Origin of the sequence: Mesobacillus harenae, from assembly GCF_013343715.1 — a bacterium.
GTDB lineage: Bacteria > Bacillota > Bacilli > Bacillales > Cytobacillaceae > Mesobacillus_A > Mesobacillus_A harenae.
In genome coordinates, this window is record NZ_JABUNR010000019.1 from 1 (window position 1) to 57671 (window position 57671).

49 protein-coding genes, 3 tRNA genes and 1 pseudogene (1 of these 53 running past the window's edge) are annotated in these 57671 nt (G+C 39.7%); 36 read left to right on the plus strand and 17 right to left on the minus strand.

The features are described 5' to 3' along the window. Positions 1 to 359: 359 nt before the first annotated feature. The 8 genes from HRJ06_RS19440 to dnaA form a co-directional block, all read right to left on the minus strand. Complete coding sequence (locus tag HRJ06_RS19440; RefSeq protein WP_174734640.1) at positions 360 to 1448, minus strand: HD domain-containing phosphohydrolase; 1089 nt, start codon at positions 1446 to 1448, stop codon at positions 360 to 362. Between the two features lie 93 nt (positions 1449 to 1541). Next, positions 1542 to 4124, minus strand: a complete 2583-nt coding sequence (gyrA, locus tag HRJ06_RS19445; RefSeq protein WP_174734641.1) for a DNA gyrase subunit A — start codon at positions 4122 to 4124, stop codon at positions 1542 to 1544. 144 nt (positions 4125 to 4268) lie between these two features. Beyond that, a complete protein-coding gene (gene gyrB, locus HRJ06_RS19450; protein WP_174734714.1) occupies positions 4269 to 6188 on the minus strand; it encodes a DNA topoisomerase (ATP-hydrolyzing) subunit B in 1920 nt (639 codons plus the stop codon). Positions 6189 to 6238: 50 nt separating this feature from the next. Next, positions 6239 to 6487, minus strand: a complete 249-nt coding sequence (remB, locus tag HRJ06_RS19455) for an extracellular matrix regulator RemB (protein WP_174734642.1) — start codon at positions 6485 to 6487, stop codon at positions 6239 to 6241. Positions 6488 to 6496: 9 nt separating this feature from the next. Next, positions 6497 to 7615, minus strand: coding sequence for a DNA replication/repair protein RecF (recF, locus tag HRJ06_RS19460; protein ID WP_174734643.1), 1119 nt, complete (start codon positions 7613 to 7615; stop codon positions 6497 to 6499). Between the two features lie 18 nt (positions 7616 to 7633). Further along, on the minus strand, positions 7634 to 7849 hold the full coding sequence (yaaA, locus tag HRJ06_RS19465) for a S4 domain-containing protein YaaA (protein WP_174734644.1): 216 nt from the start codon (positions 7847 to 7849) through the stop codon (positions 7634 to 7636). Positions 7850 to 8193: 344 nt separating this feature from the next. After that, positions 8194 to 9330 (minus strand): DNA polymerase III subunit beta, encoded by a 1137-nt coding sequence (gene dnaN, locus HRJ06_RS19470; protein ID WP_174734645.1) that lies wholly within the window; start codon positions 9328 to 9330, stop codon positions 8194 to 8196. 180 nt (positions 9331 to 9510) lie between these two features. Further along, a complete protein-coding gene (gene dnaA / locus HRJ06_RS19475) occupies positions 9511 to 10857 on the minus strand; it encodes a chromosomal replication initiator protein DnaA (protein WP_174734646.1) in 1347 nt (448 codons plus the stop codon). Positions 10858 to 11472: 615 nt separating this feature from the next. Between dnaA and rpmH the strand changes: the two genes are divergently transcribed. The 11 genes from rpmH to HRJ06_RS19530 all read left to right on the plus strand — a co-directional run bounded on the left by rpmH (position 11473) and on the right by HRJ06_RS19530 (position 22757). Continuing rightward, positions 11473 to 11607, plus strand: coding sequence for a 50S ribosomal protein L34 (rpmH, locus tag HRJ06_RS19480; protein ID WP_174734647.1), 135 nt, complete (start codon positions 11473 to 11475; stop codon positions 11605 to 11607). A 168-nt stretch (positions 11608 to 11775) separates the two neighbouring features. Beyond that, positions 11776 to 12138 (plus strand): ribonuclease P protein component, encoded by a 363-nt coding sequence (rnpA, locus tag HRJ06_RS19485; RefSeq protein ID WP_174734648.1) that lies wholly within the window; start codon positions 11776 to 11778, stop codon positions 12136 to 12138. Between the two features lie 303 nt (positions 12139 to 12441). Next, entirely contained in the window at positions 12442 to 13218 is a 777-nt protein-coding gene (gene spoIIIJ, locus HRJ06_RS19490) for a YidC family membrane integrase SpoIIIJ (RefSeq protein WP_174734649.1), read from the plus strand. Beyond that, a complete protein-coding gene (jag, locus tag HRJ06_RS19495; RefSeq protein WP_174734650.1) occupies positions 13215 to 13835 on the plus strand; it encodes an RNA-binding cell elongation regulator Jag/EloR in 621 nt (206 codons plus the stop codon). Before spoIIIJ ends, jag begins: the two co-directional genes overlap by 4 nt. 509 nt (positions 13836 to 14344) lie before the next feature. After that, positions 14345 to 15730: a tRNA uridine-5-carboxymethylaminomethyl(34) synthesis GTPase MnmE gene (gene mnmE, locus HRJ06_RS19500; protein ID WP_174734651.1), complete on the plus strand. Its 1386-nt coding sequence runs from the start codon at positions 14345 to 14347 to the stop codon at positions 15728 to 15730. 42 nt (positions 15731 to 15772) lie between these two features. Beyond that, complete coding sequence (gene mnmG, locus HRJ06_RS19505; protein WP_174734652.1) at positions 15773 to 17653, plus strand: tRNA uridine-5-carboxymethylaminomethyl(34) synthesis enzyme MnmG; 1881 nt, start codon at positions 15773 to 15775, stop codon at positions 17651 to 17653. A 135-nt stretch (positions 17654 to 17788) separates the two neighbouring features. After that, complete coding sequence (gene rsmG / locus HRJ06_RS19510) at positions 17789 to 18505, plus strand: 16S rRNA (guanine(527)-N(7))-methyltransferase RsmG (RefSeq protein WP_174734653.1); 717 nt, start codon at positions 17789 to 17791, stop codon at positions 18503 to 18505. 214 nt (positions 18506 to 18719) lie between these two features. Beyond that, entirely contained in the window at positions 18720 to 19616 is an 897-nt protein-coding gene (gene noc / locus HRJ06_RS19515; protein ID WP_174734715.1) for a nucleoid occlusion protein, read from the plus strand. A gap of 515 nt (positions 19617 to 20131) precedes the next feature. Then, positions 20132 to 20893, plus strand: coding sequence for a ParA family protein (locus HRJ06_RS19520; protein WP_174734716.1), 762 nt, complete (start codon positions 20132 to 20134; stop codon positions 20891 to 20893). Then, positions 20886 to 21740 carry a ParB/RepB/Spo0J family partition protein gene (locus tag HRJ06_RS19525; RefSeq protein WP_174734654.1) on the plus strand — a complete coding sequence of 285 codons (855 nt, stop codon included), beginning with the start codon at positions 20886 to 20888 and terminating at the stop codon, positions 21738 to 21740. Before HRJ06_RS19520 ends, HRJ06_RS19525 begins: the two co-directional genes overlap by 8 nt. 300 nt (positions 21741 to 22040) lie before the next feature. Beyond that, positions 22041 to 22757, plus strand: coding sequence for a DUF554 domain-containing protein (locus tag HRJ06_RS19530; protein ID WP_174734655.1), 717 nt, complete (start codon positions 22041 to 22043; stop codon positions 22755 to 22757). A gap of 57 nt (positions 22758 to 22814) precedes the next feature. Here HRJ06_RS19530 and yyaC read toward each other — a convergent pair whose 3' ends face one another. Continuing rightward, positions 22815 to 23438, minus strand: a complete 624-nt coding sequence (yyaC, locus tag HRJ06_RS19535; RefSeq protein WP_174734656.1) for a spore protease YyaC — start codon at positions 23436 to 23438, stop codon at positions 22815 to 22817. A 308-nt stretch (positions 23439 to 23746) separates the two neighbouring features. Between yyaC and HRJ06_RS19540 the strand changes: the two genes are divergently transcribed. The 3 genes from HRJ06_RS19540 (at position 23747) to HRJ06_RS19550 (ending at position 27116) form a co-directional block, all read left to right on the plus strand. Beyond that, positions 23747 to 24643 (plus strand): mechanosensitive ion channel family protein, encoded by an 897-nt coding sequence (locus tag HRJ06_RS19540; RefSeq protein ID WP_174734657.1) that lies wholly within the window; start codon positions 23747 to 23749, stop codon positions 24641 to 24643. A 12-nt stretch (positions 24644 to 24655) separates the two neighbouring features. Next, positions 24656 to 24853, plus strand: coding sequence for a DUF951 family protein (locus HRJ06_RS19545; RefSeq protein WP_174734658.1), 198 nt, complete (start codon positions 24656 to 24658; stop codon positions 24851 to 24853). Positions 24854 to 25109: 256 nt separating this feature from the next. Beyond that, positions 25110 to 27116 carry a molybdopterin-dependent oxidoreductase gene (locus HRJ06_RS19550; protein WP_242035307.1) on the plus strand — a complete coding sequence of 669 codons (2007 nt, stop codon included), beginning with the start codon at positions 25110 to 25112 and terminating at the stop codon, positions 27114 to 27116. A 36-nt stretch (positions 27117 to 27152) separates the two neighbouring features. On the opposite strand, the gene HRJ06_RS19555 is transcribed toward HRJ06_RS19550, so the two are convergent. Then, on the minus strand, positions 27153 to 27635 hold the full coding sequence (locus HRJ06_RS19555; protein WP_174734660.1) for a hypothetical protein: 483 nt from the start codon (positions 27633 to 27635) through the stop codon (positions 27153 to 27155). Between the two features lie 160 nt (positions 27636 to 27795). Between HRJ06_RS19555 and ychF the strand changes: the two genes are divergently transcribed. Next, the gene (gene ychF / locus HRJ06_RS19560; protein WP_174734661.1) at positions 27796 to 28896 is read left to right on the plus strand and encodes a redox-regulated ATPase YchF; all 1101 of its coding nucleotides are present in this window, start codon (positions 27796 to 27798) and stop codon (positions 28894 to 28896) included. A gap of 54 nt (positions 28897 to 28950) precedes the next feature. On the opposite strand, the gene HRJ06_RS19565 is transcribed toward ychF, so the two are convergent. Beyond that, positions 28951 to 29415, minus strand: coding sequence for a DUF2062 domain-containing protein (locus HRJ06_RS19565; RefSeq protein WP_174734662.1), 465 nt, complete (start codon positions 29413 to 29415; stop codon positions 28951 to 28953). Positions 29416 to 29786: 371 nt separating this feature from the next. On the opposite strand from HRJ06_RS19565, the gene rpsF reads away from it, so the two are divergent. From rpsF to rlmH, 20 genes are all read left to right on the plus strand, one after another. Beyond that, positions 29787 to 30074, plus strand: a complete 288-nt coding sequence (gene rpsF / locus HRJ06_RS19570) for a 30S ribosomal protein S6 (RefSeq protein ID WP_174734717.1) — start codon at positions 29787 to 29789, stop codon at positions 30072 to 30074. Positions 30075 to 30146: 72 nt separating this feature from the next. Beyond that, the gene (gene ssb / locus HRJ06_RS19575; RefSeq protein WP_174734663.1) at positions 30147 to 30662 is read left to right on the plus strand and encodes a single-stranded DNA-binding protein; all 516 of its coding nucleotides are present in this window, start codon (positions 30147 to 30149) and stop codon (positions 30660 to 30662) included. A 51-nt stretch (positions 30663 to 30713) separates the two neighbouring features. Further along, complete coding sequence (gene rpsR, locus HRJ06_RS19580; protein WP_174734664.1) at positions 30714 to 30956, plus strand: 30S ribosomal protein S18; 243 nt, start codon at positions 30714 to 30716, stop codon at positions 30954 to 30956. A 143-nt stretch (positions 30957 to 31099) separates the two neighbouring features. Then, the gene (locus HRJ06_RS19585) at positions 31100 to 32041 is read left to right on the plus strand and encodes a YybS family protein (RefSeq protein WP_174734665.1); all 942 of its coding nucleotides are present in this window, start codon (positions 31100 to 31102) and stop codon (positions 32039 to 32041) included. 27 nt (positions 32042 to 32068) lie between these two features. Further along, positions 32069 to 34042, plus strand: coding sequence for a DHH family phosphoesterase (locus HRJ06_RS19590; protein WP_174734666.1), 1974 nt, complete (start codon positions 32069 to 32071; stop codon positions 34040 to 34042). After that, complete coding sequence (gene rplI, locus HRJ06_RS19595; protein ID WP_174734667.1) at positions 34039 to 34488, plus strand: 50S ribosomal protein L9; 450 nt, start codon at positions 34039 to 34041, stop codon at positions 34486 to 34488. Before HRJ06_RS19590 ends, rplI begins: the two co-directional genes overlap by 4 nt. Before the next feature lie 126 nt (positions 34489 to 34614). After that, complete coding sequence (gene dnaB, locus HRJ06_RS19600; protein WP_174734668.1) at positions 34615 to 35979, plus strand: replicative DNA helicase; 1365 nt, start codon at positions 34615 to 34617, stop codon at positions 35977 to 35979. A gap of 259 nt (positions 35980 to 36238) precedes the next feature. Further along, positions 36239 to 37531 carry an adenylosuccinate synthase gene (locus tag HRJ06_RS19605; protein ID WP_174734669.1) on the plus strand — a complete coding sequence of 431 codons (1293 nt, stop codon included), beginning with the start codon at positions 36239 to 36241 and terminating at the stop codon, positions 37529 to 37531. 702 nt (positions 37532 to 38233) lie between these two features. Beyond that, positions 38234 to 38309: transfer RNA gene (locus HRJ06_RS19610), tRNA-Lys, on the plus strand. An 11-nt stretch (positions 38310 to 38320) separates the two neighbouring features. Further along, positions 38321 to 38392: transfer RNA gene (locus tag HRJ06_RS19615), tRNA-Glu, on the plus strand. Between the two features lie 44 nt (positions 38393 to 38436). After that, positions 38437 to 38509: transfer RNA gene (locus tag HRJ06_RS19620), tRNA-Phe, on the plus strand. A gap of 393 nt (positions 38510 to 38902) precedes the next feature. After that, positions 38903 to 40378: a peptidoglycan DD-metalloendopeptidase family protein gene (locus HRJ06_RS19625; protein WP_174734670.1), complete on the plus strand. Its 1476-nt coding sequence runs from the start codon at positions 38903 to 38905 to the stop codon at positions 40376 to 40378. A gap of 190 nt (positions 40379 to 40568) precedes the next feature. Continuing rightward, complete coding sequence (gene yycF, locus HRJ06_RS19630) at positions 40569 to 41279, plus strand: response regulator YycF (RefSeq protein WP_174734671.1); 711 nt, start codon at positions 40569 to 40571, stop codon at positions 41277 to 41279. A 9-nt stretch (positions 41280 to 41288) separates the two neighbouring features. After that, positions 41289 to 43112, plus strand: a complete 1824-nt coding sequence (walK, locus tag HRJ06_RS19635; protein WP_174734672.1) for a cell wall metabolism sensor histidine kinase WalK — start codon at positions 41289 to 41291, stop codon at positions 43110 to 43112. Next, entirely contained in the window at positions 43109 to 44422 is a 1314-nt protein-coding gene (locus tag HRJ06_RS19640; protein ID WP_174734673.1) for a YycH family regulatory protein, read from the plus strand. The genes walK and HRJ06_RS19640 overlap by 4 nt, the downstream gene beginning before the upstream one ends. After that, positions 44409 to 45194: a two-component system regulatory protein YycI gene (locus HRJ06_RS19645; protein ID WP_174734674.1), complete on the plus strand. Its 786-nt coding sequence runs from the start codon at positions 44409 to 44411 to the stop codon at positions 45192 to 45194. The genes HRJ06_RS19640 and HRJ06_RS19645 overlap by 14 nt, the downstream gene beginning before the upstream one ends. A gap of 18 nt (positions 45195 to 45212) precedes the next feature. Next, positions 45213 to 46007 carry an MBL fold metallo-hydrolase gene (locus HRJ06_RS19650; protein WP_174734675.1) on the plus strand — a complete coding sequence of 265 codons (795 nt, stop codon included), beginning with the start codon at positions 45213 to 45215 and terminating at the stop codon, positions 46005 to 46007. Between the two features lie 421 nt (positions 46008 to 46428). Beyond that, positions 46429 to 47676: a S1C family serine protease gene (locus HRJ06_RS19655; RefSeq protein WP_174734718.1), complete on the plus strand. Its 1248-nt coding sequence runs from the start codon at positions 46429 to 46431 to the stop codon at positions 47674 to 47676. 109 nt (positions 47677 to 47785) lie between these two features. Then, positions 47786 to 47947, plus strand: a complete 162-nt coding sequence (locus HRJ06_RS19660) for a CxxH/CxxC protein (protein ID WP_174734676.1) — start codon at positions 47786 to 47788, stop codon at positions 47945 to 47947. A gap of 90 nt (positions 47948 to 48037) precedes the next feature. Further along, a complete protein-coding gene (rlmH, locus tag HRJ06_RS19665; protein ID WP_174734677.1) occupies positions 48038 to 48517 on the plus strand; it encodes a 23S rRNA (pseudouridine(1915)-N(3))-methyltransferase RlmH in 480 nt (159 codons plus the stop codon). Positions 48518 to 49359: 842 nt separating this feature from the next. Here the strand turns inward: rlmH and HRJ06_RS19670 are convergent. Then, a pseudogene (locus HRJ06_RS19670) lies at positions 49360 to 49697 on the minus strand (SDR family oxidoreductase); the annotation flags it as partial. Between the two features lie 460 nt (positions 49698 to 50157). Here HRJ06_RS19670 and HRJ06_RS19675 point away from each other — a divergent pair. Then, entirely contained in the window at positions 50158 to 51654 is a 1497-nt protein-coding gene (locus tag HRJ06_RS19675; RefSeq protein WP_174734679.1) for a malate:quinone oxidoreductase, read from the plus strand. A 627-nt stretch (positions 51655 to 52281) separates the two neighbouring features. Here the strand turns inward: HRJ06_RS19675 and ahpF are convergent. The 5 genes from ahpF to HRJ06_RS19700 all read right to left on the minus strand — a co-directional run. Next, positions 52282 to 53811, minus strand: coding sequence for an alkyl hydroperoxide reductase subunit F (gene ahpF, locus HRJ06_RS19680; RefSeq protein WP_174734680.1), 1530 nt, complete (start codon positions 53809 to 53811; stop codon positions 52282 to 52284). Between the two features lie 15 nt (positions 53812 to 53826). Next, the gene (gene ahpC, locus HRJ06_RS19685) at positions 53827 to 54390 is read right to left on the minus strand and encodes an alkyl hydroperoxide reductase subunit C (RefSeq protein ID WP_174734681.1); all 564 of its coding nucleotides are present in this window, start codon (positions 54388 to 54390) and stop codon (positions 53827 to 53829) included. A 180-nt stretch (positions 54391 to 54570) separates the two neighbouring features. Next, on the minus strand, positions 54571 to 55419 hold the full coding sequence (locus HRJ06_RS19690; RefSeq protein WP_174734682.1) for a hypothetical protein: 849 nt from the start codon (positions 55417 to 55419) through the stop codon (positions 54571 to 54573). A 625-nt stretch (positions 55420 to 56044) separates the two neighbouring features. Continuing rightward, complete coding sequence (locus HRJ06_RS19695) at positions 56045 to 57139, minus strand: mechanosensitive ion channel family protein (protein ID WP_174734683.1); 1095 nt, start codon at positions 57137 to 57139, stop codon at positions 56045 to 56047. A 247-nt stretch (positions 57140 to 57386) separates the two neighbouring features. Next, positions 57387 to 57671, minus strand: the end of a protein-coding gene (locus HRJ06_RS19700; protein ID WP_174734684.1) for a TetR/AcrR family transcriptional regulator. 549 nt of this gene lie beyond the right edge of the window; the window shows 285 of its 834 coding nt (coding positions 550-834); its start codon lies beyond the right edge, outside the window; its stop codon occupies positions 57387 to 57389.

Consider the following 57671-nt stretch of genomic DNA (forward strand, 5'->3'; position numbering starts at 1 on the left):
CGTCCTGAGCCAGGATCAAACTCTCCAAAAAAGAGTATGAGTTTAGCTCATAATTTAAAACGTTGGCTAGTGATCTTCATAATTGAAGTCACTATAAATATTGTTTGTTGACGCTTGTTTGTTTAGTTTTCAAAGAGCAAATTCATTAGCGCCGCTCAGAAGCGACTTTACTAATATATCATTTATATGGTACTAAAGTCAATATCTTTTTTTGAAATTAATTTAAGCCCATATAAGATTATTTTTTGCTGACTCGAATGATTATATCAGTCTAACGTTCAACTTTCAAGTTTTTTTTAATAAGACTTTTTCATCCAATTTTCAATTTAAGCAATAAAAGGCTGATCGCTGAAATCAGCCTATGTGAGTACTTCGTCTATATAGAGCTGGCGATTCTGCTCGAGATGAATGATTTCACCGTTTTCTAGCAATTTTATCAATGGCCGCGTAGGGGATTTTTCTTCTATGAAAAGAATTTCGGCTTCATGCCCATTTGAGAGCCTGATTTTACTTCCATTTGAAAAGTTCATTATAGCTGCATCGAGAACCTTTAAGGTCCGAATATCAAATTCTCCAAAATGTTGTTCATTAATCATTTCAATCACTTTAAAGGCTGACAATTTTGGCTTATATATCCTCTCTGAAGTCATAGCATGAAAAACATCGGCAATAGCAATCACTTTTGCAAATGGGTGTATTCGGCTTCCTCTCTCCCCGAAAGGATAACCACTGCCATCTAGTCTTTCGTGATGCTGGATTATAGCTAGTTTGGTACCATCCCTTAATAGCGAAATATTTTTAATCATTTGGTAGCTAATTGATGAGTGATTCTTTACCTCTTCATATTCTTCAATGGTTAGAGTCGTTGTTTTATTTAGGATCCTATTATTGATTTTCGCCATGCCGCAATCTGCCAAACACCCTGCCAGGCCAATTTGAATAATGTCGCCTGTATTATAGTTCAGCTTTCGAGCAAGAGTTGCACTGATTATTCCCATTGCAAGTGAATGCTGGTATATATAATCTTCTTTTGTCGAAAAATGGTGCATAGAAAAGATCTCAGAAGCCCTGTTGTCAGCTTGCTCAATTAGCGGCAATAAAATATTTCTGACTTTATAAATATCAATAGGCAAACCCGATTGCCATGTTAAAAATTCTCTTTTATACTTTTGGGTCTGCCTCAAAAATAAATCGGTAAAAGTCAAAGCTTCAAGTTCTTCTGGATCATTATGACTGGCTTTAATATTTAGATTAATTGCTGGTGTAAAAGAATCTCCGTTTACAAGGGTTTTTTCAACATAAACCTCATCAATTAAGAATGCCTTTAGCACCTCAATTAAAGATTGTGAAAGAATTGTCTTTTTAAGCATGATTGGCCGATTTGTACTGCTGATAACATCCCTGGAAAGAATGCAGCCCTCCTGAAGTTGATTTACATGAATGTGCACTAGCGCCCACCTCCCGGAATTTAGTTTTTATTTAATTTGATTTTACTTTATATTATAAAAAAAGAGGAACACAATTTTGTGTTCCTCCATTTTTTATTCGTTGTTTTCGCTAGGATCATTAGGGTCCGGCAAAATATCCGGCTTAGGTTCAGCTGGATGTTCTGCATCTTCGCTTTTTGGTGGTTTTATGATTTCTTCACCATACTCATCAACCTCAAATTCCTCATCCTCTAGCTTTTCCTCTTCCTTATCAACTTTTGCAACGGTAGCAACATGTTCATTTAACGTTTTATCAAGACTGATTAATTTTACCCCTTGGGTACTGCGCCCTGTCATAGAAATGCTGCTGACTGGAATTCGTATCAGGACTCCTCCTGTGGTAATCAGCATTAAGTCTTCTTCGCCGTTTACAGCCTTCATAGTAACGAGGTCACCATTTTTCTCGGTTATATTAGCTGTCTTTATTCCTTTACCGCCTCTTCCTTGGATCCGGTACTCAATAGACGGAGTCCGTTTTCCATATCCATTACGGGTAACAATTAATATTTCTGCGCTCTCTTCGAGTACTTCCATTCCTACGACTTCATCATCTTTAGAAAGCGTAATGCCCTTAACGCCAGTTGCAGTACGTCCCATGGAGCGTACGTCTGTCTCAGGGAAACGGATTAAAAGTCCTTTTTTCGTTCCAATGATGATTTCCTTTTCGCCATCTGTTAAGCGGACGGAGATCAGTTCATCACCTTCACGTAGATTTAGGGCGATTAATCCATTGTTTCGGATGTTGGCAAAGGATGTTAGCGGAGACCGTTTAGAGATGCCCTCTTTAGTTGTAAAGAACAAATACCAATCATCCACAAATTCATGAACAGGAATAATCGCGTTAACCCACTCGCCTTTTTCAACACCTAGTAGGTTAATGATAGGAATTCCCTTCGCTGTACGGCTAAACTCAGGGATTTCGTAACCCTTCGAACGGTATACCTTTCCTTTATTCGTAAAGAAAAGGAGGGTGTCATGAGTTGACGTTGTCAAAAGATGTTCAACAAAGTCATCTTCGTTGGTTCCCATGCCTTGAATTCCTCGGCCGCCGCGTCGTTGTGAACGGTAAGTTGATACAGGAAGGCGTTTTACATAGCCGTTATGAGTTAAAGTAACCACGATGTTTTCCTGTGGAATCAGGTCTTCATCCTCAAGATGCTCTAATCCACCAGAAACAATCTCAGTTCGTCTAGCATCATTAAAACGTTCTTTAATCTCAGTGAGCTCTTCACGGATAATTTCAAGAACCTTTTCTTCATCAGCTAAAATCGCCTTTAATTCAGCAATCAGTTTCATAAGGTTTTGAAACTCTTCTTCAATTTTCTCACGTTCTAATCCTGTTAAACGCTGCAAACGCATATCGAGTATCGCCTGAGCCTGCTTCTCAGAAAGATTAAATTGGGTCATTAATCCTTCACGTGCAATCTCAGTGGTCTGTGAGGCTCGGATTAAAGCGATCACCTTATCAAGATTATCAAGAGCAATCCTCAAACCTTCTAAGATATGAGCACGTGCTTCTGCTTTACGTAATTCAAATTCTGTTCTGCGTCGGATGACAACCTTTTGGTGCTCTAGGTAATAGTATAGGCACTGCTTTAGATTTAAAACCTGAGGCTGGCCATCGACAAGAGCAAGAAGATTTATACCAAAGCTTGTCTGCAATGCAGTTTGTTTGTATAGGTTATTTAGGAGGACACTTGCATTTGCATCCTTCCGTACTTCAATGACCATTCGCATGCCTTTACGGTCAGATTCATCACGAAGGTCTGTAATGCCGTCTATTTTTTTATCGCGGACGAGCTCTGCAATCTTTTCTACAAGCTTCGCTTTATTAACCTGGTAAGGAAGTTCTCTAACGATGATTACTTCCTTTCCATTAGCTTTTACTTCAATTTCGACCTTAGCACGAAGCGTGATCGATCCTCTTCCAGTTTCATAGGCTTTCCTAATACCACTGCGGCCAAGGATGAGGCCTGCCGTAGGGAAGTCAGGTCCAGGAATAATCTCCATTAGCTCTTGGATTGTCAGATCGGGGTCCTTGGTTATGGCCAGTACACCATCAATTATCTCACCGAGCTGATGCGGAGGAATGTTTGTTGCCATTCCGACTGCTATTCCTGAAGTACCATTCACCAATAAATTCGGGAAGCGTGCCGGCATTACCATTGGCTCTCGTTCAGAACCATCATAGTTGTCTTGATAGTCTATAGTGTCTTTGTTGATATCTCTAAGAAGTTCCATTGAAATTTTAGACATTCTTGCTTCCGTATAACGCATTGCAGCAGCTGAATCACCATCGACGCTTCCGAAGTTACCATGGCCTTGTACAAGCATGTAGCGGTAATTAAAGTCCTGGGCCATTCGGACCATCGTATCATAAACTGCCGAGTCACCATGCGGGTGGTATTTACCAATAACTTCACCAACAATACGGGCGGATTTTTTGTACGGCTTATCGGAATGCATTCCAAGATCATGCATGGCGTAAAGAATCCGACGGTGGACAGGTTTTAGTCCATCCCTTACATCTGGCAACGCACGAGCAACAATAACACTCATGGCGTAATCAAGAAAAGAAGTTCGCATTTCCTGACTTATATTTATCTCTTTTACACGCTGGCTTGGTGTCTCTGCCATATGAGAGAACCTCCTTTTTGAAAAAACTCAGAAAAAATAATTATAAAGGGCTCCAGCTGGACGTTCCGAATAAGAAGGATGCACCAGCAGGGTACTAACACTAAAAAGCAGGATAGAGGGAGCGCCTGCTATCCTGATGCCAAATTATATGTCTAAATTTTTCACGTACTTCGCATTTTCTTCTATGAACAAACGGCGAGGCTCTACCTTGTCACCCATCAAAATCTCAAAGGTTTCATCAGATTCAATCGCATCCTCAAGGCTCACTTGAAGCAATGTACGTGTCTCAGGATTCATAGTTGTCTCCCAGAGCTGGTCAGGATTCATTTCTCCAAGACCTTTATAACGCTGAATGCCTGGCTTTGGCTGAGCAGGCATTTCGGCTAGATATTCCTCTAGCTGTTTTTCATTGTAGGCATATTCTACGCGTTTTCCTTGCTGTATTTTATAAAGAGGCGGCTGCGCAATATAAATGTAGCCTGCTTCGATAATTTGCCTCATATATCTATAAAAGAAGGTTAATAATAAAGTACGGATATGGGCGCCATCAACATCGGCATCGGTCATAATTACAATTTTGTGATAGCGGGCCTTGGCAATATCAAAATCTTCCCCAATTCCGGTTCCGACTGCTGTTATGATCGCGCGGACCTCGTTGTTGGAAAGAATTTTATCAAGACGAGATTTTTCTACGTTCAGTATCTTGCCTCGCAACGGCAGGATCGCCTGGAAATGACGATCACGGCCTTGTTTAGCTGATCCTCCTGCAGAATCTCCCTCAACCACATAGATTTCACTGATAGAAGGGTCCTTTGATGAACAGTCAGCTAACTTACCTGGCAAGCTGGAAATTTCCAACGCGCTTTTCCGCCTTGTTAATTCACGTGCTTTCTTGGCGGCCAGTCTGGCCCTCGCAGCCATTAAACCTTTTTCAACAACCTTCCGAGCCACTGTTGGGTTTTCGAGCAGGAATTTTTCGAAATGCTCCGAAAAGGTTGTATCGGTAACGGTACGGACTTCTGAATTACCCAGTTTTGTCTTAGTCTGGCCTTCGAATTGAGGGTCAGGGTGTTTTATCGAAACAATAGCGGTAATTCCTTCACGTACATCCTCACCGGAAAGGTTTGCATCGTTATCTTTAAATATCCCATGTTTACGGGCATAGTCATTGATTACACGGGTTAAGGCTGTTTTAAAGCCAAACTCGTGTGTACCGCCCTCATAAGTATGGATGTTGTTCGCAAACGAATAGAGGCTGCTGGTGAATCCATCATTGTACTGGATGGCTACCTCAACAGTTATTCCGTCCTTTTCTCCCTCAATATAAATTGGCTCATCATGAAGGACCTCGCGGGTACGGTTTAAATGCTCGACGTAGGACTTAATGCCGCCCTCGTAATAGTATTCGTTCTTTTTATTTTCAACACGCTTGTCTTCGATCGTGATTTTTAGCCCTCTATTCAAAAAGGCAAGTTCACGAATGCGGTTCGCAAGAGTTTCAAAATCATATTCAAGCGTTTCTGTGAATATTTCCGAGTCAGGTTTGAAATGAGTCGTAGTGCCTGTTACTTCTGTTTCTCCAATTATCTTTAAGTCCGCACTTGGAGCTCCACGCTCAAACTTTTGATAATGGATCTTACCGTCACGATGTACATATACCTCAAGTACAGTGGAAAGGGCATTAACAACTGAAGCGCCCACGCCATGCAGTCCGCCGGATACCTTATATCCGCCGCCTCCAAATTTGCCTCCTGCGTGAAGTACAGTCATGATAACTTCAACGGCTGGCCGGCCCATTTTTTCATGTATTCCTACTGGGATACCTCGGCCGTTATCTTTTACAGTGATGCTGTTATCCTCTTCAATAATGACGTTGATTTCATCACAATGTCCGGCCAGAGCCTCATCGATGCTATTATCAACAATTTCCCAGACGAGATGGTGAAGACCTTTCCCACTTGTCGATCCGATGTACATCCCCGGACGCTTTCGAACGGCTTCGAGTCCTTCTAATACCTGTATCTGATTCTCATCATATTGTTCACGTACTGCTTCTTGCTCCATTGCCACACCAATCACCTACACTTTCATCTTTCATTTGTTGCATGATGTATTTAAAATTCCTGAATGGATAATTTTTGAGAGCGTTTTTTTAATGTTCCAGAGGCAAGAGGGGAATAATAAACTTTATCGTTAGTAATGACGATTGACTTAAACTCTCCTCTGGAAAGATTGATAACATCGTCTTTTCGAAACTGGACAAACTCCTCAAGATAAGGGGATGATTTAGCGCTATCTTTGTCCAAAATGGTAATGATATCCCTTGTTCTGACCAGGATACCTTCTCCAACATGAAGATACATTTTTTCACCTCATTGAACTTTGGTAATCATGCCGGATTCTACTTGATAGGCAGAGGCTTCCTTCAGGGTCTGATGGTCAATCCCATCAACACTAGTGGTCGTAACAAATGTTTGAACTTTCCCCTGAATTGTATTTAATAAATGAGATTGGCGATAATCATCTAATTCTGACAAAACATCATCAAGCAAAAGGATTGGATATTCACCAATTTCCGCATGGATGAGTTCAATCTCAGCAAGTTTTAAGGACAAAGCCGTGGTACGCTGCTGCCCCTGGGATCCAAATGTCTGGACGTCTCTTTCGTTTACAAAAAAGACAAGATCATCCCGATGGGGGCCAAAAAGAGTTGTCCCTCGCTCTATTTCTTTTTTCCTAAGCTTATTAAACTTTTCTTCATAGACTTCTATCATTTTCGACAACTCTTGTTCTTCTGATACATCTACTGAAGGCTTGTACTGAATTTTCAAGGTTTCTATTCCCCTTGAAATCCCACTGTGAATAGGGAGGGCCCACTTTTCAAGCAGCCTAAGAAATTCAAAACGCTTGGAGATAATTTTTACAGCTGTTTGTATAAATTGCTCTGTTAAAATCTCAAGCATGGTTTCATCTTTTACTTTCCTAGTCTGCAGTTGCTTTAAGTAATGGTTTCTCTGCTGAAGTATTTTTTGGTATTGGCTTATATCATGCAAGTAAACCGTAGAAACCTGGCCAATCTCCATATCAATAAACCGGCGCCTGACTTGAGGGCTGCCTTTCACCAAATGGAGATCTTCAGGCGCAAACATGACAACATTCATATTGCCTACATATTGGCTTAGTTTTCGCTGTTCGAGATGGTTGCATTTTGCGCGTTTTCCCTTTTTCGATACAACGAGCTGCATTGGAAGGGAACCGTACTTCTTTTTTATCCTACCCTCTATTTTAGCATACTCTTCATCCCAGCGAATAAGATCTTTATCATTTGAGGTACGATGAGACTTCGCCATCGCCAAAACGTAAATAGATTCCATCAAATTTGTTTTTCCCTGGGCATTTTCCCCGATAAAAACATTTACTCTATCTTCAAAAGAAACAGTTAATTCTTCATAATTCCGATAATTTCTTAAGTGTAGTTCCTCTATATACATGAAGGGTTCATCCTCTGATTAATGCCTTAAAACATACTTCCCAAAACCCGGGATACTTACTTGATCACCGGCCTTAAGCTTTCTGCCTCTTCTTTGATCTTGTTCGCCATTAATAAATACGTCGTACTCACCTAAAAACCATTTGGCCATACCGCCAGTTTGGATCACTTCAGCTAATTTAAGAAATTGACCAAGTGTAATGTACTCTGTATCAAACTTAATTTCCTCGCTCATACTTTTCACCCTTTTCATCAAAGCTAGACTATTTGCTAGAAAGGCACCTAATACTTTATTTTACTAAATATTTCTGCAGGATACAAAAGAAAACATATTCTAGATCTATTATGTCCAAGATTAACCCGATTTAAAGCGAAAATGCACCTTTCCCCATTGATTTCGATTGGATAGAAAAGGGGAGTGAAAACCCATAGATCAAAACATTTAAGAGAAGGCGGGCTGCTTATATGTAAGTTTTTATCAGGCAAGCCCGGATCAGGCAAGCCCGGCTATTAAATCTATGAGAAAAGCCACCAGAAGTACTGGCGGCATTTTTACTAATATTAATTACTCTCTTTTAGTTAATACGTCCTAACCGGGAGGATCAGCTGCAGAATGGAATCATCATGAAGCGGACGGATTACAAAAGGCCTCATTGCCCCCGTAAAGCTTACTTGTATTTCTGTTCCTTCAAGCGCTTTTAAGGCATCCATCATGTATTTAGCACTAAAAGAAATTTTAAGTTCTTCTCCCTCAATGGATTGGCTTTGAATTTCTTCAATGACTTTGCCGATTTCAGGAGTATTTGAAGATACTTCAATAACTCCGCCATCAAATGTGGATAGCTTAACAACATTATTCCTGCCTTCTCTAGCCAGTAAAGAAGCACGATCAACTGCCTGCAGGAACTCTTTTGTAAGAGTGACAATCTCTGTCTTGCTCTCATTTGGAATGAGCCTGCCTGTATCCGGATAATTGCCTTCAAGGAGCCTAGAAAAGAATAACAAATGTTTTGCTTTAAAAAGGACTTGGTTTTCGGTAATAACAATATCAATAACATCTGATGTATCATCCAGGATCTTGCTTAATTCAGTTAAACTTTTCCCTGGAATTACAACATTATAAGTTCCTGTGTTCTCAGAAGCTAGTCTTGCCTTACGAAGTGCCAGCCTATGGCTATCTGTTGCAATACAGGTTAGTTCGCTGTTTTCCACCTTCCAGTTTACACCTGTCAAGATAGGGCGTGTTTCTGAGGTGGACACTGCGAAAACAGTTTGACGAATCAAAGCTTTTAATAAATCAGTTGGCACACTAAACATATTTTCCTCTGAAATTTGAGGAAGGTGCGGGTATTCTTCTGCATCTAACCCATTTAGATTAAACTCAGATTTCCCTGAACGGATCACTGTTTGCAGATGATTTTCTACTTCAATTTCAACAATATCAGTAGGCAGCTTTTTTACAATATCGCTAAAAAAACGGGCTTGAAGAACAATAGCACCTGGCTTTCTGATCTCAACGATTTCAGTTCCATCTTCTTCTTTTGGTATAAAAGATTCAATTGAAATATCAGAGTCACTTCCAGTCAAGGTAACTCCTTCTTCTGTCGCAACGATTTTAATCCCCGTTAAAATAGGAATTGTCGTTCTGCTTGTGACTGCTTTCATAACATCCTGGACGCTTTGTAGCAAATGGTCCCGTTGGATTATAAATTTCATTTTTAAATCCTCCGTATCAGGCATTTTTTTATAGAAAGATGAATATATTTATATATTAAAAGTAATAGAAGTACTAGTAGGGCCTGTGGATTTGTGGATAACTAGGTTTTTCGAAAGGAAACACAGTCTATCCACATGTGGACAGACTGTGTGTAAACTAGGACGAGTTATTCACATTTTCTACACTCTTAATTGTTCATTAATTTCTTTAAGTTGCTTTTGAAGAAGCGAATCATTTAAAAGCATCTTTGAGATTTTCTCATGAGCATGGATGACGGTTGTATGGTCACGGCCTCCAAATTCTTCACCAATTTTAGGCAGAGAAAAGTCTGTCAGCTCTCTTGAAAGGTACATAGCGATCTGCCGGGGAAACGCGACAGATTTTGTCCTTTTCTTTGCTTTAAAATCTTCAAGCTTCACATTATAAGTTTCTCCAACAAGTTTCTGGATATCAAAGATAGTTATGATTTTAGGTTTTGAACTAGGGATAATATCCTTCAACGCTTCTGCTGCCAAGTCAGCGTTAATATCTTTATTAATTAACGAAGAGTAGGCAACAACTCTGATTAAGGCACCTTCAAGTTCACGTATATTCGAATCAATTTGATTTGCGATGTAAAGCATAACTTCGTTTGGAATATCCAGGCCTTCCGCTTTTGCCTTTTTACGAAGGATTGCGATCCGAGTTTCTAAATCCGGCGGTGTAATATCTGTAATTAAGCCCCATTCAAACCTAGAACGCAGCCGGTCTTCAAGAGTTGGTATTTCCTTTGGCGGACGGTCACTTGAAATAACAATTTGCTTGCTTTCCTCGTGCAAGGTATTAAAAGTATGGAAGAATTCCTCTTGCGTTTGTTCTTTTCCTGCTAAAAATTGAATATCATCAATCAGAAGTACGTCAACACTTCTGTATTTATTTCGAAAATCCACTGCCTTGTTATCACGGATGGAGTTAATAAATTCATTGGTGAATTTTTCAGAAGACAAATAAACCACCTTGGCGGATGGATTATGATCTTGAACATAATGCCCAATTGCATGCATCAGGTGAGTCTTCCCCAAGCCTACTCCTCCATAAATAAATAAAGGATTGTATGCTTTAGCAGGTGCTTCAGCTACAGCAAGCGATGCTGCATGGGCAAACCGGTTGCCGGAGCCAATTACAAACGTATCGAACGTGTACTTGGGATTAAGCATATTGAGAGGAAGTTCTGGCTGATCGATATTTCTCCTTGGCTTTTTAGGAGTAACAGGCATATCCAAGTCTTCTTCTTTTTGATTTTGCGGAATGATAAACCTGACAGACAGCTCTTCACCGGTAATTTCATCTAAAATGCCAGCTATGAGCTGGGAATATCGCTCTTCAAGCCAATCTCGAGCAAATTCATTAGGTGCTGTGATCGTAAGCGTATCACCTTGGAGGCTGTGCGCCTTTGTCGATTTTAACCACGTATCATAGCTTGGTTTGCTGATTTTTTTTTCTATATTGGCCAGAGCTTTATTCCATAAATCCGCAATATTCTCCAATAGATTTCCCTCCTTCTTTGGTCAATTTTTGCCGTAAAAAATACAGGTAGCACCTGTTGTACACCCTTAAATCTATAAGTATACAAAACTTTGTATGTGGAAAAACGTATAATAAGGAAAGTAAGCAGATGTTCGACAATATCCACCACTTGTGGACAAGTTTTTACAAACCCCTCTAATAACCTGTCCACAGCTTATCCACAATCTGTGGATAAGCATAAAAGCTATGTTGATTTATTAAGAGTGAAAACACAAATATAATAACAAATAATGACGCATCACGCAACGGTTTTTAATACTTTATCCACAAACCTCTGCTATTGTGCATGAAATTTGTCCACAGCCACTGGTTGTGTTAAAAACCTGTCAATATGTCATGTGGATAACAAAAAACCCTGTCGAAAATTGTCCACAGGCAAAAAAACAGTGCTTTTTGGAAGAACACTGTTTTATAAAATTTGTGCTGGAAACCATGTAATGATTAAATAAAAATTAAAGGATCAGCAGCAACAATATAAATGATTATGTAAATGCGGTATTGACAATTTCCTGGGGAGGTCTTTATAATTGTAAGGACTGACTTTAACAGCTAATTCCTCAGGGAGGTGTCATATAATGAAAAGAACGTTCCAACCAAATAAACGTAAAAGAAGTAAAGTTCACGGTTTCCGCAGCCGCATGAGTTCTGCTACCGGCCGTAGAGTGCTTGCTCGCCGTCGTCAAAAAGGAAGAAAAGTATTATCTGCTTAGGCCACTGAAACGTCAGTGGTCTTTTTTCTCTTTTTATATAGAAAAGCGAAGCCGACTGACCAGAAACGAGCCGGCAGATTCACCTGTAGTTGAAAATCGGCTTTAAATATAGATAAGCTGTTTGAAAAGGGATACTAGGAACCACAATGAATTTGAAGGTGAATGTACATGAGAAAAGAACTTCGCATAAAAAAAAATAAAGATTTCCAAGAAGCATTTAAAAAAGGGAAGTCTGTTGCGAACCGTCAATTTGTGGTTTATACATTAGGGAAGCCAGAGCAAGAAATGTTCAGGATCGGTCTTTCAGTGAGTAAAAAAATCGGAAATGCCGTTGTCCGCAATCGAATTAAACGTTATATCCGGCAATCCTTTCTAGAAATTCAGGATCAGGTACAAGTTGGAAATGATTATGTTATAATCGCTCGAAAACCTGTTGCTGACATGGATATGCATGACGTGAAAAAAAGTTTGCTTCATGTTTTAAGGGTTGCAAAGGTTTTGAATAAATCAGTAACTGGTAAGAATGGGTAACAATAAAATATTTTGCGTTTTCCTATTTTTTAAAAGCGCTTCATCATAAAAGATGGTAAAATAGCATTTGGATTCCTTTTCTATCTAATAAGAAAGATCAAAATTCAGACTCGTTCGTATCTGCTTGCAGTTGCTGGAGAATTTGGTCCGATTGCTTCGAGGGTGTAATAAAGCCTTATAGGAAGCGAAAATATAAGCCTGTTGCCATAGTGGGGTACTTGCGCTTTTCTTATTATTTGAGAGTCCTGCAGGGACAAGCTCTTTCCTGTAATGAATACTTAAGCAGTCAGGAGGAAATGACGGTTGAAAAAGAGAATACTTCTTTTTGTGGGCCTGCTTTCATTAGTGGTCTTGTTAACAGGCTGTATGGAATACGATCAGCCAATTACGGAAGAGAGTAAAGGCTTCTGGAATGAATATATTGTATATCCTCTATCTATGCTAATTGTGAAAATGGCTGAGATTGCCGGTGGAAGTTATGGATTATCAATTATATTGGTAACAATTTTAATTCGCCTTGTGATCCTGCCACTAATGATCAAGCAAACAAAAAACTCTAAAGCAATGCAGGCATTACAGCCAGAAATGAAGAAACTTCGTGAAAAATATAGTTCAAAAGATCAGAAAACCCAGCAAAAGCTTCAGCAGGAAACAATGGCATTGTTTCAAACACATGGGGTAAACCCGCTTGCCGGATGTTTTCCATTAATTGTACAGATGCCAATCTTAATTGGTTTTTATCATGCAATATCCCGTACTAGAGAGATTGCAGAACATAACTTCTTATGGTTCGACCTTGGTGATAAGGATCCATATTTTATTTTGCCAATCGTTGCTGGTATTACAACGTTTATCCAGCAGAAAATGATGATGGCTGGAATGGAAAATAATCCGCAAATGGCCATGATGCTTTGGCTGATGCCAATTATGATTGTCGTGTTTGCATTTAGTTTCCCAGCAGCCTTATCCCTTTATTGGGTAGTTGGTAACTTATTTATGATTATTCAAACCTATTTCATTAAAGGCCCGGACTTAAAGCAAGCAAAGGCGGCCGAAAATGCGGGAGGAGCCAAAAAGTGAAACAGATAACTGCTACAGGACGAACTGTCGAAGAAGCAGTAGAATCAGCTTTAGCTCAATTGCAGACAACAAAAGACCGCACAGAAATAACAATCATTGATGAAGGAAAAAAGGGCCTTTTTGGAATATTTGGTTCCCGTCCATCTGTCGTTAAGGTTACAGTGAAGATGGATCCCATTGAAGAGGCTGCTAGTTATCTAAAATCAGTAGGGGAACAGCTTGGCGCTCCGGTTAATGTAGAGGTAAATCGCGAAGGAAAACAAATTGAGTTTGTTTTAACTGGCGATAAAATTGCCTTATTAATCGGCAAGCGGGGACAAACCCTTAATTCTTTGCAGTATTTGACCCAGCTGGTTGTCAATCGATATGCTGATCAGTATTTAACTGTTATAGTTGACGCAGAAGAATACCGGAAGCGCAGAAACGACACGTTAATCCAGCTCGCGCAGCGACTTGCCCAAAAGGCTTTAAAAACTGGTCAAGATATGGCGCTTGAACCAATGCCGTCGTATGAGCGAAAGATAATCCATTCAGCTTTAATGGGAAATAAAAGAGTGAAAACTTTTTCAGACGGAAATGAGCCCCATCGTCATATTGTTATTTCCCCTGTAAAATAAAAAGTGAAAATCCAGCTCAAAAATGAGCTGGATTTTTTGTGTTTTGTTTTAGGATTAAATAAATCATACTTTTTTTATGATATAAGATGAAACCAAATTTCCGTTGTCCAGTTGTACTTTGATAGTCCTCTCAAGAATCTGATGTAATACTAGTAATTTTGCCTTTATTACGGAATTTTTTTAAAAGAAGAGCACCTAAACAAGAAATAGACTAGTGAATCGGGTTTTATTGTTATTCACATGTGGATAAGTTAAAATAAAGGATAGTGTTTTCCGTTTGTGGATAAGGTTAAAACTAAACAAAGTTTCTTGAAAAGATAAGAAACTATAATTTTTTTACATTGACTACCGTTTAGCTCCGGCGCCTGTCCCCTCGAATCAGCGCATATCGGGGCTGTTCACGGCGCTTGCGCTTTTGTTCTATAAATTCTCTATGGTATTCTAATGGCTTGGGAAATAAAGATTGTAGTTCATGTTAGATTAGGTTCTAACCAAAAAGGGTGAAAAAAATGGAGTTTGATACAATTACGGCAATTTCCACTCCAATGGGCGAAGGTGCAATAGCCATCGTTCGCCTAAGTGGAGATGATGCAATAAAAATAGCAGATAAGCTTTTTACAGGAGTAGGAAGCAAAAAGTTGTCTGATATGGGTTCCCATACTATCCATTACGGTCATATAGTGGATCCAAAGACTGGACAAACTGCAGAGGAAGTTATGGTTTCTGTTATGAAAGGGCCTAAGACTTTCACTAAAGAAGATGTAGTAGAAATCAACTGCCATGGCGGACTAGTTTCGGTAAATCGAGTGCTTCAGCTTGTTCTTAACCAAGGTGCTCGACTTGCTGAACCAGGGGAGTTTACGAAGCGTGCGTTTCTTAATGGGCGAATTGATTTATCGCAGGCAGAGGCAGTTATTGACCTAATTAGAGCCAAAACAGATCGTGCTATGAATGTGGCACTCGGTCAAATGGAAGGCAGGTTGTCGAGGCTGATTAGAAGGCTAAGACAAGAGATTCTTGAAACACTAGCCCATGTGGAAGTAAATATTGATTATCCAGAATACGATGATGTCGAAGAAATGACCCATAAAATGCTTTTAGAAAAAGCTAAGTTTGTACGGGATGAATTGCAGAAGCTTTTGCAAACCAGCCAGCAGGGAAAAATTTTGCGAGAAGGTCTGTCGACGGTCATTGTTGGACGGCCTAATGTTGGAAAGTCATCTCTTTTAAATAGCCTTGTTCAAGAGAATAAAGCGATTGTTACGGATATTCCCGGAACAACCAGGGATGTAATTGAAGAATACGTAAATATCAGGGGAGTACCCCTGCGGCTTCTAGATACGGCAGGGATCCGGGAAACCGAGGATATAGTCGAACGAATCGGTGTAGAACGTTCGCGTCAGGTACTAAAAGAAGCGGATTTGATTTTGCTCGTTCTTAATTATTCTGATGGACTAACCTATGAGGATGAAAACATTTTTAAAGCGGTCGAGGGAATGGACGTTATAGTGATCGTGAATAAAACTGATTTACCTCAGAAGATCGATATGGATCGTGTAAAGGAATTATCTGAGCAACACAAAATTGTGACTACATCACTGCTTGAAGATTTAGGAATAGATGAGTTGGAGGAAGCAATCTCTTCACTGTTTTTTTCAGGCTCAATTGAAGCAGGAGATATGACATACGTTTCAAACAGCAGGCATATTGCTTTGTTAAACCACGCATTTAACGCTGTTGAAGAAGCGATTAATGGTGTCGAGATGGGGACGCCGATTGATATTGTTCAGATTGATTTAACACGTACATGGGAACTGCTGGGTGAAGTTATTGGTGAAAGTGTACATGAAAGCTTAATTGACCAGTTATTTTCTCAATTCTGTCTAGGAAAATAACCCAAGGGTTTAGTGAAATTATATAGTGAAGGAGACAGTTAGATGCAATATGAAGCGGGCAACTATGATGTAGTTATTATTGGAGGCGGCCATGCTGGCTGTGAAGCAGCGTTGGCATCAGCCAGAATGGGTGCCAAAACCGTGATGATTACAATAAATCTCGACATGATCGCGTTTATGCCTTGTAACCCGTCAATCGGCGGTCCTGCCAAAGGAATTGTTGTTAGAGAAATTGATGCCCTTGGCGGTGAAATGGCAAAAAATATTGATAAAACATATATCCAGATGAGAATGCTTAATACAGGTAAGGGACCTGCAGTTCGGGCTCTAAGGGCGCAGGCAGATAAATTTTTATATCAAAATGAAATGAAAAAAACGCTTGAGGATGAGCCAAACCTTACGCTGATTCAGGGAATGGTAGAAAGTCTTATTGTAGAAGAAGGAGTCTGCAAGGGTGTTGTGACAATGACAGGGGCTGTCTATAATGCGAAAACAGTCGTTATTACGACAGGGACATTTTTACGCGGAGAGATTATATTAGGCGAACTAAAATATTCAAGCGGTCCGAATAACCAGCAGCCGTCCATCAAACTTTCTGAACACTTAGAGGAACTGGGCTTTGATCTTGTTCGATTTAAAACAGGAACACCACCGCGTGTAGACAGCCAATCAATTGATTATTCCAAAACTGAAATTCAGCCTGGTGATGATAACCATGTAGCTTTTTCCTATGAAACAACGAAGTTTATTACAGAACAGCTTCCATGCTGGTTAACGTATACGAATGAACAAACTCACCAGTTGATAGATGATAACCTGCACAGATCACCGATGTATTCCGGCATGATTAAAGGAACAGGGCCGCGTTATTGCCCTTCAATCGAGGATAAAGTCGTGCGCTTTAACGATAAACCGCGCCATCAGATTTTCCTAGAGCCTGAAGGCAGAAACACTCAGGAAGTATATGTACAGGGCCTATCAACAAGCCTTCCCGAAGATGTGCAGCAAAAAATTCTAAAAACAATTCCTGGCCTTGAAAACGTTCAAATGATGAGGGCTGGTTATGCAATTGAATATGATGCAATTGTTCCTACTCAGCTTTGGCCTACACTAGAAACCAAGGTCGTTAAAAATCTCTACACAGCAGGACAAATTAATGGTACCTCCGGTTATGAAGAGGCTGCCGGCCAGGGCATTATGGCGGGAATTAATGCAGGTCGTAAAGCATTAGACAAAGAACCAGTTATTTTGAGCCGTTCCGATGCATATATAGGTGTGCTAATTGATGATTTGGTTACCAAAGGTACCTCCGAACCGTACCGCCTGTTGACATCAAGGGCAGAATACCGCTTATTGCTCAGGCACGACAACGCTGATTTGCGGCTTACAGAACTTGGTTATCAAATTGGTATGATTAAAGACGAACGGTACAACCGTTTTCTTGAAAAAAGAGCTGCCATTGAAGCGGAGAAAAAGCGGCTTCGCTCTGTGATCATTAAACCATCTAAAGAAGCTCAGGAATTAGTGCAATCAATGGGTGGAAGTGAGCTTAAGGATGGTATAAGGGCTTCAGACTTGATTAAACGGCCAGAGATGTCATACGAACATATCAAGCAGCTAACTCCTCCAGAAGAAGATATTGATGCTGATATTACCGAACAAGTTGAAATTCAAATTAAGTATGAAGGCTATATTGAAAAATCTTTACAGCAAGTGGATCGCCTGAAAAAGATGGAAGACAAAAAAATTCCGGAAAATATTGATTATAAAGCAATTAATGGCTTGGCTACTGAAGCTAAACAAAACCTTAATGAGGTAAGGCCACTCTCAATCGCTCAAGCATCAAGAATATCCGGTGTAAACCCTGCAGATATCTCAATTTTGCTCGTCTATATTGAACAAGGCAAAATTGCTAAAATTTAAAAATGAGTAACTTAAATTGAGATAGAAGTTTTAAAAATTGGCTCTCTGTGAATTGTATGGTTGAACTTGGCGACTTGTTATTTAACATAGGATTTTACCAGAGCCTAAAAATTAAGCTCAGAAAGGATTGCCCGGATGAATACAGAACAATTTCAAGTAGAGTTGGCAGAAAAGGGGATCAATCTTTCACACCAGCAAATGGAGCAATTCGACCTTTATTACCGTCTATTGGTAGAGTGGAATGAAAAAATGAATTTAACGGCAATTACTGAGAAACGAGAAGTGTATTTAAAACATTTTTATGATTCCATCTCTGCTGCCTTTTATTATGATTATACTCAGCAGGCTGCAGTTTGTGATGTTGGAGCAGGCGCTGGTTTTCCAAGCCTGCCTATTAAAATTGCCTTTCCGCATTTAAAGGTAACAATTGTCGACTCATTAAATAAACGGATTAGTTTTTTGAATCATTTAGCGAAAGAGCTTCGACTTAAGGATGTAAGCTTCGTCCATGATCGTGCTGAGACGTTTGGAAAGAATAAAGAACACCGAGAACAGTATGATGTTGTAATGGCCAGGGCAGTAGCAAGAATGTCCGTGCTAAGTGAACTTTGTCTTCCGCTCGTGAAGGTAGGAGGGAGCTTTATTGCGATGAAAGCTGCTAGTGCGGGTGAAGAATTGGAACTTGGTAAAAAGGCTATACATACTCTTGGGGGGAAAGTAAAAGAAGCGCATGCTTTTGTTCTTCCAATTGAAGAGAGTGAACGAAATATTATAATTATCCAAAAAGAAAAACCAACACCTAAGCAATATCCAAGAAAACCAGGAACACCAAACAAAATGCCGATCGAATAATGTCGGTGTTTTGTTGATTTTTCGAAGGGATCAATTTAGTGGAAACACGTTCAATCAGCACTGAACTGGTTCCTTTTAGCATCGCAATGGTTTCTATCTGCTTTTCTCCCTATTTACAATTTAGATTTTGGTTTATAATAGAGTCAGCAGGCAGGAAATTTTCTTTAAATAGAGAATAAGTAGTCAGGGAGTTTCATAAAGGTGGTGTAGGGTGATGAAGCCTTCTTTTTCGCGTTTTTTTGGACTGGGAGAAAAGGAAGAACAACAACAACAACAACAACAACAACAACAACATGAGCTGGAAGAAAAGATAGAAGTAAATAGGTCAGAAGACCATGAAGAGATAAAGAAGATTCCGATTGATCTTATTATTCCTAATCGTTTTCAGCCGAGAACAGTATTTGATGACGAAAAAATAGAAGAACTTGCACGGACGATTCATACCCATGGAGTGATACAGCCAATTGTTGTCAGGGAATTTGATGACAAACAGTTTGAGATTATTGCGGGAGAGCGTCGCTGGCGGGCTATGAAAAAGCTTGGCTGGAGTGAAGTCCCTGCCATCATAAAAAACTTATCTGATACTGAAACCGCTTCAGTTGCTTTGATAGAAAATCTGCAAAGAGAAGAACTGTCGCCTATTGAAGAGGCTATGGCTTATGGTAAATTACTGGAAATTCATAATTTGACTCAGGAAGCACTTGCCCAGCGTCTGGGTAAAGGGCAATCAACCGTAGCCAACAAGCTTCGGCTGTTAAAGCTGCCTGAAGACGTGCAAGGAGCATTGTTAAATAAAGAAATTACGGAGCGTCATGCCCGTTCACTTATACCACTCAAAAATCCTGAAAAACAGGTTCAATTATTGAATGAAATTATCGAAAAGTCTCTGAATGTTAAACAAACAGAGGATCGGGTCGTAAAGTTATTAAATGAAGGTGCTGAAAAGCCAAAGCCTAAGCGGAAAGCCTTCAGCAAAGATATGCGAATAGCAGTTAATACCATACGCCAATCGCTGTCAATGGTAACGGACAGTGGAATTAACCTTGATTCCCAGGAAGAGGAATTTGAGGATTTCTATCAAATTACTATAAAGATCCCTAAGAAAAAATAAAATCAATAGATTAATATAAGGAGCTAAACAAACGGTCAGCTCCACAAATAGTCGACAAAAGGTATTGAGAGCACTCACTCTCGGTGCCTTTTGTCATTTTTTTGTTGGAATGAAGGAAATAAGCTGATTTCCGCCCCGCTGAAAGCGAAGCGCCTAGAACGAAAATCAACAGCATCAATCTCCTCAAAACGAAAAGGACTATAAACAACTCGATTTTCAAAGAGTGATCTACAGTTGAGAGCTAAACAAGTGTTTAGCTGTTGCTTTTATTTTTCATGCTATACATTATAAAATGAATATTGTCTGTTTTTGCTTTTTTATCACCAAAAGCTCTATTAACATTTTATTTTCATGATAAAATAGATTACGTGATTGCGTTTTTAGCTTTGAAAATTCACGGAAAAAATATGCCGGAATCCCGTCATTTCGGCTTAATACTTTCTGTTAAAGCCCATCTGCAGTGAATAATGCGGGCTTTCTTTGAATTTATATAGAGATTGAAGGTAGGTGACATGATGGGTAAGATTATTGCGATTGCGAATCAAAAAGGAGGAGTCGGAAAAACGACTACTTCTGTTAATCTAGGCGCGTGCTTAGCTTACATAGGGAAAAAGGTTTTAATGGTCGATATCGATCCGCAAGGTAATGCTACCAGTGGAGTTGGAATTGAAAAAGCTGATGTTGACCAATGTGTCTATGATGTATTAGTTGATGATGTTGAAGCAAAAGCTGTCATATACCCGACTGCTGTTGAAAATTTGTACGCCATCCCTGCTACAATTCAACTTGCTGGAGCTGAAATTGAGCTAGTGCCCACAATCTCTAGGGAAGTGAGATTGAAGAGGGCACTTGAAGAGGTTAAAGCAGATTTTGATTATGTCATTATAGACTGTCCTCCCTCACTTGGATTACTCACAATAAATGCATTAACGGCTTCCGATGCTGTTTTGATTCCAGTTCAATGTGAATATTATGCGTTAGAGGGTTTAAGCCAGCTTTTAAATACGGTAAGGCTCGTACAAAAACATCTAAATCAGGACCTTAGGATTGAAGGTGTCCTGTTAACCATGCTGGATGCCAGAACAAACCTTGGGATCCAAGTTATAGAAGAAGTTAAAAAATATTTTCAGGATAAGGTTTATAAAACAGTCATTCCTCGTAACGTGCGGCTTAGTGAAGCTCCTAGCCACGGTGAGCCGATTATTATCTATGATCCGAAATCCAGAGGGGCGGAAGTATACCTAGAACTGGCAAAGGAAGTGGTTGTGAATGGCTAAAGGACTAGGCAAAGGTTTGAATGCAATTTTCTCTAATGTTGAAGCCGGTAAGGAAGAAACCGTTCAGGAAATCAGCGTTAAGAAGCTTCGTCCTAACCCCTACCAGCCTCGTAAGGTATTCCAGCCAGAAGCCATAGAAGAATTGAAACAGTCAATAATAGAACACGGGATACTGCAGCCATTAATTGTAAGAAAGAGCATTAAAGGCTATGAAATCGTTGTTGGTGAACGAAGATTCCGTGCTGCTAAAGAAGCTAATCTTGAGACAGTTCCAGTGGTTATTCGTGAATTAAACGAGCAGCAAATGATGGAGCTTGCCGTGCTAGAAAATCTTCAGAGGGAAGATTTAAATCCGATTGAAGAAGGAACTGCCTATCAGATCTTAATAGAAAAGCTAAATCTTACCCAGGAAGAGTTAGCGAAGCGGCTTGGGAAAAGCAGGCCGCATCTAGCCAATCATATAAGACTGCTTTCACTCCCGCCTACAATTCAGGAATTAATATCAACCGGGAAAATTTCAATGGGGCATGGCAGGGCATTATTAGGGCTTCGTAAAAAGGATAAACTTGGTCTTCTGGTTGAGAAAACGATTAAAGAAGGGCTGAATGTACGTCAATTAGAACAAATGATTCAGCAACTTAATGAAATTGTTCCACGTGAAACAAAAAAAACTAAGCTAGAAAAGGACATTTTTATCCGAGATCAGGAAGCATCCCTGAGAGAACGCTTTGGGACCACAGTCAATATAAAGCAATCAAAGGACAAGGGAAAGATTGAAATTGAGTTTTTCTCTAAAGATGATCTAAATCGAATTCTGGAATTATTGGAAAAAGATAAGCAATTATAAATGCCATCCTTGCAGATGGTTTTTTTTTAGGTAAGAAAGTATAAAATTTTTGACATTGACTACTGTCTAGCTCCAGCGCCTAGCCCCTCGAGGTCGCTTCGGTCCAGATGATGAAGTCAAAGAACGACTTCACCCTCTGGCCCTCCAGCGCTTGTCGGGGCTGTTCAAGGCGCTTGCGCTTTTGTTCATAAACTTTCTTATATAACTTGTAAAAAAAACTGGTTATTGGACTTATCTCATGGTAATTTAAGAATAATTGATTTATTCGCAAACCGAAATAATAGATAATGGAGAACTGATATGTTTCTGCTTGGCACACTTGTAAATGGATTGTTGATTGTAATAGGGACACTGCTTGGGAAAATGCTGCATAGAATTCCCGAGAAAATGAAAACAACCGTAATGCATGGAATCGGACTGGCAGTCATCGTTTTGGGTCTGCAAATGGGATTTAAAAGCGCGAATTTTTTAATCGTAATTTTAAGTCTTGTAATCGGTGCTGCAATAGGAGAGTTTTTTGCATTGGAAGACAAACTAAATAGTGTCGGAAAGTGGCTTGAAACTAAGATTGGCTCAACTGGAGAGGGCAGCATATCACAGGGTTTTGTCACAGCTACACTGATCTTTGTGATTGGGGCTATGGCTATAATTGGAGCCTTGGACAGCGGGATTCGCGGAGATCATGATGTTCTTTATACAAAAGCGATCATTGATGGATTTACTTCTCTAATATTAACAACAACCCTAGGAATCGGGGTTATGTTTTCAGCTGTTCCAGTTATGCTATATCAAGGATTAATAGCACTCTTTGCTACCCAGATTGACAAGTTCATCCCGCAGGCATTAATGGATAGTTTTATTGTAGAATTAACGGCAACCGGCGGTGTGATGATTTTTGCCATCGGCCTGAATCTTATTGGTTTGACAAAAATTCGTGTAGCTAATTTATTGCCTGGCATTCTTGTAACAGGCATCCTGGTCACCATGTATTATGGATACCATCATTATTTGTTATAAACGCAAAAAAGGAAGGATATTCCTTCCTTTTTTTCTATTTGCTGTCTGAATTGATGATTAAGTGGTCTGTTCCTGATCAAGGCTCCAGGTAATGTTATTCCATGTCTGTTTTCCGGGGTAGACCAAACTTGCTTCATAGATACCATTTGCAATCGCCTTTGCCATCTTCAAGACAAGATTTAATCTTGTGTTTTGCAGGACAAAAAACTCCATAAACCCACTTACGTTTACAATTCCGGTAATATGGACATTACCGACTTCAGGAAGTTCTTTATTAACTCCTGCCCCCGGTTTAACTGGGCCAGACCCTATTTGTATAGAACCTACACTTTTTAATCTGCCAAGACAAGCATCAATTCCTATAATAAACGGATGAATATGCTTCTGTTTTATTTCCTTGATTTTTTCTTCAAGATTTACAGCATGAATAGGATCTTCCAATGTTCCGTATACATGGAAAGGCGCCATTTCTTTTTCTTCCAAGAGTGTGCCAATTAAAGGACCCAATGAATCCCCGGTAGACCGGTCTGTTCCAATACATACAAAGACGATAGGGCGGCTGCTGATACTTGGCAGTAATCCGATTAGTTCTTGGGCTAATCTATCTGCCGCTTGATGATCATCATGGCTTATTTTTGTAAGGCTGCCCTTCTTGTCAAAAAAACTGGGTCTAAGGTTCATCGGCTCCACTCCTTGAGAATATTAGTAACAGTATACGGAAGAATTTTGTAATCTATACATACCTGTAAACAGATTAATGTAAACAGGGTAATTTGTACTAGATAGAGAATTTTTAGTTCGAATTACCTATTTATCTATATAGTCTATGTGAAGACACATTTTCTCATTCCTGGGAACAATATAAGATTATTAAAGATTGTTTCAAAGCTGTTTTTTGCAAAGGAATGTTTTTTCAGCTTGTGGTCCTTTAATATTGAACTGAAAGTTGGTACAATTAATTATCTTTATGAATCTAAGCAGGTGAAAAGATGTCAAATACTGAAAAAATAATGAATAGTCTAGTGGATAAGTTCACGGATGAAGCAATCTGGTTTTTAATAGGCCAGGGCCTGTTAAAAATAATAGCGATCCTTATTATTTCTGGTTTATTGATCCGTGTTGGGAGAATGGCAATCCGCAACTTTTTTAAAGTTAGATCGAAATCACCTCTGCGAATAACGGAGCGCCGAGAAACAACAATGGCTAAACTGCTGGAAAATGTGCTGACTTACGTTGTGTATTTTATTGCAATAATCATGATTTTGTCTGCATTAACGATTAATGTCCAAGCAATGCTTGCAGGAGCAGGGATTGTTGGGTTAGCCGTTGGGTTTGGGGCTCAAAACCTAGTTCGCGATGTGATCACTGGTTTCTTCATCATTTTTGAAGACCAATTCTCAGTAGGGGATTATGTCCGAATTGGACAGTTTGAAGGAACAGTTGATGAAATTGGCTTGCGAACAACGAAGATTAAAAGTTTTACCGGTGAGCTTCATATCTTGCCAAATGGAAGCATTATCGAAGTAACAAACTTTTCATTGCATAATAGTGTAGCGATCCTTGATATAGGTATTGCCTATGAAGGGGATATCAATTATGCAGAAAAAGTTCTCTCAGAGCTCCTTGAAATGATGCCAGAGAAGTATGAAGAATTAGCGAGTGTACCTGAACTGTTAGGCGTGCAGAATTTTGGGGCTTCAGAAGTAGTTTTAAGAATTGTTGCTGAGACGGTCCCAATGAAGCATTGGTATATCGGAAGGATGCTTCGAAAGGAAGTAAAGCTTGCACTTGACTCACATGGAATTGAAATTCCGTTCCCTCGGCTTGTTATGTATTCCCGGAATGAAGAAGAGCCGCAGAAGCAAAAGGAAAAGGGTTCTCACTAGGAGGTATTGGCAGTGGAGTCAAAGGAATATGAACTTAATGATATCGTTGAAATGAAAAAACAGCATCCATGTGGAACCAACAGATGGAAAATCATCAGAATTGGAATGGATATCCGAATAAAATGTGAGGGTTGTTCTCACAGTGTACTGATTCCTCGTAAAGAATTCACCAGAAAAATGAAGAAGGTCTTGGAGAAGCAGGAAGATTAACCTGCTTCTTTTTTAAAAGAAGAAAGAGAAATTTGAACATTGTCTACCGTCTAGCTGCAGCGCCTAGCCAGTTTTCTCCAAGGGCCAGCTTCCTTGAGTATCTTGCGAGGAGCCGATAGGCATAGAGCAGCTCGAGGTCACTTCGTCCCAGCTGATGAAGTTAAAGAACGACTTCACCTTCAAGGCTCTTGCGATTTTTAATACATTTTGTATTCTAGATGAATATAAAAAGAAATATTAGTAGGGGATGAGAAGGTTGGTACAGATACATCACTCAGCATGCCCGCTAAACTGTTGGGATAGCTGCGGTTTTAAGGTCACCGTGGAAGAAGGTAAGATTAAAAAAGTTGAAGGGGATACAGACCATCCGATTACACAGGGAAAGATTTGTGGACGCGGGCGGATGCTTGAACAGCGAGCTAATTCAAAAGAGCGTCTGTTGTATCCTCTTAAGAAAATAAATAATGAATTTCAGCAAATATCCTGGGAACAGGCACTTAGTGAAATAGCAGAAAAGCTTTCATTTTATAAAAAGCAATATGGTTCAACTTCTGTATTGCACAGCCATGATTATGCCAATAGTGGATTATTGACTAACCTGGACAGCCGCTTTTTCAATTGCTATGGGGGTGTGACTGAGCTGACCGGCAGCATCTGCTGGGGTTCAGGGATTGAGGCCCAAACCTGGGATTTCGGAGAGGCATATAGCCATGATCCCGATGATTTACAAAACAGCAAAACCATCATTGTCTGGGGAAGAAATGTAGCCAGAACGAACATGCATCTATTCCAAAAACTGCAAAAGGCCAAGAAAAGCGGTATAAGGCTTTTAGTAATCGATCCAATCTATAATGCTACGGCAAAGATAGCTGATCAATACATTTCAATTAAACCCGGTTTTGATGGTGTCTTGTCAGTGGGAATTATGAAAGAGATCTTCCGCCTCCAACTTGAGGATCAATTGTTTATTAATAAACACACGATTGGATTTAACCATTTAGAGGATTTGCTTCAATCGTATTCGCTTTCGGAAATCAGTGAGCTTTGTGAGGTACCTGAAGAAACAATAACAAATCTCGCGAAATTATATGGAGACCGGCCTGTTTCTACCCTATTGGGGTTAGGTATGCAGCGTTACACAAACGGCGGAAATACCATCAGACTTATTGATGCTCTAGTTGCAGTAAGCGGGAATATTGGGATTCCTGGCGGAGGAGCCAACTACGCTAACAAACAAGTTGGTCAAAGTTTTGATATTCACGCATTAGGTCTTCCTGAAAGAAAATCAAATTCACGCCAATTCTCGATGATGAAGCAAGCAGAAGCAGTGCTTACAGCGAAGGATCCTGAAATTAAAATGATTTTCGTGACATGCGGCAATCCGCTAAACCAGGTACCCGATACAAATATCGTATCCAAGGCCTTTGCCTCCGTGGATACGCTGGTTGTTGTTGATCAATTTATGACTGATACAGCCATACTCGCTGACTATGTTTTGCCAGCAGCTAATGTATTTGAGACAGAAGATATCTATTATTCTTCTATGTACCATCCTTATGTTAATCATGGGCCAAAACTGGTTGATCCGCCAGGTGAAGCTAAACCAGACCTATGGATCTGGACCGAGTTGGCAAAGCGGTTAGGGTTTGGCGAAGACTTTGATTATGATAGAGAAGAGTGGATTAAAATAGGGCTAGCTCCGCTTAATAACAAGGAAATCACCTTAAATAATCTTAGGGAACAGCGATTTATGGAGCTGCCTGTTGATAAAATCCCCTGGGAAGATAGGGTGTTTAAAACTCCAAGCGGAAAATATGAGTTTTATTCTGCATCTGCTGATAAAGATGGCTTTGATGGGGCTATCAAATTAGCATTGCCGAAAGAATCGAAGCAAAACAACCCAGAGCTTGCAGAAAAGTATCCTTATACTCTCTTAACAATTCACCCGCTTCGCTCTAATCATTCCCAACATATGCATCTTTTTGAAAAGCCGCCAGCAGTTAAAGTGGAGGTAGCTGTTAACATTGCCAAGCTAAAGCGATTAGCTGAGGGAGATTTGGTTAACGTCTGGAATGAGCGCGGGAAGATCACGGGAGTAGTATCAATTTTGAAGATCTCCCATCCTAATACAATTAATATTGATGAAGGCATCTGGAGGAAATTTGGCGGCCCAGTCAATATGCTTACATCCAGTGCAGAATCGGACAACAGGCAAGGAAGTACCTTATACGATTGTCTTGTGAATATAGAGAAGGTGAACTAAGAAAGCTGCTGAAGGGCAGCTTTTCTGTTTTCTGTTTCAAAAGGCCAATCGCTTTTCCGGTGCCTGCTGTTCAGTCGGCTCCGCTTTTCTTGTCCAGCTGCAGCGCCTAGCTCCTCGAGTCGCTTCGGTCTTGCTGCTGAAGTCAAAGAACGACTTCATCTTCAAGCCCTCCAGCGCTTGTCGGAGCTGGACAGGCGCTTCCGCTTTTCTTGTCCAGCTGCAGCGCCTAGCTCCTCGAGTCGCTTCGGTCTTGCTACTGAAGTCAAAGAACGACTTCATCTTCAAGCCCTCCAGCGCTTGTCGGAGCTGGACAGGCGCTTCCGCTTTTCTTGTCCAGCTGCAGCGCCTAGCTCCTCGAGTCGCTTCGGTCTTGCTGCTGAAGTCAAAGAACGACTTCATCTTCAAGCCCTCCAGCGCTTGTCGGAGCTGGACAGGCGCTTCCGCTTTTCTTGTCCAGCTGCGCCTCCTAGCTCCTTGAGTCGCTTCGATCTTGCTGATGAAGTCAAAGAACGACTTCACCTTCCGGCCCTCCAGCGCTTGTCGGAGCTTACAGTCGGCTCCGCTTTTCTGTGCATGGCTTGTCTTTTCTTCTTGTTCTATCTATAATTGTTAGAGGTTATAAGTTGGTCGAAAAAGTATTGTACTTGAATAGATACACTTGAATAGAGGAGTGACTCGGATGGCTTTGACAGCAGGAATAGTTGGTCTTCCTAATGTAGGGAAATCAACATTATTTAACGCTATTACACAGGCAGGGGCAGAATCAGCAAACTACCCGTTCTGTACTATTGACCCAAATGTAGGGATTGTAGAGGTGCCAGACTTTCGGTTAAACAAATTAACAGAACTTGTTCAGCCTAAGAAGACTGTCCCAACAGCTTTCGAATTTACTGATATTGCCGGAATCGTTAAAGGGGCCAGCAAAGGAGAAGGACTGGGAAATAAATTTCTAAGCCATATCCGTCAAGTGGACGCAATTTGTCAGGTTGTACGCTGTTTTGCAGACGATAATATTACGCATGTCTCCGGAAAAGTGAACCCAATAGACGACATTGAAGTCATTAATTTGGAACTGATCCTTGCAGATTTAGAATCAGTTGATAAGCGACTTGGCCGTGTCCAAAAAATGGCTAAACAGAAAGATAAAGAAGCATTGGCTGAGTTTCCAATTTTAACAAAAATAAAAGAAGCGCTTGAAAATGAACAGGCAGCGCGGACAGTTGAATTCACAGACGACGAGGCAAAGATCGTAAAAAACCTTCATCTTCTGACCACAAAGCCAATGCTCTACGTGGCAAATGTCAGTGAAGATGATGTTGCGGATCCAGCTGGGAACGAGTATGTTCAACAGGTTCGTGAGTTCGCTTCAAATGACAATGCTGAAGTTATTGTCGTTTGCGCAAAAATAGAAGAAGAAATAGCCGAACTTGAAGGTGAAGAAAAAGAAATGTTCCTTGAGGAACTAGGCATTGAAGAGTCCGGTCTTGACCAGTTAATCCGTGCCGCATATAGCCTGCTTGGTTTGCAAACATATTTCACTGCCGGTGTTCAGGAAGTTAGAGCCTGGACGTTTAGAAAGGGAATGAAGGCTCCTCAGTGTGCCGGTATCATTCATTCCGATTTCGAAAGAGGATTTATCAGAGCTGAAACGGTTGCTTATGATGACCTTCTTGCCGCAGGTACAATGACAGGGGCTAAAGAAGCAGGAAAAGTAAGGCTTGAGGGAAAAGAATATGAAGTAAAAGACGGAGATGTTATTCACTTCCGCTTCAATGTTTAATAATAAATAAACATGAAAAAAAAGCTCTGCAGATTTTGCAGAGCTTTTTTCATGTTATTGCTTTTGAATGATCCAGTTTTTATGAACACACATCAGTAAGAAATTCCGATGTTTTTTTATGGTTGAATAGACTAAGTAGTAAGTGACTGTTCCAAATAGGATCATATTAATGATCATCCCTTTAATAAATAGGAGACCTATGCTTAAACCGGCAATCGCCAAACCTGGCTCTTCAAGTATATTATCAATTGGAAAGACTCTTTCACCGACCAGAATATTTAAATAGAAACAAAAAGGGAAGGCCCACACAATAGAGACGGCACCTATAAATCCAGCAACAGGATTACTTTTAAATAATTTTGCAGCGCCAACAGAGAGAAATGGCCCAGTTCCGAATGATGGAACAAAATTAGTAATTAAGCCTATCGTAAAGCCCATAGCAATTCCATGTGCATTATCCTTAATCCTAAACAATCGAATTATAAGAAATTTAAGCTTCCTCAAATAATTTTTCAACATTGTTCACCAACCAAAGGAAAAGATAATTCAGTATAACAACTTTTATATTAGAATGATAGAAGATTTCTAACTATTTTGTAAAAAGGCCTTTTTTACTCGACATCAATTTTTCGAAGTAACCTCAAGGGCTATGCGCGATATGAACAGTTTGATAGTTATCCGCGGAAAGCGGGCATCCAGGAGTGGATATCAACAAAGGCCTGTTAGCTAGCAACCATAGTTTATAAAAACAGCTAAAATAAAAACAAGTGGTCTAAAATCTATCGTTTCATTGCTTTTAATAAATCTATATGGTATAATTTCGACTTGTGAGTAATGTACAATTGCTCCTTGCCCAATATGGGCCGTTAGACCAAAAGGAGGTGAACGTGATGAGAAAGTACGAAATTATGTACATCATCCGCCCAAACATTGAAGATGAAGCTAAAAAGGCTCTAGTAGAGCGTTTTAATGGCATTCTGACTGAAAATGGTGCGGAGATCGTAGAATCAAAAGATTGGGGCAAGCGCCGTCTTGCTTATGAAATCAATGATTTACGCGATGGTTACTATCAGTTAATCCATGTTAACGCTGAAGCAGCAGCTGTTGATGAGTTTGCTCGTCTTGCTAAAATCAGCGAAGACATCATTCGTCATATGGTAGTTAAAGAAGAAGAATAAACCATTTTGATATACTTCCAGATGGAAAATTGTTTCACGTGAAACAATGCTGGAAGGAAGGAGTTGATTCTGATGATGAATCGTGTCGTTCTTGTAGGTCGTTTGACAAAGGATCCTGAACTGCGCTATACACCTGCTGGAGTTCCTGTTGCTTCATTTACACTTGCTGTTAATCGTTCTTTTACGAACCAGCAAGGGGAGAGAGAAGCAGATTTTATTAACTGTGTAATCTGGCGTCGCCCTGCCGAAAATGTTGCTAACTTCTTGAAGAAGGGCAGCTTGGCTGGTGTTGATGGCCGTGTTCAAACTCGCAGCTATGAAGGCCAGGATGGAAAACGTGTTTATGTTACAGAAATAATGGCAGAAAGCGTACAATTCCTTGAGCCGAAAAGCCAGAATGCTGGCGGTAATAGGGGCGGAGATAATAATAATTATTCTGCAGGTTCCAGAGATCAAGGTGCTCCATTTGGAAACCAAAATCAGCGCCAGGACAATCAACGCCAGGATAAAAGCTATACTCGTGTTGATGATGATCCATTTGCAAATGATGGACAAATCGATATCTCAGATGACGATCTTCCGTTCTAAATCAATTTTTAACGTTGATATATATCTTAATAGATGAAGGAGGGAAAACCCATGGCAGTTGGAGGACGCAGAGGCGGACGTGCAAAACGCCGTAAGGTATGTTATTTTACAGCGAACGGAATTACACATATCGATTATAAAGATACTGATCTTCTTAAGAAATTTGTATCTGAGCGCGGTAAAATTTTACCACGTCGTGTAACTGGTACTAACGCGAAGTATCAGCGTAAATTAACAGTTGCAATCAAGAGAGCTCGTACTATGGCTTTATTGCCGTATGTAACTGGCGAATAATAATAGAAAAGGCAGCGGGATATTCCGCTGCCTTTTGTGTTAGTTGTAGTAAATTTCCGAAGCTTCATGACTGGAAAGTTGAATGTCACCTTCATACTGGCTAAAATAGTTCTTGTGGGTGAATGTTTCTATGGAGGTATACAATGAATAATGTACATAAACTGACGGAGGGAGCAGTATTATTAGCAGTATTTACGGTCCTGTTATTAATAACGCTATATATTCCGGTTATCGGTGTGGCTGTCAATCTATTTCTAGCATTGCCGTTTATGATGTATTCGGCAAGAAATGGCTGGAAACGGGCTGCTATATTTACAGTGGCAGCTGTTTTATTATCCATGATTGTAGGTTCGTTATTGGCTATTCCATTGGCCCTTGGCTATGGATTAACTGGTGTTGTAATGGGTTCTTTAATCAAAGCAAACAAAAGCCGGTTTGTCGTCTATACAGCAGGTTCTCTGGTGTTTCTTGGTAATTTGATTTTACAGTATGCAATTGCTGTTGCTTTATTTCAGATTAATTTTATAGAAGAGATGCTCACTGCCTTCCGAGAATCTATCGAAATGTCTTCAAGTATGCTTGAGAGAATGGGCCAAGAGCCTGATGAAGCAATAATGGAACAATTTGAAACTGCTGTTACAATGGTGGAAACGCTCATGCCGAGCTTATTGGTTATGGCCTCTTTCATAGTTGTATTCTTTATTATGCTTGTATCAATTCCTATTTTGAAGCGATTTGGAATTAACGTTGAGAAGTGGAAGCCTTTCAGGGAATTGACGTTGCCAAAAAGTATTTTATGGTATTATTTAATATCAATGATCGCATCAATGGTAATGCGTCCGGAAGAAGGAACATATTGGTACTGGGCCCTTGCGAATTTAGTTTATGTTCTGCAATTTTTAATGGTCTTGCAGGGCTTTGCCTTTATCTTTTATTACAGTCATTATAAGGGATTTTCTAAAGCAGTTCCTATTATCGCTGTAGTTCTTGCTTTACTAATGCCTTTAATTCTTTATATTGTAAGGATATTAGGTATAATTGATTTAGGTTTTGATTTACGAAATCGATTTTTTAAGAAAAAATAAGAAACTGGTATTTTGGGAGCTGAGTAAATGCCATCTTATATAGAAAAACGGCTTGTTAGACTGCCTCTATTCCTTTTGATGGCTGTTTCATTAGCTGTTTTAGGTGTTTTATCTTTTTATAACTGGATTCTTGGAGCGGTTGGCTTTGTCCTCATTGCTATTCCCTTGTATTTTATTTTTCGGGTGGACTACAAAATACGCAATGAAACAGAGGCGTATATTTCAACCTTATCCTACAGGGTAAAAAAGGTTGGGGAAGAAGCCCTGATGGAAATGCCAATTGGGATTATGCTATTTAATGATGACTTTGTTATTGAATGGACAAACCCTTATATCGCATCCTGTTTTCGAGAAGAAAGCCTTGTCGGCCGTTCACTTTATGATGTAGCCGATTCCCTCGTACCATTAATTAAGCAGGAAGTGGAAACGGAGACCATTAAGCTTAATGACAGGAAGTTCAAGGTGATTCATAAGCTGGATGAACGTTTGCTTTACTTTTTTGATGTCACTGAACAGACCGAAATAGAAAAGCTTTACAGGGAAGAACGAACGGTTATCGCAATTATTTTTCTTGATAACTATGATGAGCTTACCCAGGGGATGGAAGACCAAACCCGGAGCAGTTTGAACAGTCTTGTAACTTCGCTTTTAAATAATTGGGCCATGAACAATGGAGTATTTCTTAAGAGGATTTCTTCAGAACGCTTCATCGGTGTTTTTAATGAACATATTCTACAGGTATTAGAAAAAGGCAAGTTTTCAATCCTTGATGAGGTGCGTGAAACTTCTTCCAAACAGAATGTGCCGCTAACCCTAAGTATTGGGGTTGGCACGGGTGTCTCCTCGCTGCCTGAGTTAGGCTCACAAGCCCAGTCGAGCCTTGACTTGGCTCTCGGAAGGGGCGGTGACCAGGCTGCAATTAAACAGCCTAATGGTAAGGTCAAGTTCTTTGGAGGCAAAACAAATCCAGTTGAAAAACGCACAAGAGTAAGGGCACGGGTTATTTCTCACGCATTAAAAGAATTAATTATTGAAAGCGACAAGGTTATTATCATGGGCCACAAAAGTCCTGATATGGATGCGATCGGGTCAGCGATTGGTATTCTTAAAGTAGCTGAAATGAATAAGCGGGAAGGCTTTATTGTACTTAATAAGCAGGAAATCGAAACAGGAGTCCAGCGTTTATTGGACGCAATAAAGAAAGACGAAGCATTTTCATCACGCTTTATCTCGCCTGAACAGGCATATGAAATTGCCAGCGATGACACATTGCTGGTAGTTGTTGATACGCACAAACCATCTCTCGTGATTGATGAGAAGCTGCTAAACAGGATCGACAACGTTGTCGTAATTGACCATCATCGCCGGGGAGAAGAGTTTATTGAAAATCCGCTGCTTGTTTATATGGAGCCTTACGCTTCCTCGACGGCTGAGTTGATCACGGAGCTGCTTGAATATCAGCCGAAAACTAGCCGAATTCAAATGCTGGAGGCTACTGCTCTTCTAGCCGGGATAATTGTGGACACAAAAAGTTTTACCCTCAGGACAGGCGCGAGAACTTTTGATGCTGCTTCCTATTTGCGCAGCCATGGAGCTGATACAGTTCTTGTTCAAAAGTTTCTAAAAGAGGATGTAGACACTTATATTAAACGGTCAAAATTAATAGAAAAGGTTTCATTCTATCGTGAAGGTATGGTGATTGCTGCTGGAAACGATGATGAAATATACAATCAGGTGCTGATCGCGCAAGCTGCAGATACATTGCTGACGATGGACGGGGTTACAGCTTCATTCGTTATATCAAAACGATCAGAAGATGAAATCGGAATAAGTGCCCGTTCACTAGGCGAAGTAAATGTCCAGGTCATTATGGAAAAGTTAGGTGGCGGTGGACACTTGACCAACGCGGCTGCACAGCTTACAGAAGCAACAACTGAAGAAGCTGAAAATATGCTTAAAGATGCAATAGATGAATACTTAGAAGGAGGAACCAAAGAATGAAGGTTATCTTTTTAAAAGATGTTAAAGGAAAAGGGAAAAAGGGCGAAGTTAAAAATGTAGCAGATGGATATGCTCATAATTTTTTAATTAAGCAAGGGTTAGCAGTAGAAGCGAATACCGCAGCCGTTAGTTCTTTAAATGCTCAAAAGAAAAAAGAAGAAAAGCAAGCTGAAGAAGAGTTAGCGCAAGCGGAAGAACTAAAAGGCAAGCTCGAAAAAATTACTGTTGAGTTAACTGCTAAGTCAGGTGAGGGCGGTAAGATATTCGGTTCTATTACGAGCAAGCAAATTGCTGATACATTGCAGAAGGTTAATAAAATTAAGATTGATAAGCGCAAGATTGAACTGTCAGATGCAATCAGGTCACTAGGATATACAAAGGTTCCTGTTAAGCTTCACACAGAAGTGACAGCTACCCTGAATGTGCATGTAAAAGAAGGAAACTAAATTTGGCAGTTCCATTCCCCGTTAAACATGATAAAATAAATAGTAGCGAAATTTAGTGATCAGTCCTGCTGATCACTTTTTCTATATAGAAGAAAAAATCATTCCTCTTAAAAGGGAGGTATTTCAGTGAGTGATTATTTAGCGGACAGGCTTCCGCCTCAAAGTATTGAAGCCGAGCAAGCAGTTCTCGGCGCTATTTTTCTAGAGCCTTCAGCACTGACATTAGCAACTGAAGTCTTAATTCCCGAGGATTTTTACCGGGCATCCCATCAAAAAATCTTTGAGGCCATGCTTAAGTTAAATGACGAAGGAAAGGCAGTAGATTTGATCACTGTTACAGAATCCTTGGCAGCTGCTAAGCTTTTAGAAGATACCGGTGGTGTCAGTTATTTGAGCGAGCTGGCAGGCTCAGTGCCTACAGCAGCCAATATAGAATACTATGCACGGATTGTTGAAGAAAAATCGCTATTAAGACGCCTGATCCGTACGGCAACGAATATCGCCCAGGATGGATACACCAGAGAAGATGAAGTTGGCGCCCTTCTTAGTGAAGCAGAGAAAAATATATTAGAAGTATCCCGGCGTACGAATGCAGGTGCTTTCCATAACATTAAGGACGTCCTGGTCAGAACCTACGACAACATCGAGACTCTTCATAACCGTGTAGGCGATGTCACTGGAATCGCAACAGGCTTTAATGATCTCGATAAAATGACAGCCGGATTTCAGCGGAATGATCTAATTATTGTTGCTGCTCGTCCTTCGGTTGGTAAAACGGCATTTGCCCTAAACATCGCCCAAAATGTCGCCACTAAAACGGGTGAGAATGTTGCGATTTTTAGCCTTGAGATGGGTGCAGAACAACTTGTTATGCGTATGCTTTGTGCAGAAGGAAATATCGATGCACAAAGGCTAAGGACAGGTAGCTTAACTGATGATGACTGGGGAAAGCTGACTATGGCAATGGGCAGCCTCTCTAATTCAGGTATTTTTATAGATGACACGCCTGGCGTTAAAATAAGCGAAATTCGCTCCAAATGCCGAAGACTTAAGCAGGAGACCGGACTAGGGATGATTTTGATCGATTACCTGCAGCTGATTCAAGGAAGCGGGCGTTCCGGAGAAAACAGACAGCAGGAAGTTTCCGAAATCTCACGTACTTTAAAAGAGCTGGCTCGTGAACTTCAAGTTCCCGTTATAGCACTGTCTCAGCTATCTCGTGGTGTGGAACAGCGGCAGGATAAGCGTCCAATGATGTCTGATATCCGTGAATCCGGAAGTATCGAGCAGGATGCCGATATCGTTGCCTTTCTATATCGTGATGACTATTATGATAAAGAATCTGAGTCGAAAAATATCATTGAAATCATTATTGCTAAGCAGCGTAATGGTCCTGTTGGGACTGTCCAGCTAGCTTTTGTTAAAGAATTTAATAAATTCGTTAACCTTGAAAGACGATTTGATGATTCGTCGATTCCGGCTGGTGCGTAATTCTCTTAATTTTGGTTAGCCTATAAAAGGCTAACCTTTTATTTTAGATAAGAAAGAAAAACATTAGTCATTGACTAATGCACTAGCGCCTTGCCGCTTAAGGTCGTTTTGGTCCGGGTATGCATCTTAATTTTACGAACAAATTAACTTTTTTACATATAATAGTTCGTGTTTCATTGACTTTACTTCGCTAAAACTGATAAGATTTAATTGTTTGATTCAGAAAACTAATTCAACCGAAATTTCGGAGGTGTTTTTTATGTCATCAGTAGTCGTAGTAGGTACACAATGGGGAGATGAAGGCAAAGGTAAGATTACCGACTTTCTCTCTGAAAATGCAGAAGTAATTGCCCGTTACCAGGGTGGAAACAATGCTGGGCATACGATTAAATTTAACGGAGAAACGTATAAGCTTCATTTAATTCCATCAGGAATCTTCTATAGTGATAAAAAGTGTGTAATCGGAAATGGTATGGTTGTTGATCCAAAAGCGCTAGTAAAGGAACTCGCTTATCTTCACGAACGAGGGATTTCTACTGACAATCTCCGCATCAGCAACAGAGCCCATGTTATTTTACCTTATCATTTAAAACTTGATGAGGTAGAGGAAGCAAGCAAAGGTGCTAATAAAATTGGTACAACGAAAAAGGGAATCGGCCCTGCCTATATGGATAAGGCTGCCCGAATCGGTATTCGTATTGCGGATCTTTTAGACCGAGAGATTTTTGAAGAAAAATTAGACCGTAATTTAAAAGAAAAAAACCGGTTACTTGAACGGATTTATGAAACTGAAGGTTTTAAAATTGAAGATATTCTAGATGAATATTACGATTATGGTCAGCAAATCATGCATTATGTATGTGACACATCGGTTGTCTTGAATGATGCTCTCGATGATGGGCGCCGTGTTTTATTTGAAGGTGCACAAGGAGTCATGCTTGATATCGACCAAGGTACATATCCATTTGTTACATCCTCGAACCCTGTTGCTGGCGGAGTGACTATTGGTTCAGGAGTCGGTCCAACTAAAATTAAACATGTTGTTGGCGTATCCAAGGCCTATACGACTAGGGTAGGAGACGGGCCATTTCCAACAGAGCTTGATAACGAGATTGGCAGTATGATACGTGAGGTTGGCCGCGAGTATGGAACAACTACAGGGCGTCCGCGCAGAGTTGGCTGGTTTGACAGTGTTGTTGTTCGCCATGCCCGCAGGGTCAGTGGAATCACGGATTTATCTCTAAATTCTATTGATGTTCTTACTGGAATTGAAAAACTTAAGATTTGTGTGGCTTATAAGTATAAAGGGGAAGTTATCTCAGAATTCCCTGCCAGCCTTAAAATGCTGGCAGAATGTGAACCTGTATATGAAGAACTATCAGGTTGGACTGAGGATATCACAGGCTGCAAATCCCTTAATGAACTTCCAGCTAATGCTAGGCACTATCTTGAAAGAATTTCACAGTTAACTGGAATTCCGCTTTCGATCTTTTCGGTGGGTCCAGACCGCTCTCAGACGAATGTGGTTTTAAGTCCATGGAGACAGCACTAAAAACGATGGAAAGCCTCCCTTTTTCAGGGAGGCTTTTTATTATGCCAGACTGAAATAGGGCTAATGGTAACACTAATTCTTAACGGTTTAAGCCAAAGCTTAACTTTTAATTAGTTGTGGGGTATTTTAAGCGATTCCATTGTGATGTCACCAGTATGATGCAATAACTAAATTTTGTGATGCATAACAGCAAATAAATGTTGCAATAATGGTTGAATACAATGCATAAAAGCAATAGAATGACGCAATTATAGTTAAATCCGTTCCTTAATCCTCCTTATATACTAAACGGGGTATCGGAAAGGGTTGTAAAATAGGATAATATTTTTGGAAGATACCCTAGTTTAGCTTCTGGATCTTTTAGGGCCCAGCAGATCTGAAATAAAGCACCTAAATTAGCCCAATTAGTCCTCTAATTAAGAGGAAACTCGAGGACTATAGTGGAATATTAATTGGTTTATTAAAGAAATAAAACTTTTCTCGAAAAATGTTGGACAAGGTTATAATCCTATGATATTATAAAAAACGTCGTTAAATTAGAAACGAGCCATTAGCTCAGTTGGTAGAGCAACGAGCAAAGCTTCAATGAGTAGCTGCGAGTTGTACCGATCGATCCACAGCCTGAATAAGCTTACTGAGATCGGGACATCGAAGATTCTAAATCTCAATTGGATGATTTATTTAGGAAGCATTATATTGTACGAGCCATTAGCTCAGTTGGTAGAGCATCTGACTTTTAATCAGAGGGTCGAAGGTTCGAATCCTTCATGGCTCACCACTTAATTTTACGGCCCCTTGGTCAAGCGGTTAAGACACCGCCCTTTCACGGCGGTAACACGGGTTCGAATCCCGTAGGGGTCATTACTTATTTACATAATTTTAATCAAATAGGCTATATATATTATGGCTCAGTAGCTCAGTCGGTAGAGCAAAGGACTGAAAATCCTTGTGTCGGCGGTTCGATTCCGTCCTGAGCCACTCAAAAAAGGGAGTATGTCCACACGACATACTCCCTTTTTGTTACAATTCTGTAACATTAAGCACTTTTTATCTATAAACCATATGCCAATATTGAAATTTAGTCATTTCCTTGTCGAACTCGTCCTAAAGACCTAGAAAAACCTTGGCCTAAAAAGGTTTTGTCTTAAAAATATCCAATAATGTTGGATGGTTTTAACAGTTAGTTCTGGCAATTAACTTACAAATTTCGTAATAAAATGACAGTAATTATACAGTTTTGTTACATAACAACGTCTATTAATCTTTTTAAAATAAAATATGGTAAAGTATAGAAGTGATATTTAAGTTGCTTGCTAAGTAACTAACTATAGCTAGTAAATGCGCTAGCTTTTCGTATGTAGGAGGAAACCCATGGAGATCACCAAAAAGAAGCTATCCCAAATTGCCGGAAAAACATCTGGTTATATATCCCCGGCGATTAAGAAAGCTGTTGTCTCTGCTGTAGCTTTTTCTGCACTGGCATTTGGAGCCGGTAATTCAGTAAGCGCAGCTGGATCTGACTTAACAACGGTTTATTATGTATATGCAAATGACACTTTCATTGGAACAGTATCTGATAAAAACGTTATCGAGAAATTAGTTGCAGATAAGATTATTGAGGCAGAAAAACACTTTGAAGGCATTGAACTAACCTTAAACAAAGAAATTACATACATTCCAGAGCAGGTTTTTAAATCTTCTTCACCCGCAGAAAACGGGGAAGCAGTGGGTCACTTCCAAGATGAGATAGGCGTGCAGGCAGAAGCTGCAGCCGTTTCTATTGATGGAAACCCAGTAGCATACGTACAAAGTGCCGAAGCCGCAGAAGATGTCTTAAAGTCATTAAAGCTTCAGTATATTAGTGAAGATGAATTGAAAGAAGCCGAAAACTTAAAGCAGGTTTCTAAAGACTCTTTACCACCATTAGAAAAAAATGAAACTCGTATTTTGGACGTTAAATTTTCAAAAGAAGTTTCAGTTTCAGCTGAAAAAGTTGATCCTGCGAAAATTTTAACCAAAGATGATACGTTAAAGCTATTGAAAAATGGGACATTAGAAGAGCAAAAGTACACGGTTAAAGAGGGAGATGTTCTCGGAGGAATTGCGAACTCCCATGGTTTAACTCTTAAAGAAATGCTCTCTCTAAACCCAGGTACGAAAGAGGACACAGTTCTTAAAATTGGCGAGCAAGTTAAAGTCACTGTGTTAAAGCCTTTAATAGAATTAACAGTAGAGAAGGAGACGTACCGAGTAGAAACGGTTCCTTATAAGCGAGAGGTAGAGAATGACTCTTCAATGCCAAAAGGTGATTCAAAGGTTAAACAAGAGGGCAAGGAAGGATCAAATGGGGTTTCCTACGCGATTACGGAAGTAAATGGACAGACAGTTAAAAGGGAGACGGTGAAAACTGAGGTACTTGAAGAGCCAGTAACAGAAATCACTGTTAAAGGCACGAAAGTCATTCCCTCCAGAGGAGACGGCACGTTTGCCTGGCCTGCTTCAGGCGGTTATATTTCGAGCCAGCAAGGATATCGATGGGGCAAGCTTCATAAAGGAATCGATATAGCTAGGCCTAGTAACTATAATATAAGCGCTGCGGATAACGGTGTTGTTGTTTATGCAGGCTATGACGGCGGTTATGGAAATAAGATTATCATAGATCACCAGAATGGCTACAAGACGATATACGCCCACTTGGCTTCAATGTCAGTCGGTTCAGGCCAAACGGTTGCAAGAGGATCTAAGATCGGAGTAATGGGGGCTACAGGAGATTCAACCGGTATCCATCTTCACTTTGAAGTATTTAAAAATGGGAAGCTGGTTAATCCAGTAACAGTTCTTCGTTAAACGTCTACTTAAAAGTCTCTAGATTTCTAGAGGCTTTTTTAAATGGAATCCGCCATAGAGGTAAACGTTGGGAAGTATATTAGATGAATTCAGTTTTCACTCGTGATAGAGTAAAATAGATAGTATAAGAGTTAGACTTCACAGTGTTGATCATAGATATAAAAATTTGTCTTTCAAAGGAGTAACATTCATGGATAAAAAGATTCTTGTGGTTGACGATGAAAAGCCGATTGCAGATATATTGCAATTTAATTTAAAAAAAGAAGGTTATGACGTGTATTGTGCATATGATGGCAATCAGGCGGTCCAGATGGTTGATGAGATCCAGCCTGATCTAATCCTGCTTGATATCATGCTGCCACAGCGCGATGGCATGGAAGTGTGCCGGGAAGTCCGGAAAAAGTATGAAATGCCGATTATCATGCTTACTGCTAAAGATTCTGAAATAGACAAGGTTTTAGGGCTAGAACTTGGGGCCGATGACTACGTAACAAAGCCTTTTAGCACTAGGGAGCTAATAGCGCGGGTAAAGGCAAACCTCCGCCGTCAGCAGCAAATTGGCAGCAAGTCTGATGAGGAAGAGGTTTCTAACGATATCTCAATTGGATCGCTGACGATTCACCCAGACGCCTATGTTGTATCAAAGCGAGGCCAAACGATTGAGTTAACTCATCGTGAATTTGAACTTTTACATTATCTTGGAAAGCACATTGGACAAGTTATGACCCGTGAACATTTGCTGCAAACAGTATGGGGCTACGACTATTATGGAGATGTCCGAACTGTTGATGTTACAGTTAGGCGCTTGAGAGAAAAAATTGAGGATAATCCAAGTCACCCTTCTTGGATTGTAACCCGTCGCGGTGTCGGTTATTATCTAAGAAATTCAGAGCAGGAGTAATATAGCCGAATGAAAAGAGTAGGATTCTTTCGGTCGATTCACCATAAATTTGTCATTATCTATGTTCTGCTCATTCTAATTGCTATGCAAATTATCGGTGTTTATTTTGTCAGAGAGCTGGAAGATACGCTTCTGCAAAACTTTCAGCATTCACTTAAGGAAAGGGTCAATCTGCTCACATATGATATTGAAGAGGAAATGGTTAAGGAACGCGGTAAGGATGATCCTACATTAGAGGAAGACATCCGAAAAACGCTGCGGGATCATAACGCATCAGACATATCGGAAATTCGGGTAATTGACGCGGGAAGCTTCAGAATCATTGGGACCTCAGCTTCTAACCAGGGAATCGTAGGACAAAGGACAACTGAATTAAAAATTAAGCGCTCCATTGTGCTGGAAAAAGAAGAAGGTATTATTCAGGTAGATACGAAGACTGGCAAAAGAGTCTGGGTCCAATCAACTCCAATTCTATCAAATGGTGAAGTGGTTGGTGCAGTCCACCTTGTTGCTAAAATAGAAAACGTATTTGCCCAAATGAGGGATATCAATAAGATTCTTGCAACAGGTACTGCGATTGCATTAATTTTCACCGCTATTCTTGGCGTTTTGCTTGCACAGACCATCACAAGACCAATTGTTGATATGAGAAAACAAGCTTTAGCAATGACACGCGGGAATTTTTCCAGAAAAGTTAAAGTGTATGGCGAAGATGAAATTGGACAGCTTGCCATCACATTTAACAACTTGACGAAAAAATTGCAGGAAGCCCAGGCTACAACTGAAGGTGAAAAGAGGAAGCTCTCATCTGTCCTTTCTTACATGACCGACGGAGTGTTAGCCACTGACCGGAAGGGGCGGGTAATCCTTATCAATGACCCCGCTGCTGAAATGCTGAATGTTTCACGTGAAACAGTATTATCTCAGCCAATTGTATCTGTCATTGGCCTCGAAGAAGAGTACACTTTTGAAGATCTCTTACAGGAACAGGAATCCGTTATTTTAGACTATAGTACTAAAAATAAACCCTATATTTTAAGAGCCAATTTCTCTGTTATTCAAAAAGAGACTGGGTTTGTAAATGGGGTGATTGCTGTTCTGCATGATATTACCGAACAAGAGAAAATTGACATGGAAAGACGTGAGTTTGTTGCTAATGTTTCACATGAGCTGCGGACTCCGCTAACCACCATGAGAAGCTATCTGGAAGCCCTGGCTGAGGGAGCCTGGAGAGATGAAGAAATTGCACCAAATTTCCTTCATACTACTCAGACAGAAACAGAGCGAATGATTCGGCTTGTCAATGACTTGCTTCAGTTATCAAAAATGGACAGCAGGGATTATTCACTTAAAAAAGAATGGGTTAACTTCCCAGTCTTTTTCAACCGAATTATAGACCGCTTTGAACTTTCAAAGGAACAAAATGTTATTTTTCAGCGAAAGCTGCCTGAGCAGACGATTTTTGTAGAGATTGATGAAGATAAGCTGACTCAGGTCTTATATAATATTATTTCAAATGCAATGAAATATTCTCCTGAAGGCGGTCAAATTACTTTTTCCGTTGAAGAACAGGAAGAACGGATTATCGTCAGCGTCTCAGACGAAGGTGTCGGAATTCCGAAGGATAATCTGGAAAAGGTTTTTGACAGGTTTTATCGAGTTGATAAAGCACGGACCCGAAAGCTAGGAGGCACTGGCCTTGGACTTGCCATAGCCAAAGAGATGGTTAACGCCCACGGGGGTCAAATATGGGCGGAAAGTGTGGAAGGAAAAGGAACGGTTATCTCGTTTAGTCTTCCGTATGTCCGTTCTGAAGAGGATGATTGGTCATGACATATGAAGGTATAAAAAGCATCATTTTAACATTTCTAATTGTCTTGAGCGGAACACTCACATGGGCTATTTGGACCTATCAGCCCAATTATGAATCTATACAAAAAAACAATGTCGTTAATCCTGTTGCTCTAAGTGAAGCAAGAGAATTAAAGAAAATCGTAAAACCTGATCAGGTTGTTTTCCATATTGATGACCAGCATTTCGGCACGGTTGACAGTACCTATATTGATAAGCTTATAACTTCCATGGGGAAATGGAATTTATACGATATTAAAAATAACAACCGACGGAATGAAGGAAATGGAGAAATGCTTAACGGGAACGGAAAAGTGGAAATTATATTTCCGGATGAAGTGCCGGTAACCCTTTATAACAAGGTGTTAAATTTTGAAGAGACAGATATCCCCCGATTTTCCTTTGATCGCATTATTATTAATGCACAATCTGAAGAAAATCAGGAGGGAACAATATACTTTGCCTCTAGTAATAGCGAGCAGATTTATATCAGCAGTTTTAGCCCTCAACATCTTAATGATTTTATTAATCAATTTTATAAGCAGGCAAATAAACTAAATCTCTATTTCCCTTATGAGACGGCTAATAAGGCTAAATATTTGCCAGTACAAGAAACCGAAATGGTTAGGTATAGATACTACCCTAACCCGCTGGATTCTGATAAATTCAAAGATGCACTATTTAATGATCCTAGTTTTGTGCAAAGAAGTCCTGTTGAGGATGGCGAAGAATTTACAGATGATACAAGCAGAATGGCCGTTAATTACGGAACCAATATGATTTATTATATTAACCCGACTAACGAGAGTGAAGTGACTATCGGGACTAATGATATTTTAAAAAAGAGTATTGATTTTGTTGACGGTCATAGCGGCTGGACGGATGCTTATCGCTATTCTTATAAGGATGATTTAAACAGGCAGGTAATTTTCAGGCTATATAGCAGTGATGGCTATCCAATTTTTAATCCATTTGGAATGTCAGAAATTTATCAAATGTGGAGTCAAAATGAGATCAATCAATATATCCGGCCACGGTTTAATCTTGAACTGCCGCTGCAGCCGGATATGAATACAGTAACTGTTCCGTCAGGACAAACAGCACTTGATTTTATCCAGGCCAGTCCCAATTTTAATCCTGATCTCTTTGAGGATATAACCTTGGGCTATAACATGATATCAGATCCTAAAGATTCGTCGCTCATTTTATTGGAGCCTGCCTGGTTTTATCTTTACCAAAACAACTGGCAGCAAATAACGTTTGAGGGAGGGATAAATAATGGATTGGAGTAGGATTAAATCCATTTTTATTTTGACTTTCTTCATTTTAAACGTTTATTTGGCCTATCAATTTTTTAATGTCAGGGATGCCGCAAAATATGAATATATTAAAGAGGCATCATTTGAAGAAAAGCTGAAAAACGATGATATTCAGTATAAAGATCTTCCAAAGGAACAGGAAAAGACTCAGTATATTAGTGTAAAGCCAAAACAATTCTTAGAAAGTGAGCTGCCTGAAAGAGAAGGTGAGCTTCAAACATTAAGAAATGGCGGGACTTTGCTTGAAGTAATTTTTGAAAACCCGATAAAATTACCTTCGAAATTTGATCCTACCCAGTTTAGTGCGTATATCAAACAAAATATTGAAAATGGAGATCAATATACCTTCTGGGAGAAAAATGACGTTAATCGTACGATTACGTTCTATCAGCAATCTGAAGGCAGGACATTCTATCAAAATATATACGGGAAGCTAATTTTTACTTTTAATGAAGATGGCGGGATTGTTTCTTACCAGCAGACATTTTTAGAAGTGAATGAACAGCTCGGGGAGAAACAGGAATTGCTATCAGCCCTTAGAGCAATTGAAACACTCTACAATAGAGGATTACTGGAGCCGAAAAGTGAGATTACCAAAATTGAACTGGGTTACGCAACAATCGTTCAATTATCGGCGTCACAGCAAGTGCTAGCTCCAACTTGGAGATTCGTCATTAACGGCGAAGAAAATCTTTATGTGCATGCCTTTGAAGGACAAGTCATCCAATTTGGCGAAGAAATTTAATAAGTGGAGTGAAGCTATATGTCATTGCAGTTTAGTGTTCTCGCCAGCGGGAGTACTGGCAATGCAGTCTACGTTGAAACCGGGGAACATTCCTTTTTAATAGACGCTGGTTTAAGCGGGAAGCAGATGGAAGCATTATTTGAACAAATTGGCAGGGACATCAAAAAGTTATCTGGAATTTTAGTAACCCATGAGCACAGCGATCACATCAAAGGTCTTGGGGTCCTAGCAAGAAGATACAAGGTTCCGATTTTTGCTAACGATAAGACGTGGCAGGCAATGGACAAACTGGTAGGAGAAATCCCCATGGAGCAAAAATTCACTTTTGGAATGGAAACCGTGAAAAGTTTTGGTTCACTTGATATCGAATCATTTGGGGTTTCACACGATGCAGCAGAGCCTATGTTTTATGTTTTTCATCATGAAGGAAAGAAACTTGCTTTGATGACCGATACAGGCTATGTAAGTGATAGGATGAAAGGAATCATCTCTAATGCGAATGTATTTGTATTTGAAAGCAATCATGACGTCCAAATGCTGAGAATGTGCCGATACCCATGGAATATAAAACGCCGTATTTTAAGCGATGTTGGACATGTTTCTAATGAGGACGCCGCAATCGCAATGAGCGAAGTAATTGGAGATCAATCTAAACGCATCTATCTTGCTCATCTAAGCCTTGATAACAACATGAAGGACTTAGCCAAAATGTCGGTTGCACAGACCCTTGAAAGTCGAGGAGTGGCCGTAGGCGAGCAAATCAGCCTCTATGATACGGATCCAAAAAGGCCCACCCCATTAACAGCCGTATAAAAGAAGAATCCTAGGAATGAACAGCAGATAATTTCAGCTTTTCATTCCTTTTTCTAAGTATAAGTATTTGGACGTTGAGTACTGCCCAGCGCCTGGCGACTAGTATACGGCGTTAAACAGGCGCTTACGCTTTTGTTTATCGTCCAGCTCCAGCGCCTAGCGACTAGTATACTTCGCTCACCTCCCTATGATAAGTCAACATCGAATCGCCTCCGCTCTTCGTGTTTCCTTTATCTCAGTCGGTGTGCTCCAGTCTATACGTCGCTAAACAGGCGCTTACGCTTTTGTTTATTTGTGACCAAAAAAGCAATTTATGCAATTCAGTGAATTTTATTTAGAATTACACAACAAACGGAGTATAATATTTATGAAATAGGGAAAATATCTCATAGCAATTGTTTTGGAGAAAGGATTGGTGAACTTGGGATATTACGATCAGGATGATCAAAACCGGTATAAGCCCTCAAAGGGCAAAAAGTCAGGTATCTTTTTTTCCAGTCTTGCAGGTGCTATTATTGGTGCACTTTTAATCATCATTTCAGTGCCTGCTCTATCTGAGTATGGTCTTCTTCCATATCAGGTCGAGCCTGCAAATAACCAAGGGACAGACCAAACTGAAAATGATTCGGCCCAGGAAGAAGAAGGAACTAATGAAGCGGTGGAAGCATCAAGAAATGTTTCCTTGAGCGTTTTTTCAGAAATTACTCAAGCAGTTGATAAAACAGGAGAAGCCGTTGTAGGGATAACCAATATTCAAAGCGCAGGAAGCTTTTGGTCAGAAAATCCAGGTGAAGCTGGGACCGGATCTGGTGTCATCTATGAAAGACAAGGTGACAAAGCCTATGTTGTTACTAACCACCACGTTGTTGACGGTGCAGAAGAGATTGAGGTAAGCCTTAGTGATGGCACAAAGATTCCTGCTGAACTGCTTGGCAGTGATATTTGGACCGACCTTGCCGTTCTGGAAATCCCCGCTGAACATGTTAAAATAACGGCTGAATTTGGGAACTCAGATAATCTGAAACCAGGGGAGCCCGTAATTGCGATTGGGAATCCATTAGGTCTCACTTTTTCAGGATCAGTTACGCAGGGTATTATCTCGGGGGTAGAGCGTGCGATTCCAGTTGATATTAATCAGGACGGGATTGCGGATTGGCAGGCAGAGGTTCTTCAGACAGATGCTGCCATTAACCCTGGAAACAGCGGTGGAGCATTAATCAATATTGATGGAAAAGTTATCGGAATAAACTCTATGAAAATTGCCCAGCAGGCGGTTGAGGGGATCGGTCTTTCCATTCCCATTAACTACGCTCGTCCGATTATCGAGGATCTGCAACAGTTTGGCGAAGTTAAACGTCCGTATATGGGTGTCGATTTAAGAGCCGTAAATGAAATTCCGGGGCACTACCAGCAAGAGCTTAATCTTCCAGAAGATATAAATTACGGGGTCATTCTCCGTCAGGTACAGCCGGATTCTCCTGCTGAACGTGCAGGTTTGCAAGAGATGGATGTTATTGTAGAGATGGATGGAGATACGATAAAAGATGTTATCGACCTTCGTAAACATTTATATAATAAAAAGAAGATTGGTGAAGAGTTGAGTATTAAATTTTATCGAAATGGCACAATAGAAGAAACAACCATGACCCTCGGGGGAGAAACATTATAATTCACAATAGTGGATAACCTAAAAGCAGAAAGCTGATCAAGCTTTTCTGCTTTTTATTTTAATGATAAGATGGGTTGTGGATAAATGTTAGCGAAGGGAGCTTGTAAACGTGATTTATTCTTGTGATGAACATATTGATTTAGCCCTTGATATAGCGGTTGATGAGTTTGAAATAGCACCAAAATTAACAAAAATACCAGACGGAGAAACGCCGGAACATACCTGTGGATATTGTGAAAATCCTGCAATATATATTGTGGCGAACGAATGATCTCATACAACATGTGGATATCGGTGTGAATATGTGGATAACTATTGTGGATAACTTGTTTGTAAACTGTTTGTAAAGTGGGGACGGCCTGTGAATATCTCAATTGTAACGGTAGGAAAACTAAAAGAAAAATATTTAAAACAAGGTATTGAGGAATATTTAAAACGGCTGGGCAGCTATGCGAAGGTGGATATAATTGAAGTTTCAGATGAAAAAGCTCCTGAGGAACTAAGTGAAGTTGAAATGGGCCAGGTGAAACAAAAAGAAGGCGAGCGCCTGCTTGCAAAAATCAGCCCTGATACATACGTGATTGCACTGGCCATAAATGGAAAATTAAAATCATCAGAAGAACTGGCAGATGGTTTAGATAAACTAGCTACATACGGAAAGAGCAAAATTGCCTTTGTGATTGGCGGTTCACTAGGCCTTAGTGATGAAATTCTCCGAAGATCAGACGAGCAGCTCAGCTTTTCTAAAATGACCTTTCCTCATCAGCTAATGAGGCTCATTCTGGTAGAGCAAATTTATAGAGCATTTAGGATCAATAGGGGTGAACCGTATCATAAGTAAGTTTTAGTCCAATGCCTCTCCTTAGGGTTGGGGAGGCAGATTATAATTAGTTTTCTTAACGGGAATATAAATGATAAGAACAACAGCATTCTAGATATAATAAAAATAGATTTAGATAAATCTAAGAACTATTAAACCCCTCAAATTCTTCTTCTATATTAACTCTCATCAAGTCTTGGTTTGCCTTGGAATTTCTCCAATTTAAGACACATTAAACTTCTTTTTACCACTCATTAATTTAAAAAAGTCTTTCCAAAGTTCAAACGGATAAACAAAGGAGATGATTCATTCAGTTTCTGTAGTTAGTCCATCTGTTTAAATGAATTTTTAGTATATTGAGAGTCATGTAAAAGGCAGGCACTGCTAATGGATAGGAGAAGGGATGCTATGGGATTTGATTAGGAGTACCAGTGGCAAGATGGTTAGACAAGTAAATTTCTTAACTAGTCGTTAAAAAAGATGCTGATTCCCGTGAGAGTTCGCTTTTATCGGTTGGGGGGATCGGGTTAAGCAATTAGATCTGATAAATAGGCGGAAAAATTACCCTTAATTGGTTAATAGCTCTGATGATAGGATTAAATAGACGGAGAAATTTCCCTTATTTGACTCGAATAACGTAAAAATAGGTAATTTACTTTATATAGGCGGAAAAACTCCCCCTATTTACCCCAACATGAGCTCGATTTTACATTTAACGGAACAATCTCCTCTTATTTTTCTACCGCTGGTTACTTAGTTAAGCACGCACACGAATTCTTTTTTAAACCCAAGGGAGCTAATTAAGTTTTATTATAAACAAACCCTGATAAGTGTTTTCAGGGTTTGTATTATAACATCATTATTTAGTATGAAGTCCAGCCTGCGTCAGCTGCGATTACTTGTCCATTTATGAAACTTGACTCCTCAGAACCTAAGAAAACAGCAAGTTGAGCAATTTCATCTGGCTTACCTACTCGTGGCATTGTACTGCTGCCAGTCATTTGGCGGCCATATCCAAATTCTGACACATCTGTCATAGAGGCTCCGATGTTAGTCTCAACACCACCGGGGGCAATACCGTTACAACGGATACCTGATAGAGCATACATATATGCAGTATTTTTTGTTAGTCCAGTTACAGCGTGTTTAGAGGCTGTATACGCAGCATCTGCACGTCCCCCCGTATGCCGCCTGCTGAAAGTAAATGAGCTTTTAAACAAAGGTAAAGTAAAAGATAATCCACTTTGCTAGTTGTTCCTGTATTTATCGATTACACTGATATAGTAAAATAAAGTAGGTATATGCGAAAGACGAAGAAAGAAAAGAGTCAAAAAATTGCGAATTCCAAAAGCTAGCTAAAAGTATAAACATTCTGAGGTTTATTAATAAAGATAAAGGCCTTAACCTTATTAAAACCCTCGTTTCCGTGTACTAGTTTGACCTTTTGGACGGACTTCTCACTTTTACCAGCTTTAATAAGTTTAAAATTATCAGATAAAAGTAGATATTTTAACCTATTAATAATTATAATAGAATATGTATGGTTATAATTATTAATTAGACAGAAAAGAAGTGTTCCTTGGTCGCGCCATGCTTTTTGTACACCTCAGGCAGGAGCGCCTATATCTTTCTGCAAATTTTACAATATAAGGGTGGTAAAAATGAGCAACAAAGAGACTAAAACAGACGTTATCTTAATTGGTGCCGGAGTCATGAGCGCGACTTTGGGATCATTACTTAAAGAATTAGCTCCGGACTGTGAAATTACAGTGTTTGAGAAACTCGAAAATGCAGGTGAGGAAAGCTCTAACGAATGGAATAACGCTGGAACAGGGCATGCGGCATTGTGTGAGCTTAACTACACAGAAGAAAAACCAGACGGATCTATAGATATTAGTAAGGCTATTAAAATTAATGAACAGTTTCAGCTTTCAATGCAATTTTGGTCTTATCTTGTAAACAGTAACCTCATACGCAATCCACAGGATTTTATCATGCCGTTGCCACATATGAGTATGGTACAGGGTGAAGAGAATGTAACGTATTTAAAGAAGCGTTTTGAAGCGATGTCAAAAAATCCTTTGTTTCAAGGGATGCAATTTTCAGACGACCCTGAGAAACTGATCGATTGGATTCCGCTTATTATACAAGATCGTCCATCAAACGAACCGATAGCAGCAACAAAAATCGATTCTGGTACAGATGTTAACTTTGGTGCACTAACCCGTATACTGTTTGATCACTTAAAGAGTAAAAATGTAGATATCAAATACAAACACTGCGTTGATAACATTAAACGCACTAGCGACGGCTCGTGGGAATTAAAAGTAAGAAATGAAAGCGGTGACGTCGAACGCCATACTGCAAAATTCATCTTTATCGGAGGCGGGGGAGGAAGTTTGCATTTACTGCAAAAATCCGGAATTCCCGAAGGAAAGCATATTGGAGGCTTCCCAGTAAGCGGATTATTTATGGTTTGTAATAATCCGGATGTTGTAGCGCAGCACCATGCAAAAGTATATGGAAAAGCTAAGGTTGGAGCTCCTCCAATGTCTGTTCCGCATCTTGATACAAGGTTTATCGACAATAAAAAGTCGTTATTATTTGGGCCGTTTGCAGGCTTCTCACCCAAATTTTTAAAGACAGGTTCAATGTTTGATCTTGTAACTTCGGTTAAACCGAATAATCTCGTAACTATGTTGTCAGCTGGTGCAAAAAACATGCCATTGACAAAATACCTGATCGAACAAGTTATGTTATCGAAAGAAAAACGCATGGAAGAGTTACGAGAGTTTATCCCGAACGCTAAAAGTGAGGATTGGGATTTAGTAGAAGCAGGCCAACGTGTTCAAGTTATCAAAGATACAGACGCTGGCAAGGGTACACTGCAATTTGGTACAGAAGTTATATGCGCCTCTGATGGCTCAATTGCAGCCTTACTAGGTGCTTCTCCAGGTGCCTCAACTGCTGTTCACGTCATGCTCGAAGTAATTAATAAATGTTTCCCGCAGCATATGAAAGAGTGGGAACCGAAGATAAAAGAAATGATTCCTTCTTATGGCAAGTCTCTAATGGAAAATCCAAAATTACTGCGCGAAGTTCACACTTCAACAGCTGAAACGCTTGGTCTAAGCAAAAAAGAGCGCGTTTATAATTAATTATCGGATATAGATGCGAGAAGATATATAAAGTCGAACAACTTAATCTCGACAGAGCTGTTTCACGTATATAGCTCTCGAAAGGACACAGTGCTTGGTAACGACGTTGCTGCAAGAATGCGTGTGTTTGTCGAGCGGAGCTTCTCGGGCTGTTCCACGGGCATTCTCCGCTGTTCTGCAGCATTCGTGCTGATGAAGGTCTCGATTAGCTTATCCCTAGGCAGAAGGCATTTTTCGATGAGTCTAGCGATTTTATCTCCTGTTTATTTATAAAAATTAACAATCAATTTAATTAGCGAAAAATAACACTTGAACCTTTGATCCTCATAGATCGAAGGTTTCTTTTATGGTTCACAGTTGTAGCTAGGAGAACGACTGGAACAATCTTATTGCTAGTCGAATCGGGTAGGAAAGGAGTCTGAATCTAGCTTAATCGATAGGAGCCTGAATCTAAAAAAGAGGACTTATGTTGTAGTGTGAGGAGCAACTAGGTTTATAGCTGCACTTGCCTGGGCGCATACCTAGCTTTAGAAAACAAAAAAAGCCGCTATACTACCGGTAAGATAGCATAACGACTTTATTAAGAGTTAAGTATGGCTAATAACGGCCATACTCATTGTCCAATCATTAGTTCCGGATAAGATAATCGAACGCACCTAATGCTGCAGTTGCTCCTGATCCCATAGAAATAATGATTTGATTATATGAGCTATCTGTACAGTCTCCTGCAGCAAATACTCCAGGAAGGGTTGATGAACCCTGCTTATCGACAATGATTTCACCAATGCGATTACGTTCAACCGTACCGTCTAACCAATCGGTATTTGGTACAAGACCGATTTGAACAAATACACCCTGTAACTCTACATGACCTTCTTCTTGTGTATCACGATCAATGTAGCTAATCCCATTAACACTGTCTGTACCGGTAATTTCCTTTGTTTGAACGTTCTTCAAGACCGTTACATTAGGCAGGCTGTATAGGCGCTTTTGCAGAACCTCATCAGCCTTTAATTCTGGCATGAATTCAAGAACAGTGACATGCTTAACAATCCCTGCAAGGTCAATCGCTGCCTCAATACCAGAATTACCGCCGCCAATAACCGCTACGTCTTTTCCTTCAAATAATGGACCGTCACAGTGTGGGCAATAGGCTACACCTTTATTTTTAAACTCTTGTTCACCAGGAACATTAACATTACGCCAACGAGCTCCTGTTGAAATAATAACGGTTTTACTCTTTAGAACAGCTCCGTTTTCAAGCTCAAGCTCGAAAAGGTCATTCTTTTGTAAGCCTTTAGCACGCTGTAAATTCATGACATCAATGTCATATTCTTTTACATGCTCTTCAAGAGCAGCTGCGAGCTTAGGTCCTTCTGTATTTTTCACACTTACAAAGTTTTCAATGCTCAGCGTGTCTAAAACCTGACCGCCAAAGCGTTCAGCAACAATTCCTGTACGAATGCCTTTACGGGCAGCATAAATTGCTGCACTGGCACCGGCTGGACCACCGCCAACTACAAGTACGTCGTATGGATCCTTGTTTGCAAACTCTTCTGCGCTTGGGCCTTTACCCAATTTAGCTAGGATTTCTTCCATAGACACACGGCCGCCATTAAAGAATTCACCATTTAGGAAAACGGCTGGCACGGACCTTACATCCTTGCTTTCCACTTCGTCTTTAAACGCTGCGCCGTCGATCATTGTATGCGTGATGCCAGGGTTAAGTACACTCATGATGTTTAATGCTTGTACGACGTCTGGGCAGTTGTGACAGCTAAGGCTTACGTATGTTTCAAAGTGATATTCACCATTAATGTTTTTAATTTGATCGATAACGCTTTGATCAATCTTTGGAGCTCGTCCACTAACTTGAAGAAGAGCTAACACCAATGAAGTGAATTCGTGGCCTAGAGGGATACCAGCAAAAGTGACTCCAGTATCTTCCCCGACACGATTCACACTAAAGCTCGGTGTTCTTGTTAACTCCGTTTTTTCTAAACTAATCTTAGATGACATGGAGGCTAGCTCTTCAACAAGAGCCAGCATTTCCTTAGATATATCGTCAGAACCAGCACTTACTTTAAGCAGAATATCGCCTTCTAGAAGCTGGAGGTACTGGTTTAATTGTGACTTAATCTCTGCATCAAGTGCCATTTATAATCGCTCTCCTTAAATCTTTCCTACTAAATCAAGACTTGGCTTTAGTGTTTCAGAGCCTTCTTCCCATTTAGCCGGGCAAACTTCACCTGGGTTATTGCGTACATATTGAGCTGCCTTAATTTTGTTAACAAGAGTGCTTGCATCACGGCCAATGCCGCCAGCATTGATTTCAACAGTTTGGATGATACCATCTGGATCGATGATAAATGTGCCGCGGTCAGCAAGACCTTCTTCTTCGTTTAGGACATCGAAGTTACGGGAAATCTTTTGAGAAGGGTCGCCAATCATAACATATTCAATTTTACCAATAGCTTGTGAATGATCATGCCAAGCTTTATGTGTAAAATGTGTATCTGTTGAAACGGAATATACTTCAACTCCAAGATCTTTCAATGTTGAATATTGGTTTTGTAAGTCCTCTAGTTCAGTAGGGCATACAAATGTAAAGTCTGCTGGGTAAAAGCAAACAACGCTCCATTTACCTTTAAAGTTTTCTTCAGATACATCGATAAAATCACCGTTAAAGTAAGCTTTTGCTGCGAATGGTTGTACTTCTTTTCCAATCAAAGACATAATATATTCCTCCTAAGTATGGTTTAAGAATTAAATATAGATAGCATAAAGTGAAAAATAAGTTATCTATAATAATTCTAATTCGATATTAATTATTATATAGAAGTTGAATTTTTTGTCAAGAAAAACAACTTTCATGTCTGTTTTTAAAATCTTTGATGCTATTGCCTCGAAAAAAGGCTAAGAGGGTGCAATAGGATAAAAGGTTCGAATACTTTTCCCATCAGGGCTCTTGAATAACTCAAGTTTTAAATTCACATTATTAATTACAGCAGTATCAGAAGCAATCTCATCAAGAGCAGCCCGGACTGTACCCAATGCCAATAGCCCCTCGGCACTAACTCCTACAAAAAAAGCACATTTTTTCTTCGAAATATCAATAAAGCGATTTTTCTCATAATCAAAAGCTTTAAGGCGATAACCTAATGTAACAACATGCGGTTCAGCAGACCTTGGTTCACTGAAATTGGTACATAACATTTTAATTTGATCTTTATTATGTTTGTTTTGGTCTAAATTGTCTTCAAGCCAATATTTATACCAATAATGGTGGCCTACAAGTCTTTTTCTTTTTTGTTCCCCCAGGAAAACATGTTCGAATCCTGATAAATCCCTTCCGCTTTCACAGTTGAATTGCCGAAACCATAAATCATATAAGTACGTATACCATTGGAATTCGTTCAATTCCTTATTGGAATTCTTCTCAATAAAGGTTTTTGCCATTTTGACGGGCAAAGAATGTATGGCCATCTTTAAAAACTCTTCAATTTCTTTGCATTCACTTGGTTTATTATTTTCTTTATCCTTCTGATTTAATGCATAGTTATTAAAAAGCTTTTCAAGCAGTTGATAGCTGAGTCTTTTTCGATCAGGTATGTACACCTCCTTGAGAATTTGATGATCAGGACTGCAGTTGTCGATATCAACTACAACATATCCGTCTGATATGTTCTTTTTATCAGCAGGTGAAATTGGTTGAATCCCACTCCCATCCATATCAGCATCCCATATTGCTTGATAAATATCCACATCAAGCCCCTCCTTTAAAGGGTAAGAAAGAAAAATAATCTTAAAAATATTCCTATATAGTTTGAGCTAGTTTATTTTCTGCATACAACTAATATTTTTTGTATTGTTTTACAGGCTAATTTAAATTTTTATCTTCAATACGATTATAGTAAAAGTACTTGAGTTTATTTGGGTTAAATAGTGTCTACTTTGTTAAAAGTTATCTAGAAGACTGTTTAATGGGCATTAAAAATTTGCGGATAAGCATCCTAATGCTGATGAGAATTAAGGGCTTTAATGGTAAGTGAAGTGGCCTGGGATTTCATTTAATATACGGAAGGGGATGTTTCAATGAGTCCAATTAGTTTGGACTTTAGGATGAGCTAAGTGGAGGACTATAAGTTCTGGCCAATTATTGTGATAAAGGAATGGAAGGAAGTTAGCGGTGTAAATATAATGTTTGTATTATATTCAAGAAATAACACTTAATGTGCTGTTTATGACATTGAAGCCATTCCATCTGAGATACTATTTCAAATTAAAGGTTAATTAGAGAAACGCTTGGCTCTCACTAAATTGAAGCCTTTGTTAAATTGCACCTAGCAAAAAGGTTCAATTCAATACACCAAGCGTTTTTAAAAGTTATTTAACTTCCTCTCTCAATGGCAACCTTGGCACTATTCTCTGATTTTGTGTCAAGATATAATGTCCTGCTCGGGAATGCAACAGAAACGCCTTCAGTTTCGAGAATCTCCATGATCTTAAAGTTAATTTCTTCTTTTATTTTTAAGTAATCTCCCCAGACTGTTGTGTTAGTGAAGAAATATAAAAAGATATCGAGACTGCTATTGTTATACTGGTCAAAGGTCACGAATATCGTGTCTTTATGAATACTGGCATGGTTTTTCAATAAAGATTCAATCTGTTTGACAGTGTTCTCTAACTTATCTTTCGATGTATTGTAATTGACCCCTAAGCGAAACGTAATTTGCCTCTTCCCCATTTTACTCCAATTTGTAATAGATTCGTTGGCTAAAGTTGCGTTTGGCACGGTTACAACTGCTTGGGCGAAAGTCCGAACCCTGGTGCTTCGAAAGCTTATATCCTCAACTGTCCCCTCTACACTGGGAGTCATGATCCAATCTCCAAGTGAAAATGGTTTTTCAGTAATAATAATAACTCCGCCAAATAAGTTTCCTATTGCGTCCTTTGCTGCTAATGCAAAGGCCAATCCACCAAGGCCAAGACCAGCTACAAAACCGTTAACATCATATTCAAATTCCTGGGCAATGATACTTAGGCTAATTGCAATAATAATAAATCGGATTGCCTTAGAAAAGAAAGGAATTAGAATTTGGTCAACCTCGAAGTGAAACCGTTCATTTATCTTCATAAATAATAGTGAAGATCCTGAAGACAAGTTGTATAAACCCCAGCTAATAACAACGATGACTGAAGCTCTAATCAATTTTAGGAAGAGTGGGTTTGTTTGCTCAATAAAAGGAAAATATCCTGCCGCAACATATATTCCTATAATTATGAACAAAAGCCGGATAGGCTGCTCAAATGATAGGCAGACACTTGAAAAAAATTCAGTGGGTGTTTTTTTGCTCATTTTTAGGATGAGGTGAAAAACATATTTGGTAAATAATTTCCTAAATAAAAGAAATAAGACAAATATCCCAATGGAGATGCCTAAATCTCTGAGAGTTTCATAGGAAGAAATATATTCCCAAGACATTAGTGTTCTCCTTTCTTAACTTACTATCGTTTCATAATAACATACTATAAAACGAAAATTGACTCTAAGTTTAATGCAAACTAGCCTCTTAAAAACTTTGAACACACTGCTTTACAGTTCTTATAGTAATACATATTAGACAAGGTGCTAAGTGATAACTATTTTAACTCTAAATTTGAGTAAGGCGGCTTATACCCTAAAAAAAACAACCACATGAGAATGGCTGTTTGTTAATTCATAAATGAGATTAAAACTTATAAAAGCTGCGAAGTAAATAGGAAACCCATTTACAATGGGAATGATTTCGGATATTTTCTAATAATCCTTTTACAATCACTGGGGCAAAAGTAGGTTTAAGTACTTGTTCCTTTAATAAAATTAACGATTCTTTCTCAATAGAATCGTTTATTTCTTCTATTTTCTGTTCCATGATTTCAAGCAGCTGCTCCTTTGTTACTTCGTCATTGATCGGCTGTTTATAAATCTGGATAAGTTCTTTTGAAATAAAAGGGATGGTTGTTTGTTTTGCTAA

Coding starts and splice junctions, on each gene's coding strand:
- dnaN (WP_174734645.1), bottom strand. CDS start 9,330: ATGAAATTTATAATCCAACGGGACCATTTGCTACAAAGCGTCCAGGAT.
- HRJ06_RS19650 (WP_174734675.1), top strand. CDS start 45,213: ATGTCATTGCAGTTTAGTGTTCTCGCCAGCGGGAGTACTGGCAATGCA.
- HRJ06_RS19675 (WP_174734679.1), top strand. CDS start 50,158: ATGAGCAACAAAGAGACTAAAACAGACGTTATCTTAATTGGTGCCGGA.
- ychF (WP_174734661.1), top strand. CDS start 27,796: ATGGCTTTGACAGCAGGAATAGTTGGTCTTCCTAATGTAGGGAAATCA.
- rpsR (WP_174734664.1), top strand. CDS start 30,714: ATGGCAGTTGGAGGACGCAGAGGCGGACGTGCAAAACGCCGTAAGGTA.
- HRJ06_RS19625 (WP_174734670.1), top strand. CDS start 38,903: ATGGAGATCACCAAAAAGAAGCTATCCCAAATTGCCGGAAAAACATCT.
- yyaC (WP_174734656.1), bottom strand. CDS start 23,438: ATGAACCTTAGACCCAGTTTTTTTGACAAGAAGGGCAGCCTTACAAAA.
- ssb (WP_174734663.1), top strand. CDS start 30,147: ATGATGAATCGTGTCGTTCTTGTAGGTCGTTTGACAAAGGATCCTGAA.
- remB (WP_174734642.1), bottom strand. CDS start 6,487: ATGTATCTTCATGTTGGAGAAGGTATCCTGGTCAGAACAAGGGATATC.
- HRJ06_RS19585 (WP_174734665.1), top strand. CDS start 31,100: ATGAATAATGTACATAAACTGACGGAGGGAGCAGTATTATTAGCAGTA.
- HRJ06_RS19540 (WP_174734657.1), top strand. CDS start 23,747: ATGTCAAATACTGAAAAAATAATGAATAGTCTAGTGGATAAGTTCACG.
- rsmG (WP_174734653.1), top strand. CDS start 17,789: ATGAATACAGAACAATTTCAAGTAGAGTTGGCAGAAAAGGGGATCAAT.
- HRJ06_RS19525 (WP_174734654.1), top strand. CDS start 20,886: ATGGCTAAAGGACTAGGCAAAGGTTTGAATGCAATTTTCTCTAATGTT.
- gyrB (WP_174734714.1), bottom strand. CDS start 6,188: ATGGAGCAAGAAGCAGTACGTGAACAATATGATGAGAATCAGATACAG.
- yycF (WP_174734671.1), top strand. CDS start 40,569: ATGGATAAAAAGATTCTTGTGGTTGACGATGAAAAGCCGATTGCAGAT.
- rnpA (WP_174734648.1), top strand. CDS start 11,776: ATGAGAAAAGAACTTCGCATAAAAAAAAATAAAGATTTCCAAGAAGCA.
- HRJ06_RS19645 (WP_174734674.1), top strand. CDS start 44,409: ATGGATTGGAGTAGGATTAAATCCATTTTTATTTTGACTTTCTTCATT.
- rplI (WP_174734667.1), top strand. CDS start 34,039: ATGAAGGTTATCTTTTTAAAAGATGTTAAAGGAAAAGGGAAAAAGGGC.
- rpmH (WP_174734647.1), top strand. CDS start 11,473: ATGAAAAGAACGTTCCAACCAAATAAACGTAAAAGAAGTAAAGTTCAC.
- mnmG (WP_174734652.1), top strand. CDS start 15,773: ATGCAATATGAAGCGGGCAACTATGATGTAGTTATTATTGGAGGCGGC.
- HRJ06_RS19695 (WP_174734683.1), bottom strand. CDS start 57,139: ATGTCTTGGGAATATATTTCTTCCTATGAAACTCTCAGAGATTTAGGC.
- recF (WP_174734643.1), bottom strand. CDS start 7,615: ATGTATATAGAGGAACTACACTTAAGAAATTATCGGAATTATGAAGAA.
- noc (WP_174734715.1), top strand. CDS start 18,720: ATGAAGCCTTCTTTTTCGCGTTTTTTTGGACTGGGAGAAAAGGAAGAA.
- rpsF (WP_174734717.1), top strand. CDS start 29,787: ATGAGAAAGTACGAAATTATGTACATCATCCGCCCAAACATTGAAGAT.
- HRJ06_RS19590 (WP_174734666.1), top strand. CDS start 32,069: ATGCCATCTTATATAGAAAAACGGCTTGTTAGACTGCCTCTATTCCTT.
- HRJ06_RS19530 (WP_174734655.1), top strand. CDS start 22,041: ATGTTTCTGCTTGGCACACTTGTAAATGGATTGTTGATTGTAATAGGG.
- ahpF (WP_174734680.1), bottom strand. CDS start 53,811: ATGGCACTTGATGCAGAGATTAAGTCACAATTAAACCAGTACCTCCAG.
- gyrA (WP_174734641.1), bottom strand. CDS start 4,124: ATGGCAGAGACACCAAGCCAGCGTGTAAAAGAGATAAATATAAGTCAG.
- HRJ06_RS19520 (WP_174734716.1), top strand. CDS start 20,132: ATGGGTAAGATTATTGCGATTGCGAATCAAAAAGGAGGAGTCGGAAAA.
- yaaA (WP_174734644.1), bottom strand. CDS start 7,849: ATGAGCGAGGAAATTAAGTTTGATACAGAGTACATTACACTTGGTCAA.
- HRJ06_RS19640 (WP_174734673.1), top strand. CDS start 43,109: ATGACATATGAAGGTATAAAAAGCATCATTTTAACATTTCTAATTGTC.
- ahpC (WP_174734681.1), bottom strand. CDS start 54,390: ATGTCTTTGATTGGAAAAGAAGTACAACCATTCGCAGCAAAAGCTTAC.
- walK (WP_174734672.1), top strand. CDS start 41,289: ATGAAAAGAGTAGGATTCTTTCGGTCGATTCACCATAAATTTGTCATT.
- mnmE (WP_174734651.1), top strand. CDS start 14,345: ATGGAGTTTGATACAATTACGGCAATTTCCACTCCAATGGGCGAAGGT.
- HRJ06_RS19565 (WP_174734662.1), bottom strand. CDS start 29,415: ATGTTGAAAAATTATTTGAGGAAGCTTAAATTTCTTATAATTCGATTG.
- HRJ06_RS19605 (WP_174734669.1), top strand. CDS start 36,239: ATGTCATCAGTAGTCGTAGTAGGTACACAATGGGGAGATGAAGGCAAA.